A 57,671-nucleotide genomic window follows, 5' to 3' on the forward strand; every position below is an offset into this window, starting at 1 on the left:
GCAGTGGCGTGGCGCCGTTGCCGAGCCTGGCGCCTGCACCGCTCCCCGCCGAAACGGAGTCGGCCGGCGCCCTGGGTGATGACCTGCGCCGCCGTGAATTCCAGATGATCATCGACACCCTGCGTGCCGAGCGCGGCCGTCGCAAGGAAGCGGCCGAACGTCTCGGCATCAGCCCGCGCACCCTGCGCTACAAGCTGGCGCAGATGCGCGACGCCGGAATGGACGTGGAAGCGTATCTGTTCGCCACCTGACTTCGCGCGAATGCCGTTTGTAGGAGCGAGCTTGCTCGCGAAAAACGTCAACGATAACGCGCGCTTCCTGGATATACGCGGCGTCCATGAGTTTTTCGCGAGCAAGCTCGCTCCTACAAAACCGTGCGGTAACAAGGTCGACAAGCTTTGTCGCCTTTTCTTACGAGTTGCTACAGAGCTGGCACCCTTGTTGCACCTCCCCCTGGTAACCGCTGCGTAGTGTCAAAAAATTGCGGGTCGTCGGAGAGAGAAGTTCATGAGCCAGGGTATTGAGTTCAATCGGTTGATGTTGGATATGCGCTCCATGCAAATGGATGCCATGGCTCAACCGAAATCCGTCGCGCCAGCGCCGGAATTGGGCCAAAGCAGTTTTGCCGACATGCTCGGTCAGGCAATCAATAAAGTCAGCGATACCCAGCAGGCCTCCAGCCAGCTGGCGACGGCGTTCGAGATCGGTAAAAGCGGCGTGGACCTCACCGATGTGATGGTCGCTTCGCAAAAGGCCAGTGTGTCCTTCCAGGCCTTGACCCAAGTGCGTAACAAGCTGGTCCAGGCTTATCAAGACATCATGCAGATGCCGGTTTAAGGGCGAGAGTTAACTCATGGCTGAAGCAATCGACAACGTACCCGCCAAGGTAGACGGTAAACCGCCGCTGTTTGGCCTGTCGTTCCTGGAAAATCTCTCCGAAATGACCATGTTGCGTCAGGTGGGCCTGATGGTCGGCCTGGCTGCCAGCGTGGCGATTGGTTTTGCCGTGGTGCTGTGGTCGCAGCAACCTGATTACCGGCCGCTGTACGGCAGTCTGGCGGGCATGGATTCCAAGCAGATCATGGAAACCCTCGCCGCCGCCGACATCGCCTACACCGTGGAGCCCAACTCCGGTGCCTTGCTGGTCAAGGCCGATGATGTGGCGCGGGCGCGCATGAAACTGGCGGCCGCCGGCGTGACGCCGTCCGACAGCAACATCGGCTTTGAAATCCTCGACAAGGACCAGGGCCTGGGTACCAGCCAGTTCATGGAAGCCACCCGCTACCGTCGCGGCCTGGAAGGCGAACTGGCGCGCACCATCTCCAGCTTGAATAACGTCAAGGGTGCCCGTGTGCACCTGGCAATTCCGAAAAGCTCGGTGTTCGTGCGTGACGAACGCAAGCCCAGCGCCTCGGTGCTGGTCGAGCTGTTTTCCGGCCGCTCCCTTGAGCCTGGCCAGGTGATGGCGATCATCAACCTGGTGGCCACCAGCGTTCCCGAACTGAGCAAGTCGCAAATCACTGTGGTCGACCAGAAGGGCAACCTGCTCTCCGACATGGCCGAAAACTCCGCGCTGACCCAGGCCGGCAAGCAGTTCGATTACAGCCGCCGCATGGAAAGCATGCTCACCCAGCGCGTGCACAACATCCTGCAACCGGTGCTGGGCAACGACCGCTACAAGGCCGAAGTGTCCGCCGACGTGGATTTCAGCGCCGTCGAATCGACATCCGAGCAATTCAACCCGGACCAGCCCGCCCTGCGCAGCGAGCAGTCCACCAGCGAACAACGCACCGCCAGCAATGGTCCGCAAGGCGTGCCGGGTGCCCTGAGCAACCAGCCACCGGCACCGGCTTCGGCACCGCAAACCACCGGTGGCGCCGCTGCCACTGCCGGCGCGATCGCCGCTGGCCAACCGCTGCTGGACGCCAACGGTCAACAGATCATGGACCCGGCCACCGGCCAGCCGATGCTCGCACCGTACCCGGCGGACAAACGTAACCAGTCCACCAAGAACTTCGAGCTCGACCGCTCCATCAGCCACACCAAGCAGCAGCAGGGCAAGATCAATCGCCTGTCGGTGTCGGTGGTGGTCGATGACCAGGTCAAGGTCAACGCCGCTGACGGCGCCGTTACCCGCGCGCCGTGGAGCGCCGACGAATTGGCGCGTTTCACCCGCCTGGTGCAGGACGCCGTCGGTTTCGACGCCAGCCGTGGCGACAGCGTCAGCGTGATCAACATGCCGTTCTCCGCCGAGCGCGGTGAAGTGATCGCGGATCCGGCGTTCTACACCCAGCCGTGGTTCTGGGACATCGTCAAGCAAGTGCTGGGGGTGTTGTTCATCCTGGTGCTGGTGTTCGGCGTGCTGCGCCCGGTGCTCAACAACATCACCGGCGGCAACAAGAAACAACTGGCCCTGGCCGGCGGCGACGTCGAATTGGGCGGCATGGGTGGCCTGGACGGCGAGTTGGCCAACGACCGCGTCAGCCTGGGCGGCCCGCAAAGCATCCTGTTGCCAAGCCCGAGCGAAGGCTATGACGCTCAGTTGAACGCAATCAAGAGTCTGGTGGCAGAAGACCCGGGCCGTGTGGCCCAGGTCGTGAAAGAGTGGATTAACGCTGATGAATGATCGAGTCGCTGTGGCCAAGCTTTCCCGGGTCGACAAAGCCGCCGTGCTGCTGCTGTCGCTGGGCGAAACCGATGCTGCCCAAGTGCTGCGCCACATGGGGCCCAAAGAGGTCCAGCGCGTGGGCGTGGCCATGGCGCAGATGCGCAATGTGCACCGCGAGCAAGTCGAGCAGGTGATGAGCGAGTTCGTCGAGATCGTCGGCGACCAGACCAGCCTGGGCGTCGGCTCCGACAGCTACATTCGCAAGATGCTCACCTCGGCCCTGGGCGAAGACAAGGCCAACGGCCTGATCGACCGCATTCTGCTCGGTGGCAACACCAGTGGCCTGGACAGCCTCAAGTGGATGGAGCCGCGCGCGGTCGCCGACGTGATCCGCTACGAGCACCCGCAGATCCAGGCCATCGTCGTCGCCTATCTGGACCCGGACCAGGCCGGTGAAGTGCTCGGCCACTTCGACCATAAAGTGCGCCTGGACATCATTCTGCGCGTGTCGTCGCTCAACACCGTGCAGCCGGCGGCGCTCAAGGAACTCAACACGATTCTGGAGAAACAGTTCTCCGGCAACTCGAACGCCTCGCGCACCACCCTGGGCGGCATCAAGCGGGCGGCCGACATCATGAACTTCCTCGACAGCTCGGTCGAAGGCCAGTTGATGGACTCGATCCGCGAGATCGACGACACCCTGTCCGGCCAGATCGAAGACCTGATGTTCGTGTTCAACAACCTGGCCGATGTCGACGACCGTGGCATCCAGGCGTTGCTGCGCGAAGTGTCCTCCGACGTGCTGGTGCTGGCGCTCAAGGGCTCGGACGAGGGCGTCAAGGAAAAGATCTTCAAGAACATGTCCAAGCGCGCCTCCGAACTGTTGCGCGACGACCTCGAAGCCAAGGGCCCGGTACGCGTCAGCGACGTGGAAACCGCGCAGAAAGAAATCCTCACCATTGCCCGCCGTATGGCCGAAGCCGGAGAAATCGTTCTCGGCGGGAAGGGCGGCGAAGAAATGATCTAAGGCGCCCTGCATGTCGAACAAAGATGAGACGCCCAGCGATCTGATTCGCGCGCGGGATGTCGGCGGGTTCGACATCTGGTCGTTGCCCAGCTTCGACCCCCACGTGCCGGAACCGGAGCCTGAACCGGTGGAAGAACCACCGGCACAAATGGAAGAAGTGCCGCTGGACGAAGTCCAGCCGCTGACCCTAGAAGAATTGGAAGCCATCCGCCAGGAGGCCTACAACGAAGGCTTCGCGGCGGGTGAAAAAGATGGCTTTCGCAGCACCACCCTCAAGGTCCGCCAGGAAGCCGAAGAGGCGCTCAGCGTCAAGCTGAGCAGCCTGGAGCGCTTGATGGGCAGCCTGTTCGACCCCATCGCCGAACAGGACTCGCAGCTGGAAAAATCCATGGTCGGCCTGGTGCAGCACATCACGCGCCAAGTGATCCAGCGCGAACTGGTGCTTGATTCGAGCCAGATCGAAAGCGTGATGCGCGAAGCCCTCAAGCTGCTGCCCCTGGGCGTGGGCAATGTGCGGCTGTACATCAATCCGCAGGATTTCGAGCAGGTCAAAGCCTTGCGCGAGCGCCATGAAGAAACCTGGCGCATCGTCGAGGACGCCGCGCTGCAGCCCGGCGGTTGTCGCGTCGAAACCGAGCACAGCCGTATCGATGCCACGGTGGAAACCCGCATCAGCCAGATCATGGCCAAGCTGCTCGACCAGTTGCATGAACAGGCGCTGCACCCGGCCGAGCCTGACCTGAGCGTTGACCTGGACGCCACCGATGCGCCTTGATCGCACCAGCTTCGCCAAACGCCTGGACAGCTACGCCGAGGCCACGCAGTTGCCCGGCCAGCCGATCCTCGAAGGGCGCCTGTTGCGCATGGTCGGCCTGACCCTCGAAGCCGAGGGCTTGCGCGCCGCCATGGGCAGCCGCTGCATGGTGATCAACGACGACAGCTACCACCCGGTGCAGGTCGAAGCCGAAGTGATGGGCTTTTCCGGCAACAAGATTTTCCTGATGCCGGTGGGCAGCCTCGCCGGTATCGCCCCGGGTGCCCGCGTGGTGCCATTGGCCGATACCGGGCGCTTGCCGATGGGCATCAGCATGCTCGGGCGCGTGCTCGACGGCGCCGGCCGTCCGCTGGATGGCAAGGGCGGTATGAAGGCCGAGGACTGGGTGCCGATGGACGGCCCCACCATCAACCCGCTCAACCGCAACCCCATCAGCGTGCCGCTGGACGTGGGCATTCGCAGCATCAACGGTTTATTGACGGTCGGTCGCGGCCAGCGCCTGGGCCTGTTCGCCGGTACCGGTGTGGGTAAGTCGGTGCTGCTGGGCATGATGACGCGCTTTACCGAGGCCGACATCATCGTGGTCGGGCTGATCGGCGAGCGCGGCCGTGAGGTCAAGGAATTCATCGAGCACAGCCTGGGTGAAGAAGGCCTCAAGCGCTCGGTGGTGGTGGCGTCGCCTGCGGACGACGCGCCGCTGATGCGCCTGCGCGCCGCCATGTACTGCACACGCATCGCCGAATATTTTCGCGACAAGGGCAAGAATGTCCTGTTGCTGATGGACTCGCTCACGCGTTTCGCCCAGGCCCAGCGCGAGATCGCCCTGGCCATCGGCGAACCGCCCGCGACTAAAGGTTATCCGCCGTCGGTGTTCGCCAAGCTGCCCAAGCTGGTGGAGCGTGCCGGTAACGCCGAGGCGGGCGGGGGCTCGATCACCGCGTTCTACACCGTATTGTCCGAAGGCGATGACCAGCAGGACCCGATTGCCGACTCGGCGCGGGGCGTGCTCGACGGGCACATCGTGCTGTCGCGGCGCCTGGCCGAAGAGGGGCACTATCCGGCCATCGATATCGAAGCGTCCATCAGCCGGGTGATGCCGGCGGTGGTCACGCCGGAACACATGGCCCGCGCGCAATACTTCAAGCAGTTGTGGTCGCGTTACCAGCAGAGCCGCGACCTGATCAGCGTCGGTGCCTATGTGGCCGGTGGCGATCGCGAGACCGACCTGGCCATTGCCCTGCAACCGCAATTGGTGACCTACCTGCGCCAGGGCCTCAACGACAAGATCAGCATGGGCGAAAGCGAAGCGCATCTGCAGTCCATCTTCGCCCCCGCGCCAGGCGGCTAAGCCATGGCCAACAGCCGCGCCGCGCGCCTGGCCCCGGTGGTGGACATGGCCGAAAAGGCCGAAAAAGCCGCCGTGCAGCGCCTGGGGTATTTCCAGGGCCAGGTGCGCCTGGCGGAAAGCAAGCTGGGCGACCTGGAGCGCTTTCGCCTTGAGTACCAACAGCAGTGGATCGAGCGCGGCAGCAAGGGCGTGTCCGGCCAGTGGCTGATGGGGTACCAGGGCTTTCTCAATCAGCTGGAAACCGCCGTCGGCCAGCAGCGCCAGAGCCTGGCCTGGCACCAGAACAACCTCGACAAGGCCCGCGAAAGCTGGCAGGCGGCGTTCGCCCGCGTCGAAGGGTTGCGCAAGCTGGTGCAGCGTTATATCGATGAAGCGCGTGCGATTGAAGACAAGCGCGAGCAAAAGTTGCTGGATGAATTGTCCCAACGCCTTCCCCGCCAGGAACAGTTCTAACCAACGCAGCAGGAAAAAAATGTGGGAGGGGGCTTGCCCCGATTGCGGTGTATCAGCTGAGGATTTCTTGACTGGCACACTGCTATCGGGGGCAAGCCCCCTCCCACATTTGATTTGCTGTGTTGCTCAGATCGGGTTCGCCTGCTAAACCTTGTTGCACAGACCCATGACAAGGAAGCAGTCACATGTCAATCGAGTCAGAAGTATCCCTGGACGGGAAGAAGTTGACGATTTCAATCAAGGGCCGGTTCGATTTCGGCAGCCACCAGGCATTTCGCGAGGCTTACGAGCGTTACTACAAGGTGCCCGAGTCGTATGTGGTCGATCTTAAGGAAACCACCTACATGGACAGCTCGGCCCTGGGCATGCTGCTGCTGCTCCGGGACCATGCCGGTGGCGATGAGTCGCAAGTGCGCGTCAGCAACAGCAGCCCCGACGTGCGCAAGATCCTCGCCATTTCCAATTTCGACAAGCTGTTCGATATCTCGTGAGAGTCCTGGCCCCCTTGTCCGAGCCGCTGACCATCCTGATTGCCGAAGACAGTGCCGCCGACTTGCTGTTGTTGTCGACCATCGTGCGGCGTCAGGGTCACCATGTGCTCACCGCGACCAATGGCGAGCAGGCCGTTGAAGTGTTTGCGCGCGAGCGCCCGCAACTGGTGTTGATGGACGCGATGATGCCGGTGATGGATGGTTTTCTCGCTGCACGCTGGATCAAGCAGTTGGCGGGCGAGCAGTTGGTCCCCATCATCTTCCTGACCTCGCTGCGCGAAAACGCCGCACTGGCCGAGTGCCTGGATGCCGGTGGCGACGATTTTCTGCCCAAGCCCTACAACCAGCTGATCCTGGCCGCCAAGATCAACGCCATGGACCGCCTGCGGCGGTTACAAGCCATGGTGCTGCAGCAACGTGACCAGATCGCCCGGCACAATGATTACCTGTTACATGAGCAGCGCGCCGCCAAGGCCGTGTTCGACAAGGTCGCGCATTCGGGTTGCATCAACGCGGCGCCGAATATCCGCTACCTGCAATCGCCCTATGCGCTGTTCAACGGGGACTTGTTGCTGGCGGCCTATACGCCGTCCGGTGACATGCACGTGTTGCTCGGCGATTTCACCGGCCACGGCCTGCCGGCCGCTATCGGTGCCATGCCCCTGGCCGAAGTGTTCTACGGCATGACCGCCAAGGGCTATGGGCTGGCGCAGATCCTGCGCGAGATGAACGCCAAGCTCAAACGCATCCTGCCGGTGGACATGTTCTGCTGCGCCACCCTGTTGTGCCTGAGCACCGAGCGGCGCGTGGTGGAAGTGTGGAACGGCGGCATGCCCGAGGGCTATGTGCATGAGGTCGTCACCGGCAAGCGCACGCCGTTGATGTCGCGGCATCTGCCGTTGGGCGTGCTGTCGGCCCAGGCATTCGTTGACAGCACCGAAGTCTGGCCCATGGCCTTGGGCGACCGGGTGTTCCTGCTTTCCGACGGGGTGCTGGACACCGCCGACGCCAATGACCAGTTATTCGGCGCCGAGCGTTTGCAGCAGGTGTTTGCCGCCAACCGCGAGCCCGACCGCCTGTTCGAGGAGATCGAGCAGGCGTTGGCGGCCTTTCGCGGTGAGGCGCGGGACGACGTCAGCATGGTTGAAATCACCTTGCTGTCCGGCCAGCCGCTGCGCATGGCCGAACCTATGTATTCCGACAGTGGCCAGTCGTGCCCGCTGAATTGGTCGGTGAGTTTCGAATTTCGCGCGCAGACCCTCAGGCGCTACAACCCATTGCCGTATCTGCTGCAATTGCTGCTGGAGGTCCATGGCCTGCGTGAGCAGAGCGGTGCGCTCTATACGGTGATGGCCGAGTTGTATGCCAATGCCCTCGAGCATGGCGTACTGGGCCTGGATTCACAGCTCAAGCGCGACGCCGAAGGGTTTGCGCAGTATTACCGCCTGCGCAATGAGCGGCTGGCGCACTTGAACAGCGGCCATATCCGCGTGCATGTGCAGGTGACCCCGACTGCGCAGGGCGGCAAGATGACCTTGCGTGTCGAGGACAGCGGGCCGGGTTTCGATGTTGACGAAGTGCTGGCGCGGCCGTTGAACGCTGACCGTCTGTCCGGCCGTGGCTTGAACCTGGTGCGTCAACTGAGCGGCGACGTACGCTGGTCCGATGGCGGGCGCTGCGTCTGCGTGGAGTTTTGCTGGAAGGCTCTGGCATAATCCGTCAATTCTTGATCAAGGAGCGAGCAAGTGGTTGATCTACATCTGGACCCGGAGGTGTTGTCGGGTTTGCAAGAGGTCATGGAAGGTGAGTATCCCAAGTTGCTGGAAACCTTTCTCGATGATTCACAAAAGCGCATCGAAGCGTTGCGCACGGCGCGCGACGACGCCAAGGCGCTGGGGCGCATAGCGCACAGCTTCAAGGGCAGCAGTGGCAACCTGGGCGCGGTGCGCCTGGCGCAGTTGTGTCAGCGATTGGAAGCTGAGTCCGACGAGCCCGCATCGGATCTGGGCGCATTGGTTGACCAGATTGATCACGAGTTCGCGCTGGTCAAGCCGCTGTACGAATCGGAGCGCCAGCGTTTCAGCGCGTAAGCCTTCGCTGCAAACCTGGCCCGACTCTTGCTCTATCTCCAGGTACTGCATCCCCGTTCCCATGCAGTGGAGACCTTTACCTATGCCAGTCGCGCCCAATTCGCTTCTTCAGGCTGCCCCTGCGGCCAAGCCTCAAGCGCCTGTCGCCGCCCCTGCGGCAGCGGCTGCGGACCCACGGGACAAGGGCCCTGGCTTCGCTCAAGTGTTCGCCAACCAGGGCGCCAAACCGGCGCTGAAAACCGACAGCGCCCCGGGAAAATCGGCGCCTGCAGCGGCGGACGACACCGCTGCCGCCAGCACGCCGGCGCTTGCCGATAGCGGCAATCCCTTGCCTGCCAAGCCGTCCGACACCGATAAAGCGGCCGACACCGACAAAGCGGCCGACGACACACCCGTCGACCCGTCCCTGACGCAACAGGCCCCGACCGATACGCCGGTCGATCCGGCCTTGATTGCCGCGGTCACACCCGTCGCCGTCCCGCTGCAAACCCTGGTACCTGCGGGTGCCGTGGAGGATGACACGCCCCGACCGGTGGCTGCCGCTGCCGCCGTCGCCGTGGTCGATGAGGCCAAGTCGCCGGCCTTCGACCCCGCAGCCGACCCGCTGGACGCCATGCCTGCCGTGCGCCTGGCGATGGAGCAGGGCGGTCATGTGTCGGCCAGCAGCCAGGCACCGCAGAAAACGGCGCCCACCACGCCTCAGGATCAACCGACCGCTGCGCAGAATTTTGCGACCGGCCTGGCCACCATGGTCGATCAACAAGCCACCAAGGACAGCACCGACACCGGCGGCGACAAAGCCTTCGGCGCGCTGATCGATGACGGCCTCAAGGACCTCAAGGACGCCGGCAGCGACACCCGCGTGGACGACTTCGCCAACCGCCTGGCCGCGCTGACCCAGGCCGCCACGCCGAAAACCGCCAACGCCTTGCCACCCGTAGTCAACGCCCCGCTGGCCATGCACCAGAGCGGCTGGACCGAAGAAGTGGTCAACCGCGTGATGTACCTCTCCAGCGCCAGCCTCAAATCGGCCGAAATCCAATTGCAGCCGGCCGAACTGGGACGCCTGGATATCAAGGTCAACATGACGCCCGACCAGCAGGCCCAGGTGACTTTCATGAGCGGCCATGCGGTGGTGCGTGAAGCGCTGGAAAGCCAGTCCGGCCGCTTGCGCGAGATGTTCGCCCAGCAGGGCATGGGGCAGGTGGATGTGAACGTGTCCGACCAGTCCCGGGGGCAGGAACAGCAGCAACAGCAGGGCCAGGCGCGGGGTGTGAGCGCCAGGGCAGGACGCGGCGGTGACAGTGGCGGCCAGGTGGAGGTGGCTGAGGCCGTTGCGCCGGTGACACAGACCGTGATCGGCTCCAGCGCCGTCGACTACTACGCCTGAACCGAATCAAATGAAGATCCAAATGTGGGAGGGGGCTTGCCCCCGATGGCGGTGTATCAGCGACAGATTTGTTGACTGACACACTGCTATCGGGGGCAAGCCCCCTCCCACATTGGTTTGTGTTGCTGGCTTCTCAGACAACTCTGGCATAACACTTGCTCTTGCCTATCCGTAGATCTATGAATCCCCGAATAGTGACGGATTATTGGCATGGCGAAGAGCGACGACGCAGCAACTCCCCCCGCAGGCAAAGGCAAGCTCAAGCTGATCCTGCTGATTGTGCTGGGCCTGCTCCTGGCCATTGGCGCCTCGGTTGGCGGCACCTGGTACATCATGCACAGCAATGCAAGCAAGCCGGCACCCGCCGCCGACACCGCCACTAACGTCAAGCAACCGGCAATCTTCGAACCGATGCTGCCGGCCTTTGTCGCCAACTACAATCAGAACGGCCGCCAACGCTACTTGCAGGTGAGCATCACCTTGCTGGCGCGCAACCAGGCCGACCTGGACGCGCTCAAAGTGCACATGCCGGTGATCCGCAACAACCTGGTGATGCTGTTCTCGGGCCAGAGCTTCGACAGCCTGGCCACGCCGGTTGGCCAGGAAATGCTGCGCCAGAAGGTCACTGCCAGCGTGCAGGAAGTGGCCCAGAAAGAGCTCGGCAAAGTCGTGGTCGAGCAGGCGCTCTTCACTAACTTCGTATTGCAGTAGGATCACGACATGGCCGTGCAAGACCTGCTGTCCCAGGATGAAATCGACGCGCTGCTGCATGGCGTCGACGATGGTCTGGTACAGACCGAAATGGCTGCCGAGCCCGGCAGCGTCAAAAGTTACGACCTGACCAGCCAGGATCGCATCGTCCGTGGACGCATGCCGACCCTGGAAATGATCAACGAACGGTTCGCCCGTTACACCCGCATCAGCATGTTCAACATGCTGCGCCGCTCGGCGGACGTGGCGGTAGGCGGCGTGCAGGTGATGAAGTTCGGTGAATACGTGCACTCGCTGTACGTGCCCACCAGCCTCAACCTGGTCAAGATCAAGCCGCTGCGCGGCACCGCGTTGTTCATCCTCGACGCCAAGCTGGTGTTCAAGCTGGTGGACAACTTCTTCGGCGGCGACGGTCGTCACGCCAAGATTGAAGGCCGCGAATTCACCCCCACCGAACTGCGGGTGGTGCGCATGGTGCTGGAGCAGGCCTTCATCGACTTGAAGGAAGCCTGGCAGGCGATCATGGAAGTCAATTTCGAGTACATCAACTCGGAAGTGAACCCGGCCATGGCCAACATCGTCGGGCCGAGCGAAGCCATTGTGGTATCCACCTTCCACATCGAACTCGATGGCGGCGGCGGCGACCTGCACGTGACCATGCCGTACTCGATGATCGAGCCGGTGCGCGAAATGCTCGACGCCGGTTTCCAGTCCGACCTCGACGACCAGGACGAACGCTGGGTCAAGGCCCTGCGCGAAGACTTGCTGGACGTCGATGTGCCCCTGAGCGCCACCGTCGCCCGTCGCCAGCTGCGCCTGCGCGACATTCTGCACATGCAGCCGGGGGACGTGATCCCCGTGGAATTGCCGGAAGAACTGATCATGCGCGCCAACGGCGTGCCGTCGTTCAAGGTCAAGCTCGGCTCTCACAAAGGCAACCTGGCGTTGCAAGTGATCGAACCGATCAACCGCCGCTGATCAACATTCATTTTTGCTACGCCGAGGACATGTAATGGCTACCGAACACGAAAACACTTCCGCCGAAGACCAGGCCCTGGCTGACGAGTGGGCTGCGGCCCTGGAAGAAACCGGCGATGTCGGCCAGGACGATATCGATGCGCTGCTGGCCGCCGACGCCGCCTCCGCGCCGGCCGGCAAGCGCCTGACGATGGAAGAATTCGGCAGCGTGCCGAAAAACAACGACCCGGTGAGCCTCGACGGCCCGAACCTGGATGTGATCCTGGACATTCCGGTGTCGATTTCCATGGAAGTGGGCAGCACCGAAATCAATATCCGCAACCTGCTGCAGCTCAACCAGGGCTCGGTGATCGAGCTGGACCGCCTGGCCGGCGAGCCGTTGGACGTGCTGGTCAACGGCACGTTGATCGCCCATGGCGAAGTGGTGGTGGTCAACGAAAAGTTCGGCATCCGCCTGACCGACGTGATCAGCCCGAGCGAACGCATCAAGAAGTTGCGCTGAAATGAAGTACTCGATGGCGGGACTGTGGCTGGCGCTGCCATTGAGCGCGCTGGCGGCCGAACCGGTCGCGCAAGCGGCGGCGGCCCCTGCGGTCGGCAGCGTCGGCGGGCAATTGACGCAGTTGCTGCTCGGCCTGTTGCTGGTGATCGGCCTGATCTTTGTGCTGGCCTGGCTGATGCGCCGCGTGCAGCGTATCGGCCCGGGCAATGCCCAGGTGATCGAGCTGGTCGGCTCGCGTGCCCTCGGCCCGCGGGACCGGCTGGTGCTGGTGCAGGTGGGCGAGGAGCAGATCCTGCTCGGCATCACCCCCGGGCGCATTACCCCGTTGCACGTACTCAAGACCCCGGTGGACGCGGCCAAGACCGAGGCCGCCACGCCAGAATTCGCTCAGCGCCTGATGGAATTGCTGGGCAAGGATCAGAAGGATAAGAAGTAATGCGCGTTTTATTGACGCTCATGCTGTTGCTGGCAGCGCCGATGGCACTGGGCGCCGACCCGTTGTCGATCCCGGCGATCACCCTGGGCACCAATGCGGCCGGCGCACAGGAGTACTCGGTCAGCCTGCAGATCCTGCTGATCATGACCGCGCTGAGTTTCATTCCGGCGTTCGTCATGCTGATGACCAGCTTCACGCGGATCATCATTGTGTTCTCGATCCTGCGCCAGGCCCTGGGCCTGCAACAGACGCCGTCGAACCAGATCCTCACCGGCATGGCGCTGTTCTTGACGCTGTTCATCATGGCGCCGGTCTTCGACAAGGTGAACCAGCAGGCCCTGCAGCCTTACCTCGCGGAAAAGCTCACGGCACAGGACGCGATCGACAAGGCCCAGGGCCCGATCAAGGACTTCATGCTGTCGCAGACCCGCTCCAGCGACCTCGAGTTGTTCATGCGCCTGTCCAAGCGTACCGACATCGCCACCCCGGACCAGGCGCCGCTGACCATTCTGGTGCCGGCCTTCGTCACCTCGGAATTGAAGACCGCGTTCCAGATCGGCTTCATGATCTTCATCCCGTTCCTGATCATCGACCTGGTGGTGGCGAGCGTGCTGATGGCCATGGGGATGATGATGCTGTCGCCGCTGATTATCTCGCTGCCGTTCAAGATCATGCTGTTTGTGCTGGTGGACGGCTGGGCGCTGATTATCGGCACCCTGGCCGGCAGTTTCGGGGGGGTATAGGGTTATGACCCCGGAAGTTGCCGTCGACCTGTTCCGTGAAGCGCTGTGGCTGACCACCCTGATGGTCGCCGTGCTGGTGGTGCCGAGCCTGCTGGTCGGCCTGCTGGTGGCGATGTTCCAGGCCGCCACCCAGATCAACGAACAGACCCTGAGCTTCCTGCCGCGCCTGCTGGTGATGCTGATCACCCTGATCGTCGCCGGCCCGTGGCTGGTGCAAACCTTCATGGAATACATCCTGCAGCTGTACGGCAGTATTCCGCAGTTGATCGGCTGAGCGGATGCAGTCCTTGTTGGCTTTGACCGACACCCAGATCAGTACCTGGGTGGCCTCGTTCATCCTGCCGCTGTTTCGCGTCACGGCCATGTTGATGGCCATGCCGGTGTTCGGCACCACCCTGGTACCACGGCGCGTGCGCCTGTATTTCGCGGTGGCCATCACGGTCGTGATCGTGCCTGGGCTGCCGCCGATGCCGCCGGTCAACGCCCTGGACCTCAGTGCGCTGCTGCTGATTGCCGAACAGATCCTGATCGGCGCCATGCTGGGCTTTTCCCTGAGCCTGTTCTTCCAGGCGTTTGTGATTGCCGGGCAAATCATCTCGATCCAGATGGGCATGGGCTTTGCGTCCATGGTCGACCCCACCAACGGTGTGTCGGCGGCAGTGATCGGGCAGTTTCTGACCATGTTGGTGACCTTGCTGTTCCTGGCCATGAACGGCCATCTGGTGGCGTTCGAGGTGCTCACCGAAAGCTTCACCACCTTGCCGGTGGGCTCGGGGCTGGTGGTCAACCATTTCTGGGAGCTGGTAGGCCGCCTCGGCTGGGTGCTGGGCGCGTCCTTGCTGCTGGTGCTGCCGGCGGTCACCGCGCTGCTGGTGGTCAACATCGCGTTTGGCGTGATGACCCGCGCAGCGCCACAGTTGAACATTTTCTCGATTGGCTTCCCCTTGACGCTGGTGATGGGCATGGGGATTTTCTGGGTCGGCCTGGCTGACATTCTCAATCAGTATCAACCGCTGGCGACCGAAGCCCTGCAGTTCTTGCGTGACCTGGCACGGGCGCGCTGAGCCATGGCCGAGAGCGAGAGTGGTCAGGACAAGACAGAAGACCCCACGGAGAAACGTAAAAAGGACTCCAGGGAAAAGGGCGAGATCGCACGCTCCAAAGAGCTCAATACCGTTGCAACCATGATGGCCGGCGCCGGTGCCTTGCTGATCTATGGCGGTGGCTTGGCGCTGGACTTGCTGGAGCTGATGAAGCACAACTTCACTCTGCCCCGGGAGGTATTGCTCAACCCCGACTCCATGGGCCAGTACCTGCTGCATTCAGGCAAGATCGCGCTGCTGGCGGTGCAGCCGATTCTGATCACGTTGCTGCTGGCCGCGCTGATCGGCCCGGTCGCCCTTGGTGGCTGGCTGTTTGCCGCCGGCAGCATGGCCCCCAAGTTCAGCCGCATGAACCCGGGCGCCGGGCTCAAGCGCATGTTTTCCACCAAGGCCCTTGTAGAGCTGCTCAAGGCGTTGGCCAAATTCATCCTGATTCTGTTCGTGGCGCTGGCGGTATTGTCGTCTGACATCGACGACCTGCTGCGCATCGCCCATGAACCGCTGGAGTCGGCGATCATCCACAGCCTGCAAGTGGTGGGCTGGAGCGCGTTGTGGATGTCCGCCGGGTTGATCATCATCGCGGCGGTGGACGCGCCGATCCAGTTGTGGGAAAGCCACAAGAAACTGCTGATGACCAAGCAGGAAGTGCGCGACGAACACAAGGACCAGGAAGGGCGCCCGGAGGTCAAGCAGCGCATCCGCCAACTGCAGCGGGAAATGTCCCAGCGCAAGATGATGGCCTCGGTGCCCGACGCTGATGTAATCATCACCAACCCGACCCACTACGCCGTGGCCCTCAAGTACGACCCGGAGAAGGGCGGCGCGCCGATGCTGCTGGCCAAGGGCAGCGACTTCACCGCGCTGAAAATCCGCGAAATCGCCGTGGCCAACGACATTCTGCTGCTGGAATCGCCGGCGCTGGCACGCTCGATTTTCTACTCCACGGATCTGGACCAGGAAATCCCCGCCGGGTTGTACCTGGCGGTGGCCCAGGTGTTGGCCTACGTCTACCAGATCCGCCAATACCGGGCGGGCAAGGGCAAGCGGCCTGATCCGCTCAAGGACCTGCCGATCCCGCCGGATTTGCGTCGCGATTCCTGAACGCTGCTGCTCACTGCAGGAGCGGGCTTGCTCGCGAAAAACTCACCGTCGCCGCGTTCATCCTGACTCCCTGCGTTATCGTTACCCGCCTTCGCGAGCAAGCTCGCTCCTACAGAGGTGTGCGGTCTGCCTGTCAACTTTGACAGTAGCCATAACGCCGCCTTCACTGTTTGATACAGCGATGAGCCGCGCAGCCATGCGCGGCTCGGGAGGCGGCGATGGGCAGGGGCACGGTCAGGTGGTGCGATGCGGTCAAGGGCATTGGCTTCAAGGCTCTGGATCGCGATGGCAATGAGGTTGCCGTTCAGTCGACAGCCATCAAAAACATTGAATCCCCGCAGGCGCCTCCCAATCCGCGAACCTTGCGCAAGCGCCAAAAGCCTTCGGATGCATGATCCGCTACCTCGCCTGCCTACCACCCATCGTCGACCCGCGTCTACCTGTCAACTTTGACAGTAGCCAAGCGTGGGTTTGCCACGGTTTCATTTACACACCAGAGACTGCGCGCATGTAGTACACGAGATGCAGGGAGAGCGGGATTGAAGGTGGCTACGGGGACTGTCAGATACTTCGTTTGGACCAGGGGTGATTGGTTGATCAAACCTGATTGCGGGGGAGAGGATGTGTTTATCAATGGGGAAGACTGGCGCTGCACCGCGCTTTGGTTTGGTAAGCGCATGGAGTTTCAAATGGTTCATCGACCTAAGGGGATCTATGCGTTGCCCGTCAAGCAGTGCAGCCCAGGTGAACCGGGTCTTAAGTGAAGTTGATCGTTCCCACGCTCCCGCGTGGGAATGCAGCCTGTGACGCTCTGCGTCACAACGTGCTCAGGGCTTGAGCCGTGCACGGATGGCGGGAAGCGGAGCGTCCCAGGCGGCATTCCCACGCAGAGCGTGGGGACGATCAAATGAATCTATTGCCTGATACACCGCCATCGGGGGCAAGCCCCCTCCCACAGGTGGACCGTGTCAACCGCTGCTTGCGGTGCTCGTCAGTCCTGCGCCCGTCCGCTGCGTTTGCAGCGGTGTACGGTGACTAGAGAGCGAGTTTCCTAGGGGCAACCCCAAATCCATGTCGGAAATTTCCTCGGCATTGCCCGGCTGCACACAAAACCAAATGTGGGAGGGGGCTTGCCCCCGATGGCGGTGTATCAGTCAATCAATTCATCACTGAACCACCGCTATCGGGGGCAAGCCCCCTCCCACATTTGAATTGATTGCATCCAGTAGATTTGGTCGCTGGCAAAGTCATCCCAGCCACAGGACAAAAGTTGGAAGGCTTCTTGCAATACCGCTTCCAGGACGCCTCCCGGCGTCAAAACTTTGCTTCAAGGACACGAGGAATACCGGTGGTAGATCGCTCTCAAATGCTCAGCACGGCCCGTGGCACCCTGACAGACCTGTCGCGGGGCAACCTGGGTGTGCCGTTGCTGTTGCTGGTGATGCTGGCAATGATGATGTTGCCGATGCCGCCGTTCCTGCTCGACGTGTTCTTCACCTTCAACATCGCCCTGTCGGTGGTGGTGCTGCTGGTGTGCGTGTACGCCTTGCGACCACTGGATTTCGCGGTGTTCCCGACGATTCTGCTGGTGGCGACCCTGCTGCGCCTGGCATTGAACGTAGCTTCCACGCGGGTGGTGATGCTCCACGGCCAGGACGGTCACGCCGCCGCCGGCAAGGTGATCCAGGCCTTCGGTGAAGTGGTGATCGGCGGCAACTACGTGGTCGGTATCGTGGTGTTCGCGATCCTGATGATCATCAACTTCGTGGTGGTGACCAAGGGCGCCGGGCGGATTTCCGAGGTGAGCGCGCGGTTTACCCTGGATGCGATGCCCGGCAAGCAGATGGCCATCGACGCCGACCTCAACGCCGGCCTGATCGACCAAGGCCAGGCCAAGGCCCGCCGGGCGGAAGTCGCCCAGGAGGCCGAGTTCTACGGCTCCATGGACGGCGCCAGCAAATTCGTACGTGGTGACGCCATCGCCGGCCTGTTGATCCTGTTCATCAACCTGATCGGCGGTGTGGCCGTGGGTATGTTCCAGCACGGCATGACCTTTGGCGATGCGGGCAAGGTGTACGCCTTGCTGACCATTGGTGACGGTTTAGTGGCGCAATTGCCATCACTGTTGTTATCCACAGCCGCCGCGATCATGGTGACCCGTGCGTCGGGCTCCGAAGACATGGGCAAGCAGATCAGCCGCCAGATGTTCGCCTCGCCCAAGGCGTTGGCGGTGGCCGCAGGCATCATGGCCGTCATGGGCATCGTGCCGGGCATGCCCCATTTTTCGTTCCTGAGCATGGCAGCACTGGCGGGTGGCGGAGCCTACCTGTTCTGGAAAAAGCAGAATGCGGTCAAGGTCCAGGCCTTGCAAGAGGTCGCACGCCAGCAGGAATTGCTGCCATCCCCGGCCCGCGCCCAGGAAACCAAGGAGTTGGGCTGGGACGACGTGACCCCGATCGACATGATCGGCCTGGAAGTCGGCTACCGCCTGATTCCGCTGGTGGACCGCAACCAGGGCGGCCAGTTGCTGGCGCGGATCAAGGGCGTGCGCAAGAAACTGTCCCAGGACCTGGGCTTTTTGATGCCCACCGTGCATATCCGCGACAACCTCGACCTGGCCCCCAGCGCCTACCGCCTGACCTTGATGGGCGTGATCCTGGCCGAAGCCGAGATCTACCCGGACCGGGAGCTCGCGATCAACCCAGGGCAAGTGTTCGGTACGCTCAACGGCATTACCGCCAAAGATCCGGCTTTCGGCCTGGAAGCGGTGTGGATCGAAGTCAGCCAGCGCAGCCAGGCGCAATCGCTGGGTTACACCGTGGTCGACGCCAGCACCGTGGTCGCCACCCACCTCAACCAGATTCTCTACAAGCACTCCCACGAGCTGATCGGCCACGAGGAAGTCCAGCAATTGATGGGCCTGCTGGCCAAGGCCTCGCCGAAACTGGCCGAAGAGCTGGTGCCGGGCGTGCTGTCGCTGTCGCAATTGCTCAAGGTGCTGCAGGCCCTGCTCGCCGAACAAGTGCCGGTACGCGATATTCGCAGCATTGCCGAGGCCATCGCCAACAACGCCGCCAAGAGTCAAGATACTGCCGCGCTGGTGGCGGCGGTGCGCGTCGGTTTGTCCCGCGCAATCGTGCAAAGCATTGTAGGCGTTGAGTCTGAGCTGCCTGTTATCACCTTGGAGCCAAGGTTGGAACAGATATTGCTCAATAGTATTCAGAAGGCAGGGCAAGGCCAGGAAGAGGGCGTTTTGCTGGAGCCAAGCATGGCTGAAAAGCTGCAGCGTTCGTTGATCGAAGCCGCGCAGCGCCAGGAAATGCAGGGCCAACCGGTGATTCTGCTGGTGGCCGGTCCGGTCCGCGCGATGTTGTCGCGCTTTGGACGCCTGGCAGTACCGAATTTGCACGTGTTGGCTTACCAGGAAATTCCTGACAATAAGCAAGTGACTATCGTCGCGACAGTAGGGCCCAACGGCTGAGGGTAGTGGGTTATGCAAGTGAAGCGTTTTTTCGCCGCCGATATGCGTCAGGCCATGAAGTTGGTCCGCGATGAGCTGGGCGCCGATGCCGCGATTATCGGTAACCGTCGTATTGCCGGCGGTGTCGAGCTGACGGCTGCCCTGGATTACGCCCCACAGGCCCTGGCGCCACGCGTGCCGAACATGGAGCTTGAGGACGAGCTGCGCAAGACCGCTTCGCGCATCGTCTCGGCCCAGGCCGAACTGAGCATGCGCGGCGACAGCGACGCCACCACCAATCGCCAGTTGTTCGCCGGCCTGCCGCTGACCGCGTCCGAGCCGCTGGTGGAACCCACGTTTGTCGAACCGCCACGTCCCGCTGCGCCAGCCCAGGCCGCCGCAGTCGATCAGCGCGTGTTCGATTCGATGCGCTTTGAACTCAATGGCCTGCGCGAACTGCTTGAAGTGCAACTCGGTTCCCTGGCCTGGACCCAATTGCAAGGCAGCAAGCCGCAGCAGGCCAACCTGTGGCGTCGCCTGCAACGCATCGGCCTGTCCGGCCCGTTGTCCCGTGACCTGCTGGCGCTGACCGCCGAAGTCGAGGAGCCGCGCCAGGCCTGGCGCATGCTGCTGGCGCACCTGGCGCGCATGATTGCCACCCCGGAAATCGAACCCCTGGAAGAGGGCGGTGTGATCGCCATGGTCGGCCCCGCCGGCATGGGCAAGACCACCACCCTGGCCAAGCTGGCCGCCCGTTATGTGCTCAAGTACGGCGCGCAGAACATCGCGCTGGTGAGCATGGACAGCTACCGCATCGGTGCCCAGGAACAGCTCAAGACCCTGGGCCGCATCCTCAATGTGCCGGTGACCCACGTCGACCCGGGCCAGTCCCTGGCCAACGCCCTCGACCCGCTGCTGCGCAAGCGCGTGGTGCTGATCGATACCGCCGGCCTGCAAGCCAGCGACCCGGCTCTGCGCATGCAGCTCGAAAGCCTGGCCGGGCGTGGCATCAAGTCGAAAAATTACCTGGTGCTTGCAACCACCAGCCAGAAACAGGTTCTTACCGCTGCCTACCACAGCTATAAGCGCTGCGGCCTGTCCGGTTGTATCCTGACCAAACTGGATGAAACCGCCAGCCTGGGCGAAGTGTTGAGCCTGGCAATCAGTCATGAACTACCGGTCGCCTACCTGACCGACGGGCCGCGGATCCCGGATGATTTGCATCTGCCGCGCCGTCATCAGCTGGTCAGCCGTGCTGTCAGCGTGCAAATGCAAGACGAGCCTAGCGAGGAAGCGATGGCCGATATGTTCGCCGACCTTTATCACAACCCGGCAAAACGGGTGGGATGAGGCAGGATGAACACCGTGAAATGTACCTACATCGATGGCCTGCAAGCGATACACGCGGCCAAGCCATGTAGCCTGCGTCTAAGCAAGACAAGGTAAAGAAATAAAATGGGCAGCATGCATCCCGTACAGGTGATCGCGGTGACCGGCGGCAAAGGTGGCGTCGGCAAAACTAACGTGTCAGTGAATTTGTCCCTGGCCCTGGCAGAGCTTGGCCGTCGCGTCATGCTGCTGGATGCTGACCTGGGCCTGGCGAACGTGGACGTTCTGCTGGGGCTGACACCCAAACACACGCTCGCCGACGTCATCGAAGGCCGCTGTGAGCTGCGCGATGTGCTGCTGCAGGGCCCCGGGGGTATCCGCATCGTGCCGGCCGCCTCCGGCACCCAGAGCATGGTGCACCTGAGCCCGGCGCAGCATGCCGGCCTGATCCAGGCCTTCAGCGATATCGGCGACAACCTCGACGTGCTGGTGATCGACACCGCCGCCGGGATCGGCGAGTCGGTGGTCAGCTTTGTACGCGCAGCGCAAGAAGTGCTGCTGGTGGTCTGCGACGAACCCACCTCGATCACCGACGCCTACGCCCTGATCAAACTGCTTAACCGTGATTACGGCATGAACCGCTTCCGCGTGCTGGCCAATATGGCCCAGAGCCCGCAGGAAGGGCGCAACCTGTTCGCCAAGTTGACCAAGGTCACGGATCGCTTTCTCGATGTCGCCTTACAATACGTTGGCGCAGTTCCCTACGACGAGTGTGTACGCAAGGCCGTGCAAAAGCAGCGTGCGGTCTACGAAGCGTTCCCTCGTTCCAAATGCGCCTTGGCGTTCAAGGCTATTGCCCAGAAGGTCGATACCTGGCCGTTGCCCGCCAACCCGCGGGGGCATCTGGAGTTTTTCGTCGAGCGATTGGTGCATCAGACGAGCGCAGGACCGGTGCTATGACAGCGAACGGCTACAACGCCTACAAGAAATCCGCCCGTGACAGCCAGGGCGAGTTGATCGAGCGCTACGCGCCATTGGTCAAGCGCATTGCCTACCACCTGTTGGCACGCCTGCCCGCGAGCGTCCAGGTCGAAGACTTGATCCAGGCCGGCATGATCGGCCTGCTCGAAGTGTCGACCAAATATGACGCGAGCAAGGGCGCGAGTTTCGAGACGTACGCGGGTATCCGTATCCGTGGCGCGATGCTCGATGAGGTGCGTAAAGGCGACTGGGCGCCGCGTTCGGTGCACCGCAATACGCGCATGGTCAGTGACGCAATTCGGGCAATTGAAGCAAAAACCGGTCGTGACGCTAAAGATCATGAAGTTGCGGCCGAACTCCAATTGAGTCTCGACGATTATTACGGGATTTTGAACGATACCTTGGGCAGCCGCCTGTTCAGTTTCGACGACCTGTTGCAGGACGGCGAACACGAAGGGCTGCACGAGGACGGCGCGAGCGCGCATATGGAGCCGTCGCGCGATCTGGAAGATGAACGTTTCCAGGGAGCGTTGGCGGAGGCCATTGCCAATTTGCCGGAGCGCGAGCGCCTGGTGTTGGCGCTGTACTACGACGAAGAGCTGAACCTCAAGGAAATCGGTGAGGTCCTGGGGGTCAGCGAATCGCGTGTCAGCCAGTTGCATAGCCAGTGCGCGGCCCGCTTGCGGGGGCGGTTGGGAGAGTGGCGCGCGCGCTGACAGGCAGTGTGGGGACACTGCAGACGCTACCGCGAAGGTTTCGGCCTTTGCGGATTCGCTCCGTGGTGCCCTGGGCAGTCCTTTTTGTGTAACGCCTGTTGATTGAAGTGGCGCGTCCAGGTGCTGGGCGCGTTTAAGACTGCTTGGAGGTCGAATTGGACAAGAACATGAAAATCCTCATCGTTGATGACTTCTCAACGATGCGGCGGATCATAAAAAACCTGTTGCGTGACCTTGGGTTCACTAACACGGTCGAGGCGGATGACGGCATTACGGCGATTCCGATCCTCAACAGCGGCAGCATCGACTTTCTGGTAACCGACTGGAACATGCCGGGCATGACCGGTATCGATTTGCTGCGCCATGTGCGCGCCGATGAAAAACTGCGCAGCCTGCCGGTGTTGATGGTGACCGCCGAAGCCAAGCGTGAACAGATCATCGAAGCCGCCCAAGCCGGGGTCAACGGTTACGTGGTCAAGCCATTCACAGCGTTGGCCTTGAAAGAGAAGATCGAAAAAATCTTCGAACGCATCCACGGCTAATGCCATCGCGGGGGAGCTATGGAGCATAACGAAACGTCACAGGGCGACTTTGAGTCGACCCTGAAAAAGCACGCTCACCAGTTGGTCGACAGCCTGGAAAAAGGCCAGTTCGCCGACGCGGTGCAGTTGATCCATGAGCTTAACCAGACCCGTGACCGCGGCCTGTACCAGGAAGTGGGCAAGCTCACACGCGAGCTGCACAGTGCGATCGTCAATTTCCAGATTGACCCGCGCATGCCCCAGGCCGAAGAAATTTCGCAGATCACCGATGCCACTGAACGCCTGTCCTATGTGGTCAGGCTGACCGAGGCGGCGGCCAACCGCACCATGGACCTGGTGGAAAACGCCACGCCTCTGGTCAACGGCATGGCCAGCGAAGCCCAGGCCCTGAGCCTGGACTGGGGCCGCTTCATGCGCCGCGAAGTGGGGGCTGAAGAGTTCCGTGAGCTGGCCCGTCGCGTCGACGGTTTTCTGTCGCGCAGCGAACAGGAAAACCGCACGGTGGCCAGCAACCTCAACGATATTCTGCTGGCCCAGGATTACCAGGACCTCACAGGCCAGGTGATCAAGCGGGTGACCCAACTGGTCACCGAAGTGGAAAGCAACCTGCTCAAACTGGTGCTCATGGCCGGCCAGGTCGACCGTTTTGCCGGCATCGAACATGACCGCGAAGCGATCCTCTCGGAAAAAGATCCACAAAAACATCTCGCCAAGGGTGAAGGTCCGCAGATTCATGCCGATAAACGTGAAGACGTTGTATCGGGTCAAGATGATGTCGATGACCTGTTATCCAGTTTAGGCTTCTAAGGAGCACACCCATGAGCTTCGGCGCCGATGAAGAAATCCTTCAGGATTTCCTTGTAGAGGCCGGCGAAATTTTAGAGCAACTGTCCGAACAACTGGTCGAGCTGGAAAGCCGACCGGATGATGCGAACCTGCTCAATGCAATTTTTCGCGGTTTTCACACTGTAAAAGGGGGCGCCGGCTTCCTCCAGCTCCATGAGCTGGTGGAGTGCTGCCACATCGCCGAGAACGTGTTCGACATCCTGCGCAAGGGTGAGCGTCAGGTTGACTCGGAATTGATGGACGTGATTCTCGAAGCACTGGATGCGGTCAACGGCATGTTCAGCGAAGTGCGCGAACGTGCACCGATCACTGCCGCCACCCCGGAACTGCTGGCCGCCCTGGCGCGCCTGGCTGAACCGGCTGCCGAAGCGCCGGCGGTGCAAGCCACGCCTGAGCCGGTGGTGGAAGCCGAGGCGGATGTGACCGATAGCGAGTTCGAGCAACTGCTCGACTCGCTCAATGCGGTCAAGGCCGAGGCTGAAGCACCGGCCGCAAAGGCGCCGGTCGCCACGCCGACCAGCGAAGACATTACCGACGCCGAATTCGAATCCCTGCTCGACCAGTTGCATGGCAAAGGCCAGTTCGCAGCCGACGCCGTGGCACCGGTGCCACCGCCTGAGGCGCCGCCCGCCAATGCCAGCACCGATATTACCGACGATGAGTTCGAGGCACTGCTCGACCAACTGCATGGCAAAGGCACGTTTGTCGCCGACGCCTTGCCGCAAGTCGCAGCTACTGCCAGCGCCACCGCGCCAGCCACCCCGGCCGCCAAGGCTGGACCGGCCGGTGACGGGCTGATCTCCGACAACGAATTCGAAGCGTTGCTCGACGAGTTGCACGGCAAGGGCAAGTTCACCGAGGTGGCCCCGGCCGCAGCCGCTCCCGCAGCCGCAGCAGTCGCTACGCCCGCACCGGTTGCCGCCAAAGCCGCAGCGCCGGCTGCCAAGCCCGCGCCTGCTGCGGCTGCGGCGCCAGCCCCGGCGCGTGCTGCCCCGGCACCGGTCGCGGACAAGCCTGCCAGTGAAGCCGAAACCACCGTGCGCGTGGACACCGCGCGCCTGGACGACATCATGAACATGGTCGGCGAACTGGTACTGGTGCGTAACCGCCTGGTGCGCCTGGGTCTGAACAGTGGCGACGAAGCCATGCAGAAGGCCGTGTCGAACCTCGACGTGGTCACCGCCGACTTGCAGACCGCCGTGATGAAAACGCGGATGCAGCCGATCAAGAAAGTCTTCGGCCGCTTCCCGCGCCTGGTTCGCGACCTGGCGCGCCAGCTCAAGAAAGAAATCAACCTGGAACTGGTGGGCGAAGAAACCGACCTGGACAAAAACCTGGTCGAGGCCCTGGCCGACCCGCTGGTCCACTTGGTGCGCAACGCCGTCGACCACGGCGTGGAAACCCCGGAAGAACGCGAAGCCTCGGGCAAGTCACGCAACGGCAAGGTGATCCTGGCGGCGGAGCAGGAGGGCGACCACATCCTGCTGTCGATCACCGATGACGGCAAAGGCATGGACCCGGCCATCTTGCGCAATATCGCGGTCAAGCGCGGCGTGATGGACAAGGACGCCGCCGACCGCCTGACCGACACCGAGTGCTACAACCTGATCTTCGCGCCGGGTTTCTCGACCAAGACCGAGATTTCCGACGTGTCCGGCCGTGGCGTCGGCATGGACGTGGTGAAGACCAAGATCAGCCAGCTCAACGGCTCGATCAATATCTACTCGACCAAGGGCCAGGGCTCCAAGATCGTCATCAAGGTGCCGTTGACCCTGGCGATCATGCCGACCCTGATGGTGATGCTGGGCAACCAGGCGTTCGCCTTCCCGCTGGTCAACGTCAACGAGATCTTCCACCTCGACCTGTCGCGCACCAACGTGGTGGACGGCCAGGAAGTGGTGATCGTGCGCGACAAGGCCTTGCCGCTGTTCTACCTCAAGCGCTGGCTGGTGGCGTCGGCCAAGCATGAAGAGCAGCGCGAAGGCCATGTGGTGATTCTCTCGGTGGGCACCCAGCGCATCGGCTTTGTGGTCGATCAACTGGTGGGCCAGGAAGAAGTGGTGATCAAGCCTTTGGGCAAGATGCTGCAGGGCACCCCGGGCATGTCGGGCGCCACCATCACCGGTGACGGCCGCATCGCGCTGATTCTCGATGTTCCGAGCATGCTCAAGCGTTACGCCGCACGGCGTATTTGATTCTGGCGGGGCAGGGCACCAGTGCCCGCCCCGTCTAACGGAGTGTTTATGGCAGTCAAGGTCCTGGTGGTGGACGATTCGGGTTTCTTCCGCCGCCGCGTCTCGGAGATTCTTTCCGCCGATCCAACGATCCAGGTAGTCGGCACGGCCACCAACGGCAAAGAGGCGATCGATCAAGCCATTGCGTTGAAGCCGGACGTGATCACCATGGACTACGAAATGCCGATGATGGATGGCATCACGGCCGTGCGTCATATCATGCAACGTTGCCCGACACCGGTGTTGATGTTCTCCTCGCTGACCCACGAAGGCGCCCGGGTGACCCTGGATGCGCTGGATGCCGGCGCGGTGGACTTCCTGCCGAAGAATTTCGAAGACATCTCGCGCAACCCCGAGAAGGTCAAGCAGATGCTGTGCGAGAAGGTGCACAGCATTTCGCGCAGTAACCGGCGCAGTCTGTTCAGCGCGCCTGCACCTGCGCCGGCGCCGGTTGCCGCACCTGCTGCGTCCACCGGCTCTACGTTCGGTCGCCCGGCGCCCGCGCCTGCTCCAGTCGCACGTACAGCCCCGCCGCCGGTGCGCACATCTTCGCCCGCTGCCGCCCATTCGCCCGCGCCCAAGCGCAAGGCCTACAAGCTGGTCGCCATCGGCACGTCCACCGGCGGCCCGGTCGCCCTGCAGCGGGTATTGACCCAACTGCCGGCCAACTTCCCGGCGCCGATCGTGTTGATCCAACACATGCCCGCCGCGTTCACCAAGGCCTTTGCCGAGCGCCTGGACAAGCTGTGCCGCATCAGCGTCAAGGAAGCCGAGGACGGCGACATCCTGCGCCCTGGCCTGGCGCTGCTGGCGCCAGGTGGCAAGCAGATGATGGTGGACGGTCGTGGCGCGATCAAAATCCTGCCGGGCGACGAACGCCTCAACTACAAGCCGTGCGTGGACATCACCTTCGGTTCGGCGGCCAAGTCCTACGGCGACAAAGTTCTGGCGGTGGTGCTCACCGGCATGGGCGCCGATGGTCGTGAAGGCGCGCGCCTGCTCAAGCAAGGCGGCAGCGCCATCTGGGCCCAGGACGAAGCCAGCTGCGTGATCTATGGCATGCCCATGGCCATCGTCAAGGCCGACCTGGCTGACGCCGTCTACAGCCTGGACGACATCGGCAAGCACCTGGTGGAGGCCTGCCTCTGATGGATGTCTTGAGCCTGATCGGCATCACCCTGGCGTTTGTCGCCATCATCGGCGGCAACTACCTGGAAGGCGGCCACCTCGGCGCCCTGGCCAACGGCCCGGCGGCGCTGATCGTGATAGGCGGCACCGTGGGCGCGGCGTTGCTGCAGTCGCCGCTGAGCTCGTTCAAGCGCGCCATGCAGATCCTGGTGTGGATCATTTTTCCGCCACGGGTCGACATGCCAGGCGGCATTGACCGCGTGGTCAACTGGAGCCTCACCGCCCGCAAGGAAGGTTTGCTGGGCCTGGAAGGCGTGGCCGATGCCGAGCCCGACAGCTATGCCCGCAAGGGTCTGCAGCTGTTGGTGGATGGCGCCGAGCCGGAGGCGATCCGCAGCATCCTCGAGGTGGATTTCTACACCCAGGAAAGCCGTGACATCAATGCGGCCAAGGTGTTTGAAAGCATGGGCGGCTACGCGCCGACCATCGGCATCATCGGCGCGGTGATGGGCCTGATCCACGTGATGGGCAACCTGGCCGACCCTTCGCAACTGGGCAGCGGCATTGCCGTAGCATTCGTTGCGACGATTTATGGCGTGGCCAGTGCCAACCTGGTGCTGCTGCCGGTGGCAAGCAAGCTCAAGTCGATTGCCATGCGCCAGTCCCGCTACCGCGAAATGCTGCTCGAAGGCATCCTGTCGATTGCCGAGGGCGAAAACCCGCGCTCCATCGAATTGAAGCTCCAGGGCTTCTCGGATTGATGGGTATGAACCCTGTAGGAGCGAGCTTGCTCGCGAAAATCGTCAACGATAACGCGGGTATCCTGGATAAACGCGTTGCTCTCGGGTTTTTCGCGAGCAAGCTCGCTCCTACAGGTGATTCGGTTTGTGGAGGGGAGTGCCTGTGAGCCGTCGCCGTCGCGAGCCTGAAGAACACGTCAACCATGAACGCTGGCTGGTGTCCTACGCGGATTTCATCACCCTGCTGTTTGCATTTTTCGTGGTGATGTACTCGATCTCGTCGATCAACGAAGGCAAGTACAAGATCATTTCCCAGGCATTGGTGGGGGTGTTCAACGATTCCGAGCGTGCGCTCAAGCCGATTCCCATTGGCGAAGAGCGGCCCAAGACAGTGACGCCGGCCAAACCACTGGTCAACGACAGCGATGAAACCGCTGCCGGCATCGGTGGCACCAGCGACCCGCTCAAAAGCATCGCCGACGATATCAGCGCCGCGTTTGGTGACCTGATCAAGTCCAACCAGATGACCGTGCGCGGCAATGAGCTGTGGGTGGAGATCGAACTGAATTCCAGCCTGTTGTTCGCCAGCGCCGATGCGCTGCCCAGCGACCAGGCCTTCACCATCATCGACAAGGTGGCGGCGATCCTCAGGCCGTTTGAAAACCCGATCCACGTCGAAGGCTTTACCGACAATGTGCCGATCAGTACCGCGCAGTACCCGACCAACTGGGAACTGTCCTCGGCGCGCGCGGCGAGTATCGTGCGCATGCTCGCGATGCAGGGGGTCAACCCTCAGCGCCTGGCGTCGGTGGGCTATGGTGAATTCCAGCCGGTGGCCAATAACGCCACGGTCGAAGGCCGCGGGCGTAACCGGCGCGTGGTGCTGGTGGTGTCACGTAACCTGGATGTACGCCGCAGCCTGACCGGCACCGGCACGGCGAATGCAACACCGGATGCGGCATTGAGGCGTGCTGGCACACAAACTGCACCGGCCCCTGCAAAGCCGCCGGTGCGGACAAGCTCCGTCAATTCTCCGTCACCGGCTCAATAACCCATGCAATGTCTCGGTCGCGCCTGTGCCCGCCGGGAGGAATCAACCGAATGAGAGTCTGGGCAGTTGCCAATCAAAAGGGTGGAGTCGGCAAGACCACCACGTCCATCGCTTTAGCCGGCTTGCTGGCCGAGGCGGGCAAGCGCGTGGTCGTGGTCGACCTCGACCCCCATGGCTCCATGACCAGCTATTTCGGCTACGACCCGGATGCACTGGAACACAGTTGCTACGACCTGTTCCTGCACAAGGGCAGCGTGCCGAGCGACTTGCCCGGGCAACTGCTGCTGCCCACCAGCAATGACAGTATTTCGCTGTTGCCGTCCAGCACCGCCCTGGCCACCCTTGAGCGTCAGTCGCCGGGCCAGAGCGGCCTGGGCCTGGTGATCGCCAAGACCCTGGCGCAACTGTGGCAGGATTTCGACTACGCGATCATCGACAGCCCGCCGTTGCTCGGCGTGCTGATGGTCAATGCCCTGGCGGCCAGCCAGCAGCTGGTGATCCCGGTACAGACCGAGCACCTGGCCGTCAAAGGTCTGGAGCGCATGGTCAGCACCCTGGCGATGATCAACCGTTCGCGCAAACAGGCGTTGCCGTACAGCATCGTGCCGACCTTGTTCGACCGGCGTACCCAGGCGTCCCTCGGCACCCTGCGCGTACTGCGCGATGGCTACCCGGACAGCATCTGGAATGGCTACATCCCGGTGGACACGCGCCTGCGCGACGCCAGCCGCGCAGGGCTTACGCCGTCGCAATTCGACGGCAAGAGCCGTGGCGTACTGGCGTACCGGGCGTTGCTCAAGCACCTGCTGTCCCAGCAACTCGTGGCGCAGGTGGCGTGATGAACCGTCCCGTTCAATTCAAGACCCGGCCGCAACTGGCACTGGAATCCTACCTGGATGCCTTGCTGCAGGATGCGACCGCCGAAGAACTGCCGGAGCCGATTCAGGTGCCGGAGCCGATCGTCGAGGCTGAAGCTGCGCTGGATGAGTTCCAGTTGGCGGTGCTCGAGGAGCAGGCCCGCGACGCCCTGGTCGAGGCGCTGCCCGTGGTGGTGCCGATCTCGCCTGAGGTAGCGGCGCCGGTGGTGGTCGAGCCGATCGTGCAAGTGCACCTGCCGCCGAGCATCACGCCGCCGCCGGTAACCGGCGATGGTCGCCCGTCATGGGCCGCCGAGCCGTTCGAGTGCCTGCTGTTCGATGTGGCCGGCTTGACCCTGGCGGTGCCGCTGGTGTGCCTGGGCTCGATCTATTCCCTGGAAGGCCAGGAGCTGACGCCACTGTTCGGGCAACCGGAGTGGTTTCTCGGCATCCTGCCCAGCCAGGCCGGCAATCTCAAGGTGCTGGACACCGCGCGCTGGGTGATGCCCGACCGCTACCGCGACGACTTTCGCCAGGGCCTGCAGTACGTGATCTCGGTGCAGGGTTACGAGTGGGGGCTGGCGGTGCATCAAGTCAGCCGCTCGTTGCGCCTGGACCCGAACGAAATCAAATGGCGCAGCCACCGTGGCCAACGGCCGTGGTTGGCGGGCACCGTGATTGAACACATGTGCGCCTTGCTCGACGTCGCCGAACTGGCCGAGTTGATCGCCAGTGGCGCGGTCAAGACGATGGCGCAGAACACACGCAGTTGATGGGACAATAAAGGTCGTGCGGTTGCGCGACCCATTAGCACACACGCCGTCGATAGCGGCATTTGAGGGGTCAGAAAGATGAACAAGTCAGCGTCCGCACAAGGTTTGGATGATCCGATCCTGCAATGGGTGACCTTCAAACTGGACAACGAGTCCTACGGCATTAACGTGATGCGCGTGCAGGAAGTGCTGCGCTACACCGAGATCGCCCCGGTACCGGGTGCACCGAGCTACGTGCTGGGCATCATCAACCTGCGCGGCAACGTGGTGACGGTGATCGACACCCGCCAGCGCTTCGGCCTGGCGCCGACCGACGTCAACGACAACACGCGCATCGTGATCATCGAAGCCGACAAGCAAGTGGTCGGGATCATGGTCGACAGCGTCGCCGAAGTGGTCTACCTGCGCCAGTCGGAAGTGGAAACCGCGCCGAACGTGGGCAACGAAGAATCCGCCAAGTTTATCCAGGGCGTGTGCAACAAGAACAACGAACTGTTGATTCTGGTTGAGCTGGACAAAATGATGAGCGAAGAAGAATGGTCGGAACTGGAGAGCATTTGATTGTTCCTTGAGGCGGCGGTGATTGTCCTGGCCCTGTTATGGGCCGGGACATTGGCATTCCTGCTGCGCTACATGCGCCAGCAACGCGAGTTGGCCCTGCAACAGGCCGAGCGCGATGTGGTGCGTGACCGGCGTATTCTGGAGCTGGTCAAGCGCGTCGATCATTTCCAGCAGACGGTGGTGCGGGTCGGCGATGAGGTGCATGAACTGCGCGCGATTCTCGGGCCGTTGCCGGACAAGCTGGTGCAGTTGGAACAGCGCGATCCTTCGAACCTGTCGTTCGCCCAGGCGGCGAAGCTGGTGGGCATGGGCGCGACGGTGGACGAACTGACCCAGTCCTGCGGCTTGACCCAGGCCGAGGCGCAGTTGATGAGCAAGTTGCACAAGAGCTGATTCGGGCAGGCTTGCTGGATACAGTGTGGGAGGGGGCAAGCCCTGGTGCTATTCAGTTAAGCGTACAGCGTCCTCTGTAGGAGCGAGCTTGCTCGCGAAAAACGTCAACGATAACGCGTGCTTCCTGAATGAACGCGGCGCCTGTGAGTTTTTCGCGAGCAAGCTCGCTCCTACAAAAGCCTAACTGACAGGCATCAGGGCCTCTCCCACATGTTGATCGCCGTACATCCATCAATTTTCTTAAGCCACAGACTTTTCCACTCCCCCAAGGGTCAACATCCTTCAAGCACCTTGACCCAGGAGACCCTCCCAAATGACCACCCCCAGAGCCCTGCTGATCCTCCACGGCAAACAAGCCCTCAATGAGGACGTGCGTGCGGCCGTGCTGGCCCGACGTGAGCAGGGCTGGGAACTGGCGGTGCGGGTCACGTGGGAGGGCGGCGATGCTCGGCGCCTGGTCAACGAAGCCCTGGCCGACGGCTTCACCCATATCATCGCCGGCGGCGGCGACGGCACCTTGCGCGATGTGGCCGAAGCCATGGCTCAGGCCGGCACCGACGCCAGCCTGGTGCTGATGCCCCTGGGCACCGCGAACGACTTCGCCAAGGCCGCCGGTGTGCCGTTGGAGCCGGCCGGCGCGCTGGCGTTGCTGGATGTCGAGCCAAGGGCAATCGACCTCGGCCAGGTCGGCGGGCAGATCTTCCTGAACATGGCCACCGGCGGTTTCGGCAGTCAGGTCACCGCCAACACCTCCGAAGACCTGAAGAAAGTCCTCGGCGGCGCCGCCTACCTGTTTACCGGGTTGTCGCGCTTCAGTGAATTGAAGGCCGCCTATGGTGAGCTGGAAGGCCCGGACTTCCACTGGAAAGGCGAGCTGCTCGCGCTGGGCATCGGCAACGGACGCCAGGCCGGCGGCGGGCATGTACTGTGCCCCGGAGCGCTGGCCGATGACGGGTTGCTGGACGTGAGCATCCTGCCGGCGCCCCAGGAAGTGGTGGGCACCCTGCGCGAATTGATGAGCAACGGCTGGGGCCTGGACACCATGTTCGTGCGCGCGCGTCTGCCGTGGGTCAATATCAAGGGCGCGCAAGGCTTGTACATCAACCTCGATGGCGAGCCGCTGGAAGGCGATGACCTGCATTTCGAAGCCTTGCCCAAGGCCCTGCGGGTACACCTGCCGCTGGGGTCGCCCCTAGTCGTCCAGGCTGATGATCTGCTCGCGCACCGCGAATAACACCAGGCCCGCCACGTCGAAAATCTGCAGGCGCTTCATGATCTGCGAGCGATGCGCTTCCACGGTCTTGATGCTCAACCCCAGCCCGTGGGCGATTTCCCGGGTGGACTTGCCGCGCACGATCAAGCGCAGGATCTCCAACTGCCGCGCCGTCAGGTTGTGGCTATGGGGGACGGGCGAGGCCGGGCCGTGGCCGCGGATCAGCGCCTGGTTGATCACCGTGTGGGCGATGGCCGGGCTCAGGTAGCGCTCGTTGTTGCGCAAGGCGCGCAGGGCGTGTTCCAACTCGTTGCCGGTCATGTCTTTGAGCAGGTAACCGTGAGCGCCCGACTCCAGCGCGCGCATGATCAAGTCCGGCTCGGTGTGCATCGACAGGATCAGCACTTTGCTCTTGGGGTAGGCCCCCTTGAGTTGCTGCAGGGCGTCGAGGCCGCCGGTGTGTTTCATCGACAGGTCCAGCAGCACGATATCCGGTTGCAGGGCGCGATACTGTTCGAGCAATTGCGCGCCATCGCTGGCTTCGCCAATCACGTCGTAGCCGGGAATATCCAGGATCAGCGCACGAACGCCGGCGCGAATCAGCGCGTGGTCATCCACCAGGAGCAGGTTGCAGGTCACCGGGCAACCTCAGGCGCGTTGGCCCGTTCCAGAGCGCGAGGCGCCCACGGGAACAACGCGTCGATCCGCGTACCTTTGCCCGGCCGGCTGCTGACGGACAAGGTGCCTCCCAGTTGCTCCAGCCGCTCGTACATGCCGGCCATGCCGCGCTGGCCCTCCCTGGCCGGATCGGTGGCGGGGGAGAAGCCCACGCCGTCATCGCAGATCATCAGTGACAGGCCTTCGGGCAGGCGTTGCAGGCGCACCAGCAGGTTGTGCGCCTGAGCGTGACGGAGCATGTTGGTCACCGCTTCCTGGGTGATACGAAACGCCGCCACGGCCATTTCTTCAGGGATCCCGGCCAGGCGTTGCTGGCATTCCAGGCTCCAGCACACTTGGGTGTTTTCCAGGGTCTTGAGCAGGTGCGCGCGCAAGCTGGCTTCCAGGCCCAGGCTGGCCAACTGGCGCGGGTTGAGAATGGCGGACACGTCGCGCACCTTGGCCAGGGTTTCGTCGAGGGTATTGCACAGCACCGTGCACTGCTGCTGCAGCTCTGACGGCAGGCGACGCTGCAACCATTCGCTTTGCAGCTTGGCGGCGGTCAGCAGTTGGCCAATGTCGTCGTGCAGCTCGCGGCTGAGGCGATGGCGTTCGTTTTCCTGAACCTGCAACAGGCGGTCGGCCAATTCCTGTGGCTGGAACTTGATGGATTTGCGCGAACGCCATTGGTGCAGGCCGACCACCGCCAGCGTGGCCAGGTTGAGCAGCAGGATCAACAGTGACAAGGGTGAGGCGTGTACGTATGCCCACGCGCTGGCGGACAACGAACACAGGCATAACGCAAGGACGATGCGGCGTGCGGTGCCGCGCGACCCAGACCTTGAGAAAAGTGGCTTGAGATTGGCGTACATAACGGATGAAGCCACTGAGGGTTCGCTGCGGGGAGACCGGTTTACCGGGCTCTGTTTGGAATACGCTGCCGGATCGTTTTTAAACATGATGAAGTTGAGTCACTTCGAGCGGGGCATAGTACCACCCCTGTTACCGTTGGTCGCCTGATTGGTTTATGGCCCGCGCAAATACTCTGGGGGGTATTCCCAGAGTTAAAAGGTAGAAGTTGTATTATTAAAGTTGGTTTGTATCGTTATTGCGTTGGTGGCTAATGGAAATTCACTCCTGCTTCGCCATCATCGGTCGTTTTTTGATAGGTCGGTTATCAAATACGACATGTATAAGGCTCAAGCCCCGCGATGCAACCGTTGCTGCGGTTCCTGACTGAAATCCTTTTGCGGAATCTGCAAGGTCACCGTCGCGATCAACGTCGTTTGCTCACTCTCGTCCAGGGGCAGTTCACCGGTGCGCGTGTCGATCAGATCCAGTTGCCAGGCCAGCAGCGTCAGGCAGTCATGCAACGCATCCAATGCCTGGTCGTGCAGTTGCGTGGGGTTTTGGGCGTTGGCAATGAGCGCTTGAAGACGCCGCGAGAAATCGCTGATCGCCTTCAGCGCCAGTCTTTCGGCCTTTTCAGCCAGCTTGGCCAGGCTGGTTTTCATGCAGTCGATGGCGTCGCTGTCGTCGCGGATCAAATGCAGGTGGCTCAGGCACTCCTGGGATTTGACCAGCAGCTTTTCGGCCTCCAGCAGAAACTCGGGAAGTGCCGTTTCGTTGGCGCTATTCATCATGCATGTCTCCGCAACTCAAGCTCGGGTGATGAGATATCGCACTGGGTGAATGGCTTAAAGCTAGCGCTGAAATAGGATTGAGGCTTGTAGGCTGCTTCCGATATTCCTGTAGGACGTTTATTGAAATGCCCACGAAAGTCGTGCGTAACCCCAGTTAAGCGGGATGACACGACTTCAGTTGCCGATACGTGAGTGCCGGGAAGGCCCGTGGGCCAAGGGCTGGGGATGGCAAACAAAAGCCTGACTCCATTCATGCAATGAGAATGGCGTCACATTAATGGCTATTAGATATTGCGAATATCAGGTCGGGCCTGATTGCGTATAGGGGAAACCCCTATGCAGTGGAACCGCATGGCGATTCGAGTGTCGCGCAAGGCGCCAACACAGCCCTGCGAGAGGGCTGATGCAGTAAACCATGATGTCAGTGTGACATCAATGTATTTACATGGCATTTTACCGGGGTCAAGGTCTGGCGCTTGGCGCCGATAACTTGCCTATATGAACTATGCACTCTCAGAACTGCATTCTCTCAGCGCGAAACCCACGTGCACACCAGGAGCTCTCAATGGCCGGCATTCTCGACACGGTAGATCAACGCACGCAATTGGTGGGTGAGAATCGCCTGGAAATTCTAATGTTCCGTTTGTTCGGGCGGCAGCTGTTCGCGATCAACGTGTTCAAAGTGCAGGAAGTGCTGCAACTGCCCAAGCTGACGCTGATGCCCCAGCGTCATCCCTTCGTGTGTGGCGTGGTCAACCTGCGAGGCCAGACCCTGCCGGTGATCGACCTGTCCCAGGCGATCGGCATGCGCCCGCTGGTGCCAGGGCCCAACAGCACCATCATTGTCACCGAGTACAACCGCTCGGTGCAGGCCTTCCTGGTGGGCGGCGTCGACCGCATCGTCAACATGAACTGGGAAGCCATCCTGCCGCCGCCGGCCAGCGCCGGGCGCCAGCATTACCTGACCGCCATCAGCAAGGTCGACGACCAGTTGGTGGAAATCATCGATGTGGAAAAAGTCCTCGCTGAAATCGTGCCCTACAACGCCAAGGTCTCCCGCGAAAAACTCGAAGACCCGGTGCTGGAGCGCGCCCGTGGGCGCGAAGTGCTGCTGGTGGACGACTCCAACGTGGCGCTCTCGCAATTGCGTGACACCCTCGGCCAGTTGGGCGTGAAGATGCACATCGCCAGCGACGGCCTCAAGGCGCTGAACATGCTCAAGGCCTGGGCCGACAGCGGCCAGGTGATGACCGACAAGCTGTTGATGATCTTCACCGACGCCGAAATGCCCGAGATGGATGGCTACCGTCTCACCACCGAAATACGCAACGACCCGCGCCTGCGTGGCCTTTACGTAGTGCTGCACACCTCGCTGTCGGGCAGCTTCAACGAGTCGATGGTGAAGAAGGTCGGCTGCGACAATTTCCTCTCCAAATTCCAGCCCGACAAGCTGGTGGATGTGGTGCGTGAGCGACTGATGCTGGACGAAGCGCCCGCCTGACCTTAGGGTATGACCCTTTGTTTCCCAGGAAAGCAGGCCCATGCTCCGTCTCAGCGCGTTGTACCGTTACCCCTTGAAGTCCGGCAAGGCCGAGGCCCTGCAGCAGAGTGGCCTGGACAAGCTCGGGCTGGAAGGGGATCGCCGCTGGATGCTGGTGGACGAAGCCAGCGGGCGATTCCTTACGCAACGCGCCGTGGCAAAGATGAGCCAGTTGACTGCGCTGTGGAGCACGGCGGGCGGCCTGACCCTCAGCTCGCCGGGCCATGGGACATTGGATGTGGCACTGCCCGGCGCCGACGCGTTGCGCGGTGTAACCCTCTGGCACGACACCCTGCGCGTGCCGGACGCAGGCGATGCCGCGGCGGCCTGGGTCAGCGCCTTCATCGGTAAACCCACACGCCTGGTGTATATGCCCGTGGACCGCGCACGCTTCACCCAGCATGGTTTCGGCGAGGATGACGATCAGGTGGGCTTCGCCGACGGTTACCCTTTGCTGCTGATCGGCCAGGCCTCCCTGGACGATTTGTGCACCCACATCGGCCGGCCCATGGAGATGCTGCGCTTTCGTCCCAACCTGGTCATCGAAGGCGCCGCGGCCTTCGCCGAGGATGGCTGGAAACGCTTGCGCATCGGCGAGGTGGAGTTTCGCGTGGTCAAGCCCTGTTCACGTTGCATCCTCACCACCATCGACCCGCAGACCGGCGAGCGCAGCACGGACCGCGAGCCATTTGCGACGCTTCAGGCCTATCGCGGCACCGAGCAGGGCGCGATGTTCGGCCAGAACCTGGTCAACGATGGAGTGGGGCAGTTGGAAGTCGGCATGCCGGTGACGGTGCTGGAATGAAAAAAGCCCGTCTCGCAGGAGACGGGCTTTTTTTGGCGCCGGTTGGCGTTCAGCTGCGGTATTCGCACAGGTAGGCGGTGTCTTCGGCGACCTTCAACTGGAACTTGCTGTTGGCCGGTACGTTGAACTGGCTGCCGGCGGCGAAGGTTTCCCACTCGGCGTCAGGCAATTTGACGACCAGGGCGCCGGAGATCACGTGCATGATTTCACGCTGGGCAGTGCCGAATTCGTATTCACCCGGGGCCATGACGCCGAGGGTGGCCGGACCTTCCTTGGTGCCGAAAGCGATCGACTTGACGGTGCCGTCGAAGTATTCGTTGACTTTGAACATGGGTGAATCCTCGGAAAAGGGTCAAAGCTTACGCCAACCACTGTAGGAGCGAGCTTGCTCGCGAAAAACCTGAGAGCACCCCGTTAAACCAGATGCGCTGCGTTATCGTTGGCGATCTTCGCGAGCAAGCTCGCTCCTACAGGTGGGCAGCATTAGGGCAAAAAGGTTGATCAGTATGCCCAAGCCTTTCAGAGCTGCCTAGACCGGCAAAATCAACGGCAGCAGGCGCGCCGTGTTGCGCGCATCTTCCAGGGCCCGATGCTGCTGGCCAACGAACTGCATCCCCGCCAATTGCAGCGCGCCATTGAGCCCGAGCGGCTTGTCCAGGCGGCGGGCCTTGGCGAAACGCTGCTTGAGGTTGACATGGGGCGTCTGTCCGAGCGCACTGGCCAGGCCATGGCGCTGCCATTCCAGCTCAAGCTGCGCGCGATCGTAGTCACCCCAGCTGGCCCAGCCTTCCAGGCGTGGCTGATGCTGGCCCAGCCAGCGTTCGAACAGCGGCCACACCTCGGTGATGGGCGCTGCCGCGTCGATGTTGGCCTGGGTGATATGGGTCAATTGGCGGCAAAAGGGCGTCAGCAGTGGCCGCCGCAGCGGTCGTACGAAGCGCTGGAAGTGATCCAGCTCGCGACCCTGGCGGTTGACCAGGCTCGCGCCGATTTCGATGACTTCCATCTCCGTCACGGGCCAGCCGCCGTCATCCGTTGTGGCTTCAAGGTCAATAATCAGCCAATGAGGCATGCGCAGGTTCCCGTACTGTTCCTGTCCTGATGGGGATAGAGCGTAGCCGGGCCGTGTAGTTCCGCCCAGGGGCTTATTCAATCTTCCAATGGCTGGTGGCGCGGCTACCAGGCAAGCGCTTGGATAAACCCTGTACACAAGTTTTATCCAAGCGCTTGCTTGGGTGGCGGCCACGGCCTAAATTGCCCGCCAAGACGAGAGTAGACATAAGGGAAAGCAGCATGGATGACCCCCAAGCCCTGCGGGTAATGCGCACCATGATCGACGGTGGCCAATTGACCGACCCCGAGAGTGCCCGGGGCAAGTTGCTGCAAACCGCGGCCCACCTGTTTCGCAACAAGGGCTTCGAGCGCACCACTGTGCGCGACCTGGCCGGCGCGGTGGGCATCCAGTCGGGCAGCATCTTTCATCACTTCAAGAGCAAGGACGAGATCCTGCGCGCGGTGATGGAAGAAACCATCCTCTACAACACCGCGATGATGCGCGCGGCACTTGAGCAGGCGGGCACTGTGCGCGAGCGTGTGCGGGCGCTGATCCGCTGCGAATTGCAGTCGATCATGGGCGGCAGCGGGGAGGCGATGGCGGTGCTGGTGTACGAATGGCGTTCGTTGTCTGCCGAAGGTCAGGCGCAGGTACTGGCCTTGCGTGACGTGTACGAGGACATCTGGCTGCAGGTCCTGGGCGAAGCCAAGGCCGCCGGCTATATCAAGGGCGACGTGTTTATCACCCGGCGTTTCCTGACCGGTGCGTTGTCCTGGACCACCACCTGGTTGCGCACCCAAGGCAGCCTGACACTCGAAGAACTGGCCGAAGAAGCCCTGCTGATGGTGCTCAAGGCGGATTGAGGCACAAGCCATCAATTTACTGGCAACCGTTGTCTCTCCCGGGAAAAACGCCTAGCTTAACGCCATCATAGAATTCAACGGTGTGTGCCTAGATGTTTTCGCCATGGCGACTGGCTGCAGGACTTACATTTTTTGCACTGGGTACCGCAGGGTGGACGCAAGCTGGCGCCGCGCAGTTGGTGAGGGTCGGCGCGGCGCATTTTCCGCCGTATACCGTACGCCCTGAGCAAGGCGCCGATACCGGTTTGCTGCCGCAATTGGTCGACGCGTTGAACGCTGTGCAGAGCGACTATCAGTTTGTGCTGGTGCCCACCTCGATCCCCAGGCGTTTCCGCGATTTCGAGCAGGGCCGGGTCGACATGGCGATCTTTGAAAACCCCTCCTGGGGCTGGACGAACGTTGCCCATACCAGCGTCGATATGGGGCTGGAGGACGCTGAAATCTTCGTCGCCGAGCGTGAACCCGGGCGCGACCAGGGCTTTTTCACTGACCTTGCCGGCAAGCGCCTGGCGGTGTTCAGCGGTTATCACTACGCTTTCGCCCAGTTCAACGCCGACCCCAAGTACCTGGCCGAGCACTTCAACGCCACCTTGACGTATTCCCATGACAGCAACTTGCTGATGGTCGCGCGCGGGCGTGCCGATATCGCCTTGGTCACCCGTTCTTACCTGAGTGATTTCATGGTGCGCAACGCCGACATGGCGGACAGATTCCTGGTGTCGGAGCGCATCGATCAGGTCTATCACCATTACGCGTTGCTGCGGCCCAAGGCACCGATCACCGGGCCGGTCTTTGCCGAGCTGCTCAAGCGCTTGCGCGATAACGGCCAGATGCTCAGGATTTTCGAGCCGTATCGCATTGATCTAACCCCATTGCCCTAAAATCGCAGCCGATCAAATGTGGGAGGGGCGGTGCGACGATTCGACTTGCCCCCCGTGACAGCCGGACAGCCAGCGCATATCTATCTGACGTCTGGGATCCATATGTGGGAGGGGGCTTGCCCCCGATGGCGGTGTGTCAGCTACAACAGAGCTGGCTGACACACCGCATCGCGGGCAAGCCCCCTCCTACAGTGGTTTCTTTTTTGTTCAAACCCTGCGCGCAAACGTATCGCTATGGCTGCCCGACACCTTGCGGCAGTGCACCAGCGCATCGCGAATCATGAAGTTCACCAGCGTCGGCGAGACCCCGAGTTCCTTGGCGATATCTTTCTGCGGCACGCCGTGCAGGCGGTACATCTCGAAGGCGTAGCGGGTGCGCTGCGGCAGCTCGGTCAGGGCGTCGGCGATGTTTTCCAGGGTGTTGAAATTGATGTGGGAGGTTTCCGGTGAAGCGCCGTGGATAACCACATTCAAGCCTTCCTCTTCGGTCCCTGAGTATTTGAGTTCCAGGGCCTGCTTGCGGTAGTGATCGATCGCCAGGTTGCGCACGATCTGGAACAGATAGCTCAGTTGGGCCTTGAACGAGGAGGTGATGGTCGGTGCCGATTGCAGCCGAAAGTAGGCGTCCTGCACCACATCCTCGGCACGGGAACGACAGCCGGTAATACGTGCTGCGATCTTCACCAGAATCAGTCGATTGTCGACGAACGCCTGGAGAAGTGGTGAGTCGCACCTGCCTGTGGATACTTGTTCCGTCATGGAAATCACCTTGTTGCAAAGAGGTTAGGGGAGGGCATCCTTGCTGAGGCCTCCTACACATCGGGCAACAAATTATGCTGAATGATAATGATTGTCAAATGAGAAGGCGAACTAATCTTATGCCTTTGAGGAAGGTGTGAACCGCGTCTCGCTCGACCCCGGCGACTAATTATTTGCCGGGGCCGTCCGTTCTTCTGGGTGACAGGTCCGTTAGCAAACGGCCAGGGATCAGCACCCGCAGGAGGGCGAAATGGGTTTTTATCGTGCACACAGCGTGTTTCAGCTTGGAGTTCTCGAGTGATGAGTACGCCACCGTCGCTGCGCCTGTTCTGCCTGCCCCATTCAGGCGCCAGCGCCTCGGTCTACGCACGTTGGCGCCGCGTATTGCCGGACTGGTTGCAGGTCTGCCCGCTGGAACTGCCGGGGCGGGGCATGCGCATGGGCGAACCGCTGCAGCGCGATATCAAGGTTCTGGCTGCCCAGCTCGCCCTCGAAATCAGCCGCGACCTGAACGGTCCCTATGCACTGTTCGGCCACAGCCTCGGCGGCCTGCTGGCGTTCGAGCTGGCGCATGCCCTGAACGCGCGCAAGGTGCCGGCGCCGCTGGCGTTGTTTGTCTCCGGCACCGCCGGCCCGGCGCGGCGCGATGTCAGCGAATACGCCATCGAAAAGACCGACGCCCAGTTGATCGCCCGTTTGCGCGAGCTGCAGGGTACCAGCGACGACGCGTTGGCCAATCCTGAGCTGATGCAATTGATGCTGCCGATCCTGCGCGCCGATTTCCTGCTATGCGGCAGTTTCACCTATGGCGAACGCGAGCCGCTGGGCCTGCCGATCCATGTGCTGGGCGGCAAGCAGGACAGCGTGCGCGCCGACCAGTTGCTCGACTGGCAACTCGAAGCCGCCAGCGGCTTTTCCCTCGACATGTTCGAGGGACATCACTTCTTTCTCGTGCAGCACGAAAGCGCCGTGCTGCGCTGCGTGCGGCGCTATGCCGAGGCACACCTGGCCCGCTGGCGCAATGGCGCGGCGCAGCAACGCGTCGCCGGCTGAACCTCACCGACTTCCCGAATTTCCCGTAAGCCGATTTCAGGCAGGAACCCCATGATGGACGCCTTCGAACTTCCCCGCACTCTGGTCCAGTCCCTCCAACGCCGTGCCGCGCAGACGCCGGACCGGATCGCCCTGCGCTTTCTGGCCGAGTCCGCCGAGCACAGCGTGGTGCTCAGCTACCGTGACCTGGACCAGCGCGCGCGCACCATCGCCGCCGCCTTGCAAGCGGATGTCGCGTTGGGCGAGCGCGCGGTGCTGTTGTTTCCCAGCGGCCCGGACTATGTCGCGGCGTTCTTTGGTTGCCTGTACGCCGGGGTGATCGCGGTGCCGGCTTACCCGCCGGAATCGAGCAAGCGCCATCATCAGGAGCGCTTGCTGTCGATCATCAGCGATGCCGAGCCGCGCCTGCTGCTGACCATTGCCAGTCTCGCCGAAGGCCTGGCGCAGATCGAAAACGCGCCACCGCTGTTGAGCGTGGACACTCTTGACGCGCAGCTTGCCGACCGTTGGGTCGCCCCCGAGTTGCAGCCCGACGACATCGCCTTCCTGCAATACACCTCCGGCTCCACCGCGCTGCCCAAGGGCGTGCAAGTCAGCCACGCCAACCTGGTGGCCAACGAAGTGCTGATCCGCCGCGGCTTTGGCATCGACCTCAACCCCGACGATGTGATCGTCAGCTGGCTGCCGCTGTACCATGACATGGGCCTGATCGGCGGCCTGCTGCAACCGATCTTCAGCGGCGTGCCGTGCGTGTTGATGTCGCCGGGCTACTTCCTGGCGCGGCCGCTGCGCTGGCTCGAAGCGATCAGCGAATACGGCGGCACCATCAGCGGTGGCCCGGACTTCGCCTACCGCCTGTGCAGCGAACGGGTCAGCGAGTCGGCCCTGGAACGCCTGGACCTGAGCACCTGGCGCGTGGCCTATTCCGGCTCCGAGCCGATCCGCCTGGATACCCTGGAGCGGTTTGCCGAAAAGTTCGCCGCGTGTGGTTTCAGCTCGAATCATTTCTTCGCGTCCTATGGCTTGGCCGAAGCGACCTTGTTTGTCGCCGGTGGCCGCCGTGGCCACGGCATCCCGGCGCTGCACCTGGATGCGCAGGCGCTGGCCGCCAACCGCGCCGAGCCGGGGCAGGACAGTGCTGTGATGAGCAGTGCGGTCATGAGTTGCGGCACCCACCAGCCGGACCACGCCGTGCTGATTGCCGACCCTCACACGCTCAGCGAGCTGGCCGACAATTGCGTGGGCGAACTCTGGGCCAGCGGCCCGAGCATTGCCCAGGGTTACTGGCGCAACCCCGAAGCCACCGCCAGAACCTTCGTCCAGCACGCCGGCCGGACCTGGCTGCGCACCGGCGACCTGGGGTTTATCCGTGACGGTGAGGTGTACATCACCGGGCGCTTGAAAGACCTGTTGATCGTGCGCGGGCACAATCTGTACCCGCAGGACATCGAACAAACCATCGAGCGTGAGGTGGAGGTGGTGCGCAAGGGCCGGGTGGCCGCCTTTGCGGTGAACGACCACGGCGTGGAAGGCATCGGCATTGCTGCGGAAATCAGCCGCAGCGTGCAGAAAATCCTGCCGCCCGAAGCGCTGATCAAAGCGATTCGCCAAGCGGTGGCCGAGGCCTGCCAGGAAGCGCCGTGCGTGGTGGTGCTGCTCAATCCGGGCGCGCTGCCGAAAACCTCCAGCGGCAAGGTGCAACGGGCGGCGTGTGCGTTGCGCCATGCCGATGGCAGCCTCGACCGCTATGCGCAGTTCCCCGATCTGCAAGCGCCAGCCAGTGAAGCCGCGCTGGAATCGGCCCTGCAAAACCGGATCGCCGCGATCTGGTGCGAGCAACTGCAGGTGGCCACGGTCGCCGCCGATGATCACTTTTTCCTGCTCGGCGGCAACTCCATCAGCGCGACCCAAGTGGTCGCGCGCCTGCGCGAAACCCTGGGCCTGGAGCTGAACCTGCGCCTGCTGTTCGAAGCGCCCACCCTGCAAGGCTTCGCCGCCAGCGTCGCGCGCCTGCAACAGGACGGCGGCGTTGCTCAGGGCGCGATGGCCTCTGTGTCGCGCCAGGACGACCTGCCGCAATCCCTGGCCCAGAACCGCCTGTGGATCACCTGGCAACTGGACCCGAACAGCAGCGCCTACACCATCCCCGGCGCCCTGCGCCTGCGCGGCGAGCTGGACGAAGACGCCGTGCGCTCAAGCTTCCAGCAGTTGATCCAGCGCCACGAAGCCTTGCGTACACGCTTTTACGAGCGCGATGGCCAGGGCTTTCAGCGTGTCGAGGCCGCAACGGATTTCGCGCTGCACGTCATCGACCTCGGCGACTTGCCCGATGCCGAGCGCCAGGCGCGTGCGCAGCAGGTCCGCGAAGATCAGGCGCGTACCCGGTTCGACCTGGAGAAAGGCCCGCTGCTGTGGGTCACCCTGGTGCGCCTGGACGATGAGGACCATCAACTGCTGGTGACGTTGCACCACATCATCGCCGATGGCTGGTCGCTGAATATCCTGATTGACGAGTTCTCGCGCCTGTACGCCGCTGCTGTCCAGGGCCAGCCCCTTGAGTTGCCGCCACTGACCCTGCAATACGCCGACTACGCCAGTTGGCAGCGTCAGTGGCTGGCCGCCGGTGAAGGCCAGCGGCAGTTGGCGTACTGGAAGGCGACGCTGGGGGAGGAGCATCCGCCCCTCAACCTGGCCACCGACCGCCCACGCTCGGCGCAGGCGCGCAACAGCGCCGCGCGGCATACCGTACGCCTGGACGCGTCCCTCAGCGCCGCGATTGGCCAGACCGCGCGCACCCATGAATCCACCCCGTTCATGCTGCTGCTGGCAGCGTTCCAGACCCTGTTGTATCGCTACAGCGGCCAGCGCGATATCCGCATCGGCGTGCCCAATGCCAATCGCCCGCGCCAGGAAACCCAAGGCCTGGTCGGCTTTTTCATCAACACCCTGGTGCTGCGTGCCGAGCTCGACGGGCGCCTGCCGTTCAACCAGCTGCTGGCCGCGACACGCCAGGCTGCACTGAACGCCCAGGCCCATCAGGACCTGCCGTTCGAGCAACTGCTGGAGGCCTTCCCCCAGGCGCGTGAACAGGGCCTGTTCCAGGTGATGTTCAACCACCAGCAACGTGACCTCGGCGCCCTGCGCCGCCTGCCGGGCCTGCTCGCCGATGAGCTGCCATGGCACAGCCGCGAGGCCAAGTTCGACCTGCAACTGCACAGTGAAGAAGATCGAAGCGGACGCTTGAGCCTGTCGTTCGACTACGCCGATGAACTGTTCGACAGCACCACCATCGAGCGTCTGGCCGAGCATTACATCCACCTGCTGCAAGCGGTCTGCGCGCAACCCCAGCACGCCGTGGGCGAGCTGAAACTCACCGCAGAGGACGAGCAACACGCGTGGAGCCAGGCGCCGTGCGCACCGGCCCGACAGTGGTTGCCCGAACTGCTCAACCTGCACACCTCGGACACCCCTGCGCTGGTCTGGCAGGACGGCAGCTTGAGCTTCGCCCAACTGCACACCCAGGCCAACCGCCTGGCGCATTACCTGCGCGACAAGGGGGTGGGCCCGGACGTCTGCGTGGGCATCGCCGCCGAGCGTTCGCCGCAGTTGCTGATCGGTCTGCTGGCGATCATCAAGGCCGGTGGCGCCTATGTGCCGCTGGACCCGGATTACCCCGCCGAGCGCCTGGCCTTCATGCTCGAGGACAGCGGCGTGCACCTGCTGTTGACCCAGACCGCGTTGCTGGAACGACTGCCGACGACTCCAGGCGTTTGTGTGATTGCCATGGACAGCCTGCATCTGGACAGCTGGCCGAGCCAGCCACCGGGCCTGCACCTGCACGGCGACAACCTCGCCTACGTGATCTACACCTCCGGCTCCACCGGCCAGCCCAAGGGCGTGGGCAACACCCACGCGGCGCTGGCCGAGCGCTTGCAGTGGATGCAGGCCACCTACCGGTTGGACGCCAGCGACGTGCTGATGCAAAAGGCGCCGATCAGTTTCGACGTGTCGGTGTGGGAGTGCTTCTGGCCGCTGATCGTCGGTTGCCGCCTGGTGCTGGCGGGGCCGGGTGAGCATCGCGACCCGCACCGCATCGGGCAATTGGTGCGGGAGCACGGCGTGACCACGCTGCACTTCGTGCCGCCGTTGCTGCAGTTGTTTATCGACGAACCGCTGGTGGCCGAATGCACCAGCCTGCGCCGCCTGTTCTCCGGCGGCGAAGCCTTGCCCGCCGAACTGCGCAACCGCGTATTGGCACGCCTGCCGGCGGTGCAATTGCACAACCGTTATGGCCCGACCGAGACCGCGATCAACGTCACCCATTGGCGCTGCTCGGTGGAAGATGGCGCGCGCTCGCCAATTGGCCGGCCACTGGGCAATGTGATTTGCCGCGTGCTGGATGAAGAGCTCAACCCGCTGCCGGCCGGTGTGCCGGGTGAACTGTGCATCGGCGGCATAGGCCTGGCGCGCGGCTATCTCGGCCGTGCGGGGCTTACCGCCGAACGCTTCGTGGCCGACCCGCTGGGCGAGCCCGGGGCGCGCCTGTATCGCACCGGCGACCGTGCGCGCTGGAGCCTTGAGGGTGTGCTTGATTACCTGGGGCGTCTCGATCAGCAGGTCAAGCTGCGCGGCCTGCGGGTGGAGCCGCAGGAAATCGAAGCGCGCATGCTGGCGGTGGAGGGCATCGCCCAGGCCGTGGTGCTGGTGCGTGACGATCAGTTGATCGGTTACTACGCCGGCCCTGTCGAACTGGATGCACAGGCGGTAAAAACCGCACTGGCGGCCCAGTTGCCCGAGTACATGGTGCCCGCCCACCTGATGCACCTGGAAGCCATGCCCTTGAGCCCCAGTGGCAAGCTCGACCGCCGCGCATTGCCGCAACCGGTGCGACAAACCCGCGAACATGTCGAACCCGAGACGCCATTGCAGCAGCAGATCGCGGCAATCTGGCGCGAAGTGCTCGGTCTGCCGCGTATCGGCCTGCGCGACGACTTTTTCGCCCTGGGCGGCCACTCGTTGCTGGCCACGCAAATCATCTCCCGCACCCGCCAGGCCTGCGACGTCGAGCTGCCCTTGCGCACCTTGTTCGACGCCAGCGAGCTGGGCGATTTCACCGCACACGTGGGCCTGATCCAGGCGTCGGGCCAGCGCAACCAACAAACGCCAATCGCCAGGGTCGACCGCAGCGCGCCCGTGCCGTTGTCCTATTCCCAGCAGCGCATGTGGTTCCTCTGGCAGATGGAACCGGACAGCCCGGCTTACAACGTCGGTGGCATGGCACGGCTGCGCGGGGTGCTGGATGTGGGGCGTTTCGAGGCAGCGTTGCAGGCCTTGATCATGCGTCACGAAACCTTGCGCACCACCTTTCCGAGCGTCGATGGCGTGGCCTGTCAGCATGTATCGCCACAGACCGGCGTGCGCATGGACTGGCAGGACTTCTCGGCACTCAACGAGACCGAGCGCCAGCAGCGTTTGCAGCGCCTGGCCGATCAGGAAGCGCATACGCCGTTCAACCTGGAACGCGGGCCGTTGCTGCGCGCCTGCCTGGTCAAGGCCGGCGAGCAGGAACATTACCTGGTGCTGACCCTGCACCATATCGTCACCGAAGGCTGGGCCATGGACATCTTTGCCCGTGAACTCAGTGCGCTGTACGAAGCCTTCATCGACGAGCGCGACTCACCGCTGGCGCCGCTGCCGGTGCAGTACCTGGACTACAGCGTGTGGCAACGCCAATGGCTGGAATCGGGCGAGCGTCAACGCCAGCTGGATTACTGGACGGCGCAACTGGGCAGTGAACATCCGCTGCTGGAACTGCCTGGCGACCGCCCGCGCCCGGCGGTGCAAAGTCATCGCGGCGAGCTGTACCGCTTCGACCTGAGCGATGCGCTGGCCGCCCGCGTGCGCGCCTTCAACGCCGAACAGGGCCTGACCCTGTTCATGACCATGACCGCCACCCTCGCCGTGTTGCTCTACCGCTACAGCGGCCAGACCGACCTGCGCATCGGCGCGCCGGTGGCCAACCGTATCCGCCCGGAAAGCGAAGGGCTGATCGGCGCGTTCCTCAACACCCAGGTGTTGCGGTGCCAGCTCAATGGGCAGATGAGTGTGGCGCAGTTGTTCGAGCAGGTGCGTCACACCGTGATCGAAGGCCAGTCCCATCAGGACCTGCCGTTCGACCATCTGGTGGAGGCGCTGCAACCGCCGCGCAGCGCGGCGTATAACCCGCTGTTCCAGGTGATGTGCAACGTGCAGCGCTGGGAGTTCCAGCAGAGCCGCCAACTGGCCGGCATGACCGTCGAGTACCTGGCCAACGATGCCCGCGCCACCAAGTTCGACCTCAACCTGGAAGTCACCGACCTCGACCATCGCCTGGGCTGCTGCCTGACCTACAGCACCGACCTGTTCGACGAACCGCGCATCGCCCGCATGGCCGCGCATTGGCGCAACCTCCTGGAAGCGCTGATCGACAATCCGCACCAACGCCTCAGCGAACTGCCGTTGCTCAGCGCCGCCGAGCAGCGTGCCCTGCAGGACAGTCTCGGGGTTGAAGCCGGAGCGCATCGTCTGGACCAGTGCATCCAAACCCTGTTCAGCCGGCAGGCGCGCAAGCGTGCCGATGCGCCGGCGCTGACCTTTGCCGGTGTGACCCTCACTTACGCCGAACTCGACGCCCGCGCCAATCGCCTGGCCTGGATGCTGCGCGAACGCGGCGTCGGCCCGCAGGTGCGCGTCGGCCTGGCGTTGCCGCGCTCGCTGGAAATGGTCATCGGCCTGCTGGCGATCCTCAAGGCCGGCGGCGCCTACGTGCCGCTGGACCCGGAATACCCGCTGGACCGCCTGCATTACATGATCGAAGACAGCGGCATCGGCCTGCTGCTCAGCGATGCGGCGATGTTCCAGGCCCTTGGCGAGCTGCCGCAGACGCTGGCGTGCTGGTGCCTGGAAGAAGACTCACCGGCACTGGAAAATTATCCGGCCGATGAGTTGCCGTTTATCAGCCTGCCGCAACACCAGGCATACCTGATCTACACCTCCGGTTCCACCGGCCAGCCCAAAGGCGTGGTGGTGACCCAGGGTGAAATCGCCATGCATTGCCAGGCTGTTATCGAGCGTTTCGGCATGCGCCCGGACGACTGCGAACTGCACTTTTATTCGATCAACTTCGATGCCGCCACCGAGCGCCTGCTGGTGCCGTTGCTCAGCGGTGCCCAGGTGGTAGTGCGTGCCCAGGGCCAGTGGGACGCCGAAGAAATCTGCGCGCTGATCCGCAGTCATCGCGTGAATATCCTCGGGTTCACCCCCAGCTACGGCAGTCAGTTGGCGCAGTGGCTGGCCACGCAAAACCAGACCTTGCCGGTGCGCATGTGCATCACCGGCGGTGAGGCATTGACCGGTGAACATCTGCAGCGTATTCGCGCGGCTTTCCAGCCAGAGGTGTTCTTCAACGCCTACGGCCCGACCGAAACCGTGGTGATGCCGCTGGCCAGCCTGGCGCCGGAACACCTGGAGGAGGGCGTGGCCAGCGTGCCGATCGGCAGCATCGTCGGCGCGCGCGTGGCGTACATTCTCGACGCCGACCTGGCCCTGGTGCCGCAAGGCGCGAGCGGTGAGTTGTACATCGGCGGTGCGGGCCTGGCTCAGGGCTATCACCAGCGTCCGGCGATGACGGCGGAGCGCTTTGTCGCCGATCCATTCACTGGCAATGGCGGGCGCCTGTACCGCACCGGTGACCTGGTGCGCCAGTGCGCCGATGGGCAGGTGGAGTACCTGGGGCGTATCGACCATCAGGTGAAGATTCGCGGTTTCCGCATCGAATTGGGCGAGATCGAAACGCGCCTGCTGGAGCATGGGGCCGTGCGTGAAGCGGTGGTGCTGGCACTGGATTCGCCGAGCGGCAAACAGCTGGTGGCATACCTGGTCAGCGACGCCGCGCACGGCGCCTTGCGCGATGCGCTGAAGGCTCACCTCAAGGCGCACTTGCCGGACTACATGGTGCCCGCGCACCTGATCGTACTCGACAGCATGCCGCTGACCGCCAACGGCAAGCTCGACCGGCGCGCCCTGCCGCAGCCCGATCCTGAAGCGAACCGCCAAACGTACGTGGCGCCGCGCAATGCGCTGGAAAGCACATTGGCGCACATCTGGTGCGCGGTGCTGAACCTGCAGCAGGTCGGCCTGGACGATAACTTCTTCGAGCTGGGCGGCGATTCGATCCTGTCGATCCAGGTGGTCAGCCGTGCGCGGCAGGCGGGCATTCATTTCAGCCCGCGTGACCTGTTCCAGCACCAGACCGTGCAAAGCCTGGCCGCTGTCGCCACGCGCGTCGACACGCTCAGCGCCGAGCAAGGTGTGCTCACCGGCCGTTCGGGCCTTACGCCGATCCAGCATTGGTTCTTCGACGCCGACATTCCGGCGCGCCAGCACTGGAACCAGGCCCTGGTGCTCAAACCGCTGCAACTGCTCGACCCGCATTGCCTGGAACAGGCCCTGCTGGCGGTGCTGGAACATCACGACGCGTTGCGCCTGAGCTTCACCCGGCGCGATGCCCAGTGGCACGCCGAACACCTGGCCGTGCCCCAGGGCGGCGTATTGATGCAGGCGCAGGTGCGCGAGATGAATCACTGCACCGCGCTGTTCACCGACACCCAACGCAGCCTCGACCTGGCACACGGCCCGCTGCTGCGCGCCTTGCTGGTGGACGGCCCGCAGGGTCAACAGCGCCTGCTGATCGCCATCCATCACCTGGTGGTGGATGGCGTGTCCTGGCGCGTGTTGCTCGAAGACCTGCAAACGGTTTATCGCCAACTGAGCGCAGGCCAGTCCGTCAGCCTGCCGGCCAAGACCAGCGCATTGCGCGATTGGGCCGCACGTTTGCAGGCCTATGCCCACAGCGAATCCCTGCGCGAAGAACTGGGCCTGTGGCAAGCGCAACTGGCCGGCCCGGCGCTGGCGTTGCCGGCGGATCGTCCACACGGTGCACTGCGCCAGCGTGACGCCGAGACCGTCAGCGTGCGCCTGGATGTCGAGCGCACCCAACAGTTGCTGCAACAAGCGCCGAGCGCCTACCGCACCCAGGTCAACGATCTGCTGCTGACCGCCCTGGCTCGCGTGCTGTGCCGCTGGAGCGGTCACGACTCGGCGTTGATTCAACTGGAAGGTCATGGCCGCGAAAGCCTGTTCGATGACATCGACCTGACCCGCAGCGTGGGCTGGTTCACCAGCGCTTACCCGTTGCGCCTGACCCCGCAGGCGGAGCAGGGTGATTCGATCAAGGCGATCAAGGAGCAATTGCGCGGTGTACCGCACAAAGGCCTGGGCTACGGCGTGCTGCGCTATCTGGCGGATGACCCGTGCCAACTCACCCTCGCCGCGCTGCCGAGCGCCGACATGACCTTCAATTACCTCGGCCAGTTCGACCAGAGCTTTGGCGCCGATGCGCTGTTCCATCCGCTGGAAGAATCCGCCGGCCTTGCCCACGACCCCGATGCACCGCTGCCCAACGCGCTGAGTGTCGACAGCCAGGTGTACGGCGGCGAACTGGTGCTGCGCTGGACCTTCAGCCGCGAACGCCACGATCAGCAGACCATCCGCGAGCTGGCCGAGGCGTACCTGGCCGAATTGCACAGCCTGATCGCCCATTGCCTCAAGGACGATGCCGGTGGCCTCACGCCGTCTGATTTCCCGCTGGCACGGCTGACCCAGGCGCAACTGGACAGCCTGCCGGTAGCGGCCGGCGTCATCGACGATGTCTACCCGCTGACCCCGATGCAAGAGGGTCTGCTGCTGCACACCCTGCTGGAACCGGGCACCGGCCTGTATTACATGCAGGACCGCTACCGCATCAACAGTGCCCTCGATCCCGAGCGTTTCGCCCAGGCCTGGCAGGCGGTGATCGCCCGCCATGAAGCCTTGCGTGCCTCGTTCTGCTGGAACGTCGGCGAAGACATGCTGCAAGTGATCCACAAGCCGGGCAGCACGCCGATTGACTACCTGGACTGGAGCGCCGACCCCGAGAGCGAGCACGAGCCGCGTCTGCAAGCCTTGCTCAAGGCCGAGCGCGAGGCCGGATTCGATCTGCTCAACCAGGCGCCGTTCCACTTGCGCCTGATCCGCGTGGGCGAGGCGCGTTACTGGTTCATGATGAGCAACCACCACATCCTTATCGATGCCTGGTGCCGTTCGCTGTTGATGAACGACTTTTTCGAGATCTACCGCGCCCTGGGCGAAGGGCGCGACGCGCAACTGGCCACGCCGCCGCGCTACCGGGACTACATCGCCTGGCTGCAACGCCAGGACCTGGACGAAGCGCGCCAGTGGTGGCAGCGCAACCTGCAAGGTTTCGAGCGCACCACGCCGATCCCCAGCGACCGGCCGTTGCTGCGCGAACATGCAGGCCACAGCGGCGGCATGGTGGTGGGCGACTGCTACACCCGTCTGGATGCCCGTGACGGCGCGCAATTGCGCGAGCTGGCCCAGGCTCACCAGCTCACCGTCAACACCTTCGCCCAGGCGGCCTGGGCGTTGGTGCTGCGGCGCGTGAGCGGTGATCGCGACGTGGTGTTCGGCGTCACCGTGGCCGGGCGTCCGGTGGACATGCCCGAGATGCAGCGCACCGTGGGTCTGTTTATCAACAGCATCGCGCTGCGGGTAAAGCTGCCCGAGGACGGCCAGCCTTGCGGCGTGCGCCAGTGGTTGAGCGGCTTGCTCGACAGCAATATGCAACTGCGCGAATACGAATACCTGCCGCTGGTGACTATTCAGGAGCACAGCGAACTGCCCAAGGGCCAGCCGCTGTTCGACAGCCTGTTCGTGTTCGAAAACGCCCCGGTGGAAAGCTCGGTGCTCAGCCATGCGCAAAGCCTGAATGCCACCTCCGATTCCGGGCGTACCCACACCAACTTCCCGCTGACCGCCGTGTGCTACCCGGGCGATGACCTGGGCTTGCACCTGTCCTACGACCAGCGCTACTTCGATGAAACCACCGTGCAAGGCATGCTCGCCGAGTTCAAGCGCCTGTTGCTGGCACTGGTGCAGGGCTTTCATGGCGACATGGCCGACCTGCCGCTGATCGGCGAGCCGGAGCGCGCGTTCCTGGTGGATGGCTGCAACCAGAGCGAACACGACTACCCGCTGGCGCGCAGCTATGTCGAGTTGTTCGAAGAACGGGTGGCACAGCATCCGCAACGTATCGCCGCCAGCTGCCTCGACCGGCAATGGAGCTATGACGAGTTGAACCGGCGCAGCAACGGCCTGGGGCATGCGCTGATTGCCGCAGGCGTGGGCCCGGACCAACCGGTGGCCTTGCTGGCCGAGCGTGACCTGGAACTGCTCGGCATGATCATCGGCAGCTTCAAGGCCGGTGCCGGCTACCTGCCGCTGGACCCTGGCCTGCCGGGCCCGCGCCTGAGCCGTATCATCGACCTGAGCCGCACGCCCTTGCTGGTGTGCACCGAAGCGTGCCGGGAACAGGCCATCGAACTGCTCGACGGCGTCGAGTGCCAGCTGCTGGTGTGGGAGGAAATCCCCGCCCGTGGCGAGAACCCGGGCGTCTACAGTGCCCCCGACAACCTCGCCTACGTGATCTACACCTCAGGTTCCACCGGCCTGCCCAAGGGCGTGATGGTCGAACAGCGCGGCATGCTCAATAACCAACTGAGCAAGGTGCCGTACCTGCAACTGAGCGACGCCGATGTGATCGCGCAGACCGCTTCGCAAAGCTTCGATATTTCCGTGTGGCAGTTCCTCGCCGCGCCGCTGTTCGGCGCGCGGGTGGATATTGTGCCGAACGCCCTTGCTCATGATCCGCAGGGGTTGTTGGAACATGTTCAGGCACAGGGCATCACTGTGCTGGAGAGTGTGCCGTCGCTGATCCAGGGCATGCTCGCCCAGGATCACATTCGTCTCGACGGCCTGCGCTGGATGCTGCCCACCGGTGAAGCGATGCCGCCGGAACTGGCGCACCAATGGTTGCTGCGCTATCCGCAGATCGGCCTGGTCAACGCCTACGGCCCGGCGGAATGCTCGGATGATGTGGCGTTCTACCGCGTCGACCTGGCCTCGACCCGTGGCACCTATCTGCCGATTGGCACGCCCACCGACAACAACCGTTTGTACCTGCTGGACGGCGCGCTGGAGCTGGTGCCTCAAGGCGCCGCCGGTGAACTCTGCGTGGCCGGCACCGGCGTCGGTCGGGGTTACGTCAGCGACCCGCTGCGCACCGCACCGGTGTTTGTGCCGAACCCGTTCGGCGCACCGGGCGAGCGCCTGTACCGCACCGGCGACCTGGCGCGTCGACGCAGCGATGGCGTGCTGGAGTACGTCGGACGCATCGACCATCAGGTGAAGATTCGCGGCTACCGCATCGAACTGGGCGAAATTGAAGCGCGCCTGCACGAGCAGCCCGAGGTGCGTGATGCGGCGATTGGCGTGCAGGATGGCGTCAACGGCAAGCACCTGGTGGGCTACCTGGTGGCGGCTGATCAAACCCTCAACCCAAGCGAACGCCTGGACCGCATCAAGCAACGCCTGCGCGCCGAACTGCCGGAATACATGGTGCCGCTGCACTGGCTGTGGCTCGAGCGCCTGCCGCTCAACGCCAATGGCAAACTCGACCGCAAGGCCCTGCCGGCCCTGGAAATCGGCCAGTTGCACAGCCAGGACTACCTGGCGCCGCGCAATCAACTGGAAACCACCCTGGCCGCGATCTGGGCCGAAGTGCTCAAGGTCGAACGGGTAGGGGTGCAGGACAACTTCTTCGAACTGGGCGGGCATTCGTTGCTGGCCACGCAGATCGCTTCGCGTGTGCAGAAAACCTTGCAGCGCGATGTGCCGTTGAGGGCAATGTTCGAGTGCAGCACGGTGGCGGAACTGGCCGAGTATATCGAGGGGTTGGCGGGGAACGAGATCAGTGCAGAGAAGGTGGACCGGTTGAGTGATTTGATGGCGCAGTTGGAGGGGTTGTGAGTACGCCACTGGTCTGGAATGCCGCGTTTTTCCAGAAGAACTGTTAATTCTGACAGTAGGCAAGGTTCCTGATCCAAGTGTTAGATATCCGTAGTTTCCGGCCCCCTGGGCCGGGCCCGACGGTGATATAACGCTGGACAGGAGTCTTATCGTGGCGAAAAAACCGATCCCCCAAAAAACTTCCCAAGTTCAGGCTGTGAGCGTTGCTTCCGCCCAATCAACCAGGGCGGCCACAGCTGAACTCCCCTTCGCGATCATCGAGCACGCTAAGGACAATAGCCTGCTCTACCCTCTGGACGCACGTCTGGGTACGACTGCGAAACTGACGCTTCCCGCAGGAAGCACACGGGTAATTGTGCATTTCGCTATCAAAGGCCAGACCTGTGCGACCTTTCCTCCGATCAGTGTCACGAGCGGCGATATAGCCGATATTCCCTGGCAATGGATCAGTACCTGTATCGGGCATACGGTGCTGATCTGGTACGAGGCCGTTGTCGGTGGTGTGCGCAAGGAGTCACTGGTACTTGAGCTCGAGATTCAGGACGTCCGCGAAGAGCATCTGCGTAGCTCAATGCCTGAGTTTGCGAATGCCGAATGGGATTGGGGCACGCTGTGGTTGGACATGTTCGAGCTCGAAGGAAATGCAACTATCAGGTTCGAGGCTTGGCTGATGATTCGGGCGGGCTCGCGCTTATTTGTCGCCGCCGCCGGTAATGAGGAAAACGTGCCGCCTTTGTTTCATTGGGTAGCCTTTGATCATGTAGTGACTGAAGAGGAAGCGCATGAGGGGTATGTATTCGAGTTTGAGTTGTCGCGCATCTGGCTGGCACGCTTGAATGACTACACCTCCTGTACCTGCCATTTGGGGGTTATCTGGGACGGTTGTGAACCTGAGGCTCCGGTGTCGAGTGTGAACCCGCTGCCTAGAAACGCTCAGGATTTCCATCAGCGTTCTACAGTGCTGCTGCGCGTCGATCCTGCACTGGATTTGAATCCGCCACGTCTACGGGAAGCTGTGCAGATATCCCCGGGTAATTGGCAAGTCAACCCGATAAATACTACCCAGGGCGGGCATGTAATAGTGGCCTACCAAGGCATGACCGAAGGTGATCGTGTCTGTGTGCAAGCCTGCGGGCCGGATTATGGGCCCGTATCTCTCGGTTGCCAGGACGTGAAGGCGGGCGATGTGAGCCTCTCATTCGATTGTGGCCCTGAGATTTTCGCAGCCCTGTTCCATAAAAAACTGACGCTGATCTACAGTGTTCAATTTAACAATTACATGCCTCAGTACTCTCCCGAGTGTGTAATTCAGGTGCTGGGTCCTCGACTGACCGAGCCGTGTATCGAAGAGGCGACAGCGGGCATCGTTGATCTCAATATTGATAGTGTCACGGGTGTGGTGCCCGTTTGGGACTATGCAAAAGAAGGTGAATGTTGCTGGATGTGGGTGAGCGGAACACGTGAAGACGGTACCGACTACCGGTTCGACGTATTGCATGACCAGCCCCTCACTGCACAATGGCTGACCAATGGTGTTGACACGCCTATTCCACGGGGCGAATTGAAGAAACTTGCCGACTGCACGGGATTTGAACTGCATTTTGCCGCGAGCTTTGATGGCAAGTGTGATCGGGCAACCGCCATTGAATTCCCCATGCAGGTATTTGCGCTCAGCCAGGAAGATCTGGTATTGAACGCGCCGACAGTCATCGAAGCCGTGGACAGCGAATTGACCGCGTGGAATGGACGTGAAGGTGTGCATGTCGAGGTGGATTACATCGGCAGCAATCGCAATCATACGCTCAGTGTTTGCTGGACGAGGCCAGATGGAAGTTGCTGGCGGCTGGCTACCCAGCCAGGCAGTACCGCGGCACCGGTCTCCTTCTTCATGCCACGGGGAGCTGTGATCGAGAGTATGGGCAAAACGGTGAAGATCAACTTCACCGTGACCAGTGATTGCAAGATGCAGACTTCCGATGATCTGAACTTGCACATCAGCGTGCCAGTACGCCTGCCTACGCCAAAAGTCCTGCAAGCCACGCCACCTGCAACCCAACGCGGCATTATCGATTTGCGTACATTTAATGCAGATGCTGACGTAGTTGTGCCGCGCTGGTGGTTTATGCTGGCGGGACAATTAGGTTGGTTGGAGTGCTCGGGCAAGCTGTGGGATGGATCGATCCATACCTTTGCGATAATGCACGCCGAATCATTCACCGTTGAGGATGTCGCCAACGAGTTGTCACGCAAGGTCAAGCGTCAAGAGCTGGAGAAGTATGAGATTGGCACCGAGCTGACGTTCACATTCAAGGTGACCGCAGACGGCAGTTCTGATGCAGCGCGGATGATTGGTTTTCCTGAATTGAAGTTAATCCTTCGCAAGCGTTTGGTTGACGAGACATTCTTTGACCCTAACGCAAAGGACTGGAACGGCTGGCAGAAAGGAAAGGGTGCTGCGGATTCTAGAGACTTGCGCCGCAAGACTGGGCTTGTACCAGGGGGGCTTACGGGCTGGTTTTTGGAGGATTGGGGGTACACCAACACAACCGATCCTAATACCCAGCGTGAGAAGCTGTTCAAGGTCTACACAGTGCTTGAAGTGGGGCGCCGCTATATATTCAGCGCCTGGGTTCGTGATCCCGATGGCAATGCTGCGAGTAAACCAGGCTTGGTCTTGGTTGCCGAAGGGAAAGACATTACGCCGATAACTTACCCTGCAGGCACTGCCTGGCATTTACTTGAAGGCGAGTTCGTCGCCTCCTCCAGTACGATGAGGCTCGCTTTTCACAATGCGGTAATGGGGATAGGCCCGGTTAATGACTTTGAGGTGACTTACCTGACGGTGAAAGAAACCGTCTGATCGAGCGTTTTTG

The 57,671-nt window shown here is 62.5% G+C and carries 47 protein-coding genes (1 of these 47 running past the window's edge); 41 read left to right on the forward strand and 6 right to left on the reverse strand.

Annotated features, from left to right (window positions below; genetic code table 11):
- From TU82_RS01295 to yegS, 34 genes are all read left to right on the forward strand, one after another.
- Positions 1 to 251, forward strand: partial view of a sigma-54-dependent transcriptional regulator gene (locus TU82_RS01295; protein WP_057721341.1) — the 3' portion only. 1,126 nt of this gene lie to the left of the window's left edge; 251 of the gene's 1,377 nt are visible here — the last part of the coding sequence; its start codon lies off the left edge, out of view; it ends in the stop codon at positions 249 to 251.
- A gap of 256 nt (positions 252 to 507) precedes the next feature.
- The gene (fliE, locus tag TU82_RS01305) at positions 508 to 837 is read left to right on the forward strand and encodes a flagellar hook-basal body complex protein FliE (RefSeq protein WP_017134937.1); all 330 of its coding nucleotides are present in this window, start codon (positions 508 to 510) and stop codon (positions 835 to 837) included.
- A gap of 16 nt (positions 838 to 853) precedes the next feature.
- On the forward strand, positions 854 to 2,626 hold the full coding sequence (gene fliF / locus TU82_RS01310; protein ID WP_057721343.1) for a flagellar basal-body MS-ring/collar protein FliF: 1,773 nt from the start codon (positions 854 to 856) through the stop codon (positions 2,624 to 2,626).
- Complete coding sequence (gene fliG, locus TU82_RS01315; RefSeq protein WP_057721344.1) at positions 2,619 to 3,635, forward strand: flagellar motor switch protein FliG; 1,017 nt, start codon at positions 2,619 to 2,621, stop codon at positions 3,633 to 3,635. The genes fliF and fliG overlap by 8 nt, the downstream gene beginning before the upstream one ends.
- Positions 3,636 to 3,645: 10 nt before the next feature.
- The gene (gene fliH / locus TU82_RS01320; RefSeq protein WP_057721345.1) at positions 3,646 to 4,410 is read left to right on the forward strand and encodes a flagellar assembly protein FliH; all 765 of its coding nucleotides are present in this window, start codon (positions 3,646 to 3,648) and stop codon (positions 4,408 to 4,410) included.
- Positions 4,400 to 5,758, forward strand: a complete 1,359-nt coding sequence (gene fliI, locus TU82_RS01325) for a flagellar protein export ATPase FliI (protein WP_057721346.1) — start codon at positions 4,400 to 4,402, stop codon at positions 5,756 to 5,758. Before fliH ends, fliI begins: the two co-directional genes overlap by 11 nt.
- A 3-nt stretch (positions 5,759 to 5,761) precedes the next feature.
- The gene (gene fliJ / locus TU82_RS01330) at positions 5,762 to 6,211 is read left to right on the forward strand and encodes a flagellar export protein FliJ (RefSeq protein ID WP_057721347.1); all 450 of its coding nucleotides are present in this window, start codon (positions 5,762 to 5,764) and stop codon (positions 6,209 to 6,211) included.
- A gap of 185 nt (positions 6,212 to 6,396) precedes the next feature.
- Complete coding sequence (locus TU82_RS01335; protein ID WP_057721348.1) at positions 6,397 to 6,702, forward strand: STAS domain-containing protein; 306 nt, start codon at positions 6,397 to 6,399, stop codon at positions 6,700 to 6,702.
- Entirely contained in the window at positions 6,699 to 8,417 is a 1,719-nt protein-coding gene (locus TU82_RS01340) for an ATP-binding SpoIIE family protein phosphatase (RefSeq protein WP_156421622.1), read from the forward strand. Before TU82_RS01335 ends, TU82_RS01340 begins: the two co-directional genes overlap by 4 nt.
- 30 nt (positions 8,418 to 8,447) lie before the next feature.
- Entirely contained in the window at positions 8,448 to 8,792 is a 345-nt protein-coding gene (locus TU82_RS01345; protein WP_057721350.1) for an Hpt domain-containing protein, read from the forward strand.
- An 82-nt stretch (positions 8,793 to 8,874) separates the two neighbouring features.
- The gene (locus TU82_RS01350; RefSeq protein WP_057721351.1) at positions 8,875 to 10,182 is read left to right on the forward strand and encodes a flagellar hook-length control protein FliK; all 1,308 of its coding nucleotides are present in this window, start codon (positions 8,875 to 8,877) and stop codon (positions 10,180 to 10,182) included.
- A 210-nt stretch (positions 10,183 to 10,392) separates the two neighbouring features.
- Positions 10,393 to 10,893: a flagellar basal body-associated protein FliL gene (gene fliL, locus TU82_RS01355; RefSeq protein WP_057721352.1), complete on the forward strand. Its 501-nt coding sequence runs from the start codon at positions 10,393 to 10,395 to the stop codon at positions 10,891 to 10,893.
- Between the two features lie 9 nt (positions 10,894 to 10,902).
- Positions 10,903 to 11,871, forward strand: coding sequence for a flagellar motor switch protein FliM (gene fliM / locus TU82_RS01360; protein WP_010166091.1), 969 nt, complete (start codon positions 10,903 to 10,905; stop codon positions 11,869 to 11,871).
- A gap of 34 nt (positions 11,872 to 11,905) precedes the next feature.
- Positions 11,906 to 12,373 carry a flagellar motor switch protein FliN gene (gene fliN, locus TU82_RS01365; RefSeq protein WP_057721353.1) on the forward strand — a complete coding sequence of 156 codons (468 nt, stop codon included), beginning with the start codon at positions 11,906 to 11,908 and terminating at the stop codon, positions 12,371 to 12,373.
- Between the two features lies 1 nt (position 12,374).
- Positions 12,375 to 12,809, forward strand: a complete 435-nt coding sequence (gene fliO / locus TU82_RS01370) for a flagellar biosynthetic protein FliO (protein ID WP_057721354.1) — start codon at positions 12,375 to 12,377, stop codon at positions 12,807 to 12,809.
- On the forward strand, positions 12,809 to 13,552 hold the full coding sequence (fliP, locus tag TU82_RS01375; RefSeq protein WP_003192937.1) for a flagellar type III secretion system pore protein FliP: 744 nt from the start codon (positions 12,809 to 12,811) through the stop codon (positions 13,550 to 13,552). The genes fliO and fliP overlap by 1 nt, the downstream gene beginning before the upstream one ends.
- Positions 13,553 to 13,556: 4 nt before the next feature.
- Complete coding sequence (fliQ, locus tag TU82_RS01380; RefSeq protein WP_057721355.1) at positions 13,557 to 13,826, forward strand: flagellar biosynthesis protein FliQ; 270 nt, start codon at positions 13,557 to 13,559, stop codon at positions 13,824 to 13,826.
- Between the two features lie 4 nt (positions 13,827 to 13,830).
- A complete protein-coding gene (gene fliR, locus TU82_RS01385; protein WP_057721356.1) occupies positions 13,831 to 14,616 on the forward strand; it encodes a flagellar biosynthetic protein FliR in 786 nt (261 codons plus the stop codon).
- Between the two features lie 3 nt (positions 14,617 to 14,619).
- Positions 14,620 to 15,756, forward strand: coding sequence for a flagellar biosynthesis protein FlhB (flhB, locus tag TU82_RS01390; RefSeq protein WP_057721357.1), 1,137 nt, complete (start codon positions 14,620 to 14,622; stop codon positions 15,754 to 15,756).
- 1,366 nt (positions 15,757 to 17,122) lie between these two features.
- Positions 17,123 to 19,237: a flagellar biosynthesis protein FlhA gene (flhA, locus tag TU82_RS01400; RefSeq protein ID WP_057721359.1), complete on the forward strand. Its 2,115-nt coding sequence runs from the start codon at positions 17,123 to 17,125 to the stop codon at positions 19,235 to 19,237.
- A 12-nt stretch (positions 19,238 to 19,249) separates the two neighbouring features.
- Positions 19,250 to 20,566, forward strand: coding sequence for a flagellar biosynthesis GTPase FlhF (gene flhF / locus TU82_RS01405; RefSeq protein WP_057721360.1), 1,317 nt, complete (start codon positions 19,250 to 19,252; stop codon positions 20,564 to 20,566).
- A gap of 105 nt (positions 20,567 to 20,671) precedes the next feature.
- Positions 20,672 to 21,505 (forward strand): flagellar synthesis regulator FleN, encoded by an 834-nt coding sequence (fleN, locus tag TU82_RS01410; protein ID WP_003192912.1) that lies wholly within the window; start codon positions 20,672 to 20,674, stop codon positions 21,503 to 21,505.
- Positions 21,502 to 22,242 (forward strand): RNA polymerase sigma factor FliA, encoded by a 741-nt coding sequence (gene fliA / locus TU82_RS01415; RefSeq protein WP_049712165.1) that lies wholly within the window; start codon positions 21,502 to 21,504, stop codon positions 22,240 to 22,242. Before fleN ends, fliA begins: the two co-directional genes overlap by 4 nt.
- A gap of 167 nt (positions 22,243 to 22,409) precedes the next feature.
- Positions 22,410 to 22,784, forward strand: a complete 375-nt coding sequence (locus TU82_RS01420) for a chemotaxis response regulator CheY (RefSeq protein ID WP_015885173.1) — start codon at positions 22,410 to 22,412, stop codon at positions 22,782 to 22,784.
- 18 nt (positions 22,785 to 22,802) lie between these two features.
- The gene (locus tag TU82_RS01425) at positions 22,803 to 23,591 is read left to right on the forward strand and encodes a protein phosphatase CheZ (RefSeq protein WP_057721361.1); all 789 of its coding nucleotides are present in this window, start codon (positions 22,803 to 22,805) and stop codon (positions 23,589 to 23,591) included.
- 11 nt (positions 23,592 to 23,602) lie between these two features.
- Complete coding sequence (locus TU82_RS01430) at positions 23,603 to 25,825, forward strand: chemotaxis protein CheA (protein ID WP_057721362.1); 2,223 nt, start codon at positions 23,603 to 23,605, stop codon at positions 25,823 to 25,825.
- Between the two features lie 48 nt (positions 25,826 to 25,873).
- Positions 25,874 to 27,013: a protein-glutamate methylesterase/protein-glutamine glutaminase gene (locus tag TU82_RS01435; protein ID WP_057721363.1), complete on the forward strand. Its 1,140-nt coding sequence runs from the start codon at positions 25,874 to 25,876 to the stop codon at positions 27,011 to 27,013.
- Entirely contained in the window at positions 27,013 to 27,753 is a 741-nt protein-coding gene (locus TU82_RS01440; protein WP_057721364.1) for a flagellar motor protein, read from the forward strand. The genes TU82_RS01435 and TU82_RS01440 overlap by 1 nt, the downstream gene beginning before the upstream one ends.
- Before the next feature lie 142 nt (positions 27,754 to 27,895).
- Positions 27,896 to 28,783: a flagellar motor protein MotD gene (gene motD, locus TU82_RS01445; RefSeq protein WP_057721365.1), complete on the forward strand. Its 888-nt coding sequence runs from the start codon at positions 27,896 to 27,898 to the stop codon at positions 28,781 to 28,783.
- Between the two features lie 50 nt (positions 28,784 to 28,833).
- A complete protein-coding gene (locus TU82_RS01450) occupies positions 28,834 to 29,622 on the forward strand; it encodes a ParA family protein (RefSeq protein ID WP_057721366.1) in 789 nt (262 codons plus the stop codon).
- Positions 29,622 to 30,413 carry a CheW domain-containing protein gene (locus tag TU82_RS01455; protein WP_057721367.1) on the forward strand — a complete coding sequence of 264 codons (792 nt, stop codon included), beginning with the start codon at positions 29,622 to 29,624 and terminating at the stop codon, positions 30,411 to 30,413. Before TU82_RS01450 ends, TU82_RS01455 begins: the two co-directional genes overlap by 1 nt.
- Positions 30,414 to 30,491: 78 nt before the next feature.
- The gene (locus TU82_RS01460) at positions 30,492 to 30,974 is read left to right on the forward strand and encodes a chemotaxis protein CheW (protein ID WP_057721368.1); all 483 of its coding nucleotides are present in this window, start codon (positions 30,492 to 30,494) and stop codon (positions 30,972 to 30,974) included.
- Positions 30,975 to 31,367 carry a DUF2802 domain-containing protein gene (locus TU82_RS01465; RefSeq protein ID WP_057721369.1) on the forward strand — a complete coding sequence of 131 codons (393 nt, stop codon included), beginning with the start codon at positions 30,975 to 30,977 and terminating at the stop codon, positions 31,365 to 31,367.
- A 313-nt stretch (positions 31,368 to 31,680) separates the two neighbouring features.
- A complete protein-coding gene (yegS, locus tag TU82_RS01470; RefSeq protein WP_057721370.1) occupies positions 31,681 to 32,601 on the forward strand; it encodes a lipid kinase YegS in 921 nt (306 codons plus the stop codon).
- Here the strand turns inward: yegS and TU82_RS01475 are convergent.
- The 3 genes from TU82_RS01475 to TU82_RS01485 all read right to left on the reverse strand — a co-directional run bounded on the left by TU82_RS01475 (position 32,560) and on the right by TU82_RS01485 (position 34,880).
- Positions 32,560 to 33,219 (reverse strand): response regulator transcription factor, encoded by a 660-nt coding sequence (locus TU82_RS01475; RefSeq protein ID WP_057721371.1) that lies wholly within the window; start codon positions 33,217 to 33,219, stop codon positions 32,560 to 32,562. The two genes, yegS and TU82_RS01475, sit on opposite strands and share 42 nt — an antisense overlap.
- On the reverse strand, positions 33,216 to 34,109 hold the full coding sequence (locus TU82_RS01480; RefSeq protein WP_057721372.1) for a sensor histidine kinase: 894 nt from the start codon (positions 34,107 to 34,109) through the stop codon (positions 33,216 to 33,218). Before TU82_RS01480 ends, TU82_RS01475 begins: the two co-directional genes overlap by 4 nt.
- A 327-nt stretch (positions 34,110 to 34,436) precedes the next feature.
- The gene (locus tag TU82_RS01485) at positions 34,437 to 34,880 is read right to left on the reverse strand and encodes a hypothetical protein (protein WP_173667474.1); all 444 of its coding nucleotides are present in this window, start codon (positions 34,878 to 34,880) and stop codon (positions 34,437 to 34,439) included.
- A gap of 565 nt (positions 34,881 to 35,445) precedes the next feature.
- Here TU82_RS01485 and TU82_RS01490 point away from each other — a divergent pair.
- Positions 35,446 to 36,381, forward strand: a complete 936-nt coding sequence (locus tag TU82_RS01490; protein WP_057721373.1) for a chemotaxis protein CheV — start codon at positions 35,446 to 35,448, stop codon at positions 36,379 to 36,381.
- Positions 36,382 to 36,421: 40 nt separating this feature from the next.
- On the forward strand, positions 36,422 to 37,225 hold the full coding sequence (locus TU82_RS01495) for an MOSC domain-containing protein (RefSeq protein ID WP_057721374.1): 804 nt from the start codon (positions 36,422 to 36,424) through the stop codon (positions 37,223 to 37,225).
- A 49-nt stretch (positions 37,226 to 37,274) separates the two neighbouring features.
- On the opposite strand, the gene ppnP is transcribed toward TU82_RS01495, so the two are convergent.
- Positions 37,275 to 37,556 carry a pyrimidine/purine nucleoside phosphorylase gene (gene ppnP / locus TU82_RS01500; protein ID WP_057721375.1) on the reverse strand — a complete coding sequence of 94 codons (282 nt, stop codon included), beginning with the start codon at positions 37,554 to 37,556 and terminating at the stop codon, positions 37,275 to 37,277.
- 198 nt (positions 37,557 to 37,754) lie between these two features.
- Entirely contained in the window at positions 37,755 to 38,297 is a 543-nt protein-coding gene (locus TU82_RS01505) for a 3'-5' exonuclease (protein WP_057721376.1), read from the reverse strand.
- A 221-nt stretch (positions 38,298 to 38,518) separates the two neighbouring features.
- On the opposite strand from TU82_RS01505, the gene TU82_RS01510 reads away from it, so the two are divergent.
- Together TU82_RS01510 and TU82_RS01515 are read left to right on the forward strand one after the other, a co-directional pair.
- Entirely contained in the window at positions 38,519 to 39,142 is a 624-nt protein-coding gene (locus tag TU82_RS01510) for a TetR/AcrR family transcriptional regulator (RefSeq protein ID WP_057721377.1), read from the forward strand.
- 92 nt (positions 39,143 to 39,234) lie between these two features.
- Positions 39,235 to 40,023, forward strand: coding sequence for a substrate-binding periplasmic protein (locus tag TU82_RS01515; protein WP_057721378.1), 789 nt, complete (start codon positions 39,235 to 39,237; stop codon positions 40,021 to 40,023).
- Positions 40,024 to 40,230: 207 nt separating this feature from the next.
- Here the strand turns inward: TU82_RS01515 and TU82_RS01520 are convergent, their stop codons facing one another.
- A complete protein-coding gene (locus TU82_RS01520; RefSeq protein ID WP_005789991.1) occupies positions 40,231 to 40,782 on the reverse strand; it encodes an RNA polymerase factor sigma-70 in 552 nt (183 codons plus the stop codon).
- A 300-nt stretch (positions 40,783 to 41,082) separates the two neighbouring features.
- Here TU82_RS01520 and TU82_RS01525 point away from each other — a divergent pair, with 300 nt between their 5' ends.
- From TU82_RS01525 to TU82_RS01535, 3 genes are all read left to right on the forward strand, one after another.
- Positions 41,083 to 41,835 (forward strand): thioesterase II family protein, encoded by a 753-nt coding sequence (locus tag TU82_RS01525; RefSeq protein WP_057721379.1) that lies wholly within the window; start codon positions 41,083 to 41,085, stop codon positions 41,833 to 41,835.
- Between the two features lie 51 nt (positions 41,836 to 41,886).
- Positions 41,887 to 54,798: a non-ribosomal peptide synthetase gene (locus TU82_RS01530; RefSeq protein ID WP_057721380.1), complete on the forward strand. Its 12,912-nt coding sequence runs from the start codon at positions 41,887 to 41,889 to the stop codon at positions 54,796 to 54,798.
- A 151-nt stretch (positions 54,799 to 54,949) separates the two neighbouring features.
- Positions 54,950 to 57,658, forward strand: coding sequence for a hypothetical protein (locus TU82_RS01535; protein ID WP_231982769.1), 2,709 nt, complete (start codon positions 54,950 to 54,952; stop codon positions 57,656 to 57,658).
- Positions 57,659 to 57,671 lie beyond the last annotated feature (13 nt).

Source organism: Pseudomonas orientalis (assembly GCF_001439815.1).
Classification (GTDB): domain Bacteria; phylum Pseudomonadota; class Gammaproteobacteria; order Pseudomonadales; family Pseudomonadaceae; genus Aquipseudomonas; species Aquipseudomonas orientalis.

What these genes read in the sequence shown, in the direction of transcription:
- fliE (WP_017134937.1), top strand. Translation starts at nt 508, where the DNA reads ATGAGCCAGGGTATTGAGTTCAATCGGTTGATGTTGGATATGCGCTCC.
- fliF (WP_057721343.1), top strand. Translation starts at nt 854, where the DNA reads ATGGCTGAAGCAATCGACAACGTACCCGCCAAGGTAGACGGTAAACCG.
- fliG (WP_057721344.1), top strand. Translation starts at nt 2,619, where the DNA reads ATGAATGATCGAGTCGCTGTGGCCAAGCTTTCCCGGGTCGACAAAGCC.
- fliH (WP_057721345.1), top strand. Translation starts at nt 3,646, where the DNA reads ATGTCGAACAAAGATGAGACGCCCAGCGATCTGATTCGCGCGCGGGAT.
- fliI (WP_057721346.1), top strand. Translation starts at nt 4,400, where the DNA reads ATGCGCCTTGATCGCACCAGCTTCGCCAAACGCCTGGACAGCTACGCC.
- fliJ (WP_057721347.1), top strand. Translation starts at nt 5,762, where the DNA reads ATGGCCAACAGCCGCGCCGCGCGCCTGGCCCCGGTGGTGGACATGGCC.
- TU82_RS01335 (WP_057721348.1), top strand. Translation starts at nt 6,397, where the DNA reads ATGTCAATCGAGTCAGAAGTATCCCTGGACGGGAAGAAGTTGACGATT.
- TU82_RS01350 (WP_057721351.1), top strand. Translation starts at nt 8,875, where the DNA reads ATGCCAGTCGCGCCCAATTCGCTTCTTCAGGCTGCCCCTGCGGCCAAG.
- fliL (WP_057721352.1), top strand. Translation starts at nt 10,393, where the DNA reads ATGGCGAAGAGCGACGACGCAGCAACTCCCCCCGCAGGCAAAGGCAAG.
- fliM (WP_010166091.1), top strand. Translation starts at nt 10,903, where the DNA reads ATGGCCGTGCAAGACCTGCTGTCCCAGGATGAAATCGACGCGCTGCTG.
- fliN (WP_057721353.1), top strand. Translation starts at nt 11,906, where the DNA reads ATGGCTACCGAACACGAAAACACTTCCGCCGAAGACCAGGCCCTGGCT.
- fliO (WP_057721354.1), top strand. Translation starts at nt 12,375, where the DNA reads ATGAAGTACTCGATGGCGGGACTGTGGCTGGCGCTGCCATTGAGCGCG.
- fliP (WP_003192937.1), top strand. Translation starts at nt 12,809, where the DNA reads ATGCGCGTTTTATTGACGCTCATGCTGTTGCTGGCAGCGCCGATGGCA.
- fliQ (WP_057721355.1), top strand. Translation starts at nt 13,557, where the DNA reads ATGACCCCGGAAGTTGCCGTCGACCTGTTCCGTGAAGCGCTGTGGCTG.
- fliR (WP_057721356.1), top strand. Translation starts at nt 13,831, where the DNA reads ATGCAGTCCTTGTTGGCTTTGACCGACACCCAGATCAGTACCTGGGTG.
- flhB (WP_057721357.1), top strand. Translation starts at nt 14,620, where the DNA reads ATGGCCGAGAGCGAGAGTGGTCAGGACAAGACAGAAGACCCCACGGAG.
- flhA (WP_057721359.1), top strand. Translation starts at nt 17,123, where the DNA reads ATGCTCAGCACGGCCCGTGGCACCCTGACAGACCTGTCGCGGGGCAAC.
- flhF (WP_057721360.1), top strand. Translation starts at nt 19,250, where the DNA reads ATGCAAGTGAAGCGTTTTTTCGCCGCCGATATGCGTCAGGCCATGAAG.
- fleN (WP_003192912.1), top strand. Translation starts at nt 20,672, where the DNA reads ATGGGCAGCATGCATCCCGTACAGGTGATCGCGGTGACCGGCGGCAAA.
- fliA (WP_049712165.1), top strand. Translation starts at nt 21,502, where the DNA reads ATGACAGCGAACGGCTACAACGCCTACAAGAAATCCGCCCGTGACAGC.
- TU82_RS01420 (WP_015885173.1), top strand. Translation starts at nt 22,410, where the DNA reads ATGAAAATCCTCATCGTTGATGACTTCTCAACGATGCGGCGGATCATA.
- TU82_RS01425 (WP_057721361.1), top strand. Translation starts at nt 22,803, where the DNA reads ATGGAGCATAACGAAACGTCACAGGGCGACTTTGAGTCGACCCTGAAA.
- TU82_RS01430 (WP_057721362.1), top strand. Translation starts at nt 23,603, where the DNA reads ATGAGCTTCGGCGCCGATGAAGAAATCCTTCAGGATTTCCTTGTAGAG.
- TU82_RS01435 (WP_057721363.1), top strand. Translation starts at nt 25,874, where the DNA reads ATGGCAGTCAAGGTCCTGGTGGTGGACGATTCGGGTTTCTTCCGCCGC.
- TU82_RS01440 (WP_057721364.1), top strand. Translation starts at nt 27,013, where the DNA reads ATGGATGTCTTGAGCCTGATCGGCATCACCCTGGCGTTTGTCGCCATC.
- TU82_RS01450 (WP_057721366.1), top strand. Translation starts at nt 28,834, where the DNA reads ATGAGAGTCTGGGCAGTTGCCAATCAAAAGGGTGGAGTCGGCAAGACC.
- TU82_RS01455 (WP_057721367.1), top strand. Translation starts at nt 29,622, where the DNA reads ATGAACCGTCCCGTTCAATTCAAGACCCGGCCGCAACTGGCACTGGAA.
- TU82_RS01460 (WP_057721368.1), top strand. Translation starts at nt 30,492, where the DNA reads ATGAACAAGTCAGCGTCCGCACAAGGTTTGGATGATCCGATCCTGCAA.
- yegS (WP_057721370.1), top strand. Translation starts at nt 31,681, where the DNA reads ATGACCACCCCCAGAGCCCTGCTGATCCTCCACGGCAAACAAGCCCTC.
- TU82_RS01480 (WP_057721372.1), bottom strand. Translation starts at nt 34,109, where the DNA reads ATGTACGCCAATCTCAAGCCACTTTTCTCAAGGTCTGGGTCGCGCGGC.
- TU82_RS01485 (WP_173667474.1), bottom strand. Translation starts at nt 34,880, where the DNA reads ATGATGAATAGCGCCAACGAAACGGCACTTCCCGAGTTTCTGCTGGAG.
- TU82_RS01490 (WP_057721373.1), top strand. Translation starts at nt 35,446, where the DNA reads ATGGCCGGCATTCTCGACACGGTAGATCAACGCACGCAATTGGTGGGT.
- TU82_RS01495 (WP_057721374.1), top strand. Translation starts at nt 36,422, where the DNA reads ATGCTCCGTCTCAGCGCGTTGTACCGTTACCCCTTGAAGTCCGGCAAG.
- ppnP (WP_057721375.1), bottom strand. Translation starts at nt 37,556, where the DNA reads ATGTTCAAAGTCAACGAATACTTCGACGGCACCGTCAAGTCGATCGCT.
- TU82_RS01505 (WP_057721376.1), bottom strand. Translation starts at nt 38,297, where the DNA reads ATGCCTCATTGGCTGATTATTGACCTTGAAGCCACAACGGATGACGGC.
- TU82_RS01510 (WP_057721377.1), top strand. Translation starts at nt 38,519, where the DNA reads ATGGATGACCCCCAAGCCCTGCGGGTAATGCGCACCATGATCGACGGT.
- TU82_RS01515 (WP_057721378.1), top strand. Translation starts at nt 39,235, where the DNA reads ATGTTTTCGCCATGGCGACTGGCTGCAGGACTTACATTTTTTGCACTG.
- TU82_RS01520 (WP_005789991.1), bottom strand. Translation starts at nt 40,782, where the DNA reads ATGACGGAACAAGTATCCACAGGCAGGTGCGACTCACCACTTCTCCAG.
- TU82_RS01525 (WP_057721379.1), top strand. Translation starts at nt 41,083, where the DNA reads ATGAGTACGCCACCGTCGCTGCGCCTGTTCTGCCTGCCCCATTCAGGC.
- TU82_RS01530 (WP_057721380.1), top strand. Translation starts at nt 41,887, where the DNA reads ATGATGGACGCCTTCGAACTTCCCCGCACTCTGGTCCAGTCCCTCCAA.